This window comes from Candidatus Avelusimicrobium aviculae, assembly GCF_949292495.1.
GTDB lineage: Bacteria > Elusimicrobiota > Elusimicrobia > Elusimicrobiales > Elusimicrobiaceae > Avelusimicrobium > Avelusimicrobium aviculae.
Window position 1 is genome coordinate 1 of the sequence record NZ_CASEZB010000015.1, and the last position, 42,766, is coordinate 42,766.

A 42,766-nucleotide genomic window follows, 5' to 3' on the forward strand; every position below is an offset into this window, starting at 1 on the left:
GCTTCCGTTTGACACGAACCCGTTAGATGTAAGGGGACGCAAATGACAGGTAGTGGAAACTACTTAAAGTAGTAGCTAGTAGAGTGAGGGCTATGCCCGTATTGTGAAAAACCCCCGGCTACGCCGGGGGATATTTTTTGTACCTATTAAATATAGTTTTTAAAGGCCTAGCGGGTATTGGGCCTTTTGGCCCTTGCGTTTTGGTGAGTTTATTAATTAGAATAAGATAAAATAAGTTGATTATTCCAAGGAGAAAACATGACCCATAATAAAACCTTGCTTTTATTGGCCTCCCTTTTGTTTGCGTGCCCTATGGTCTTTGCGCAAACGACCGATAATAAGTTTCTTACTTCCGAAGATGTGATTGAGCTGGAACTTCGCCATGATTTAACACAAAGAAACCGCTTAAGCGGTAAATTTGCCACGGTAGAAGACTCCTATCGCACCGCTTTGTTGGAACGTTTTCTTGCTTATACTAAAATAGACAGCCAAAGCCAGTTGGATGACAGTATGGATTTCCCCATGAATGATAATTTGCGCCGCACGGCTGCTTTGCTTTATCAGGAAATTCAACTTTTTGCCAAACCGGCCGGGTGGAAAACCCACTTGAGTGAAAACCAATACATTTATGTGTATATTCCTTCCAATATTAAAAAACAAGTGCCGGTATTGGGTTTTAGCGCCCATTATGACACCACGCCCGATATCCCCGGCAGCGGCATTAAGGCCCGCGTAATTAAAAATTATGACGGCGGGGACGTGGTTATCAATCAAGAGAAAAACATTATCATTAATCCCCAAAACGAGCCTTACTTGGCTAACGTAATCGGGCAGACCATTGTGGTTTCCGACGGGAACACCATGCTTTCCGCCGATGACAAAGCCGGCGTGGCTACCGTAGTAACCGCCATGCAAACCTTGGCGGAAAACCCCAACATTAAACACGGCCCCATTCAAGTGGTTATCACCCCTAACGAAGACATCGGCATGGCCGGCGAAGGGCTGGATATGGATTTGTATTATCCTGAAATTCCGTTTGATTTTGACGCCGGTGTAAACGGGGAAGTGATTGTGGCAAATTTTTCCGCCTATGGCGCTTTGGTTAAAATCCATGGGGTGAACGGGCACCAGTCTTACGCCGCCACCAATGGGTATAGAAACGCCACTATTGCCGCGGCCGCCATTATTAACGATATGGTGCCGTTGGAAGATTTGCCCAATTACAGCACGGGAGAAGACGGTTACATTGAACCGCACCACACCACTTATGACGCGCAAAACAATACGGTAACGGTGGATTTCCGCCTGCGCTTTTTTGACCCCAAACAAGGGGAAGCTTGGTTTAAACGTTTAGATCAAGCCGTGGCGGACGCCGCCCAAAAATATGATGTAAAAATTGAAAAACAAGTGGTAAAACAATATACCAACGTGGCTGACGGTATGCACCCGGCCGCCCAGGAATTGGTTGGCAAAGCCTTGAAAGCCGCCGGCGTGGAGCCCAAATTCTTAAAAGAACGCGCGGGTACGGGGCCGGCTATGTTTGCCAAACGGGATATTTGCCTTGGCGCCCCCTGCTTGCCTACCGGGCAGAACAATCCCCATAGTTTTAAAGAATGGCTGAGCGAAAAAGATTTGTTTATTTCCTATAAGGCGGCGTTGAATTTGGTTAAGTTTGTGCAGGACGTTCCCTCCGTGCCGCAGCGTGCCCAAAAAACGCAGCAGCGCGCCGAGGCCGCCAAAGCCAAATTGTTAAACGCCTTGAAAAAAGACCAGAAAGTACAAAGTATTATTAAAGGGAAATAAACGTTTAGGTATGAAGATTTTAATTGCTACGGGCAATCCGCATAAATTTAAAGAGCTTCTTGCTATTTTGCCCAAAAAGCAAACCGGCGGGAAAAAGCTGGAGTATGTCAGCTTAACGGATTTTAAAGGGCTTACCCTCCCGCCGGAAACCGGGGCCACCTTGGCGGAAAACGCCGCCATAAAAGCGGTTTACGCCGCCAAAGCAACCGGTTTGCCCGCCGTGGCGGATGATACCGGATTGGAAGTGGGCTATTTAAACGGGCGTCCGGGCGTGCATACGGCGCGCTATGCCGGCGAATATGCCGATACGGACGAAAACAACCGTAAACTGCTGGCGGAACTGGACGGGCTTTTGTTGCACCAGCGCGGGGCCAGTTTCCGCACGGTGGCGTGTTTGGCTCTGCCCAATGGACAAACCATTAGTTGTGAAGGCAAGCTGGACGGCTACATCGGTTTTGGTTACCGCGGGGAAAACGGCTTTGGGTATGACCCGCTGTTTATTGTAAAAGACACCACCCAAACGTTAGCAGAACTAACAGACCAGGAAAAAAACCGCATCAGCCACCGGGCCAAGGCGTTTAATTTACTGGCTGAAAAACTGAAAGTTTTAAAATAGATAAAATAAGCGTATAAAACCCCGGGATTTTCCCGGGGTTTTTGTTTTATGGAGAAAATAAAACCGCCGGGCTTGTAAACAGCCCGGCGGTTTGAAAAGGCTTTTTGTTAGTCCGTGTAGTAGTTGTCAAAATAACCGGTTACGTAAATGACGGGGGTGCCCTTGTCTCCGGAGCCGCTGGTCAAGTCACACAAAGAACCTAACAAATCCGTCAAACGGCGCGGGGTGGTGCCCAGGGCTTGCCCGCCAGCGTTGGCTTGTACCGCTTGGCGCACGTCGGCGCCGGAGTCTATAAGTGATTTTAGCTTCGTTTCATGCGGCATACCGCTTAGGCCGCCGGTGGCAGCGGGGCTTACCAACGGGTCCGCCAATTCCCAAATGCCGGTGGAGGGGTCTTTATAGGCGCCGTCCCCATAAATAAGTACTTCCGGGCGTACGCCGGTTTTGGCTTCTACGGCTTGTTGCAGACGGTCTACAAAAGTTTGGCAGTCACGCGGGAAGAGTTTCACGCGGTCTTCGTTGGAATAGTTGGATCCCAGCAGGCCAAATTCCGCATTAAATCCGCTTTCTGGGCGCACGGGCTGGGCGCATATATCGGCCAAGGTGTGCACTTTAAAGCCTTTGTCCGCCAGCTTTTTGGCGTAGGCTTGGCGGTTGTGCACCGTGCAAACTAAAACTTGCTTATGCGGGTTGTTGAAATATTTTAAAAAGTTGTCTAATCCCCATACAAAAGAAATGGTTATTTTTTGCGGGTCAATGTCTTTATACAGACGGGGGTAATTCATGCCGGTAATGGGGTGGACGAAAGAAAAGTAAGGGCTGTCTTCCCCAAAAAGGCCTTCTTGGTAGGCGTAGGGGTCTTCACAGGAGGGGTTCCCCACTTCATCGGACGGCAAGGAAAACACAATATGCACTTTTCCTTTAATGCCGGCTACAATGCCTTTTAACATAGGTAAAAAACGGTTGCGGCTGAAAATGGGGGAAAACAAGGTAACATCCCCCTGCGGAAAAAGCCGGGCTACGGAGGCGGAAATATCTTTTAATGTAACAAAATTGCCTTGGCTGCGCGCCACCAGCGATTCCGTTACCCCAATAATGCCTCTTTCCTTAAAAGAAAAATTTTCCTCTTTGGCGGCTTGGGCCAGGGTGTCTGCGATGACGGGCACAATGTCCGTCCCTTCTTTAATTAACGGCATGCGTATGCCGCGGGCTACAACTCCGCTGTATCTCATAATTTCCTCCTGCGGCCAAAAGCCGCCTTTGGCAGTATATCTTTTTGTCGGCGCTCTTTTCAACCGCCCATAAAAAACCGGGGTATAAACCCCGGTGTGTAAAATTTGTTACAGCTGTATGGTTAAATCCGTAAATTCAATAAGCGTAAACAAATTAATTAACGCCCCGGCGCTTAAGAATGGGCCAAAGGGGATGGCATCCCCTCCTTTTTTCCCTTTAAAAATTATTAAGAAAATAGAATAAATCAGCCCCAGAAAGGAAGCAAAAATAACGGTGGTAATCACGCCCTGCCAGCCGATTAAAGCCCCCACTCCGCCCATTAGTTTTACGTCCCCTCCTCCCATGGCTTCTTTTTTAAATAAGAATGTACCAATAAGCGCAATAGCCAGTACGCCAAAAAAACCTACGCCGGCGCCCAGCAAGCTTTGCAGCAATTTTTGCCACCAAACGCCGTCAAAGTTGGGGTTGCACCAAGAAAAAGCCAACCCAAATACAATTAAACCCAGGGAAAAGCGGTCCGGTATAATCATTAATTCCAAGTCAATGACGGACAAAATAATAAGCGCATATACGGCTGTCAGCACGACAAACGTCCAAGGGGTTAAACCGTAGTGCCACACAAAAAGCAACGTAAGCGCCCCGCTGACGGCTTCTACAATAGGGTATTGAATGGAAATAGGAGCCTTGCATTTGCGGCATTTGCCCCGTAAAAAAATATAGCTAAACAGCGGGATATTGTCATAGGGTTTTATGTGTTCCCCGCATTTGGGGCAAAAAGACGGCGGCCACACAATGGATTTATTCTTGGGAATGCGGTAAATACATACGTTTAAAAAACTTCCTATAATCAAACCAAATAGGGTTGAAAAAACCAAAATAAGCGTTTCCATAAAATTCTTAACATCCTCTTAATTATTTAAACATAAAAGCCCCCGTCCAATGGGCGGGGGACAAAGGTTGTTAGTGGGTATTCCACGCTTTTCCGTAGCTGTCTTCTTTGTCCGTATTGACAAACACGTCCCCATAGCGTGGGTCTTCGGGGTTGTTTACATAGGCCCAGCCCCCGGTTTTAGAGAAGGCTTCCTCATACGTGCCTGTGCTTACGTGGGAAGACGGACGAAAACCGGGTATTGTGGCCTGGGGGATTATTTCTATGTATTTAGGCACCAGGCAGGATAAATCATCCGTCGGGTAAGTGCCTTGGTGTTCCCCGTAATACGCGGCAATGGCGCTGCGCATTTTAACCAGTTTGTGCTTAGTGCTGCCTTCTTTGGCTTTGTTTACCAAGTTGATAAAACGCGGTACGGTAAAGCCCATCAGTATGGCAAAAATAAGCACTGTTACAATAATTTCAACAACCGTAAAACCTTTTTTCATAAAACCTCTTATTTCATTCCCAGCGCAACCAAAGCGAATACCTTGGCGTCACCCAGGGTGTTTTTGATGCTGCTGTACTCATTGGGTTGGTGGGCCATATCAAATAATTTGGAAAACACTACCGCCGGATACCCCGCATTGCGGAAGTACGCCGCCACGGAGCCCCCGCCTACGCCCATGGGTTTGGGTTGGTTTTTATAAACCTGCTTGGCGCTGCGCACCACCAGGTTTACAAAGGGGTTTTTCTTATCTGTGGGCAGAGAAGAATCATTAATGGGGGTTTCCACTTTAATTTTTACTTTGAATTGTTTTTCCACCGCTTTTACTACGCGGGCCACTTCTTTTAATACGTCCGCGTTTTTATAGCAGGGCAGGACGCGGCAGTCCAAATAAAACACGTCCGTACCGGGGATGGTGTTTACGTTGGGAACGTTGGCTTCGCGCTTGGTGGGCTCAAAGGTGCAGGTTACTTCCGGGGCGAAGAGGCTGTCGCGCTTATTGAATTTTTTGTGCAGGGCTTCGTCCAGTTTTAACACCAAATGACTGGAAACGCGGCTGGCGTTTACGCCGCATTTGGGCATGGAAGCGTGGGTCTGTTTGCCGTATACGGTAAATTTAATCCACAGCATGTTCTTTTCGGCAATTTCCACCATGGTGCCAGTGGGGTTTCCTCCGTCAGGCACTAAGAAAACGTCGTTTTTGGCAAACGTTTTTTTGTGCTTTTTCAATAAGGCTACCACGCCGTATTCGCTGCCGAGTTCCTCGTCCGCGTTAATTAACAGGGCATAGTTGCACGGAGGGCGGATGCCCAAATCCATAAACGCTTTAACGGTCAGAACGCCGGAAACCAACCCCTGGTGGTTGTCTTCCGAACCGCGTCCGTAAATTTTGTCCCCCTTGATAACGGCTTTAAACGGGTCCGTGTTCCATAAAGAAAAATCACCAGGAGGCACGATATCCATATGCGCCATTACCCATAAATTTTTGCTTTTGTCCTGCCCGTAGTATTTAGCTACGATATTGGGCCGTACGCCGTTTTTGGCTTTGGGGTCTTTTATGTTAATGACGTAAAGTTCGTCAAACTTCATGGTTTTAAGAAGCCCCAGCAGATACTGCGCCTTAGCGTCTTCTCCGTCACCGCCGCTGTGGGGGGATACGGCCGGGCAGGCAATCATGCGGGTTTGCATTTCCACCACTAAATCTTTGTAACCGTCTATTTTAGAGAATATTTGTTTTTCTTCTTGCATTGTATACCTCGCTTCCTACCCGGTTAAATGGGGTTGGGAACATCAATAAATTCTGTTTCTATGCCAAATTGGCGGCGGGTTAAATCCATAAGCGCCAGTACGCCCGGCTTTTCGGAATTGTAATGCCCCAAGGCCAGGCAGTTGATGCCCGCCTCCCGGCACCATTCCTGTACTTGCTCTTCCAAGGAACCGGTAACATACAAATCCAGTTTTTGTTCGGCCGCTTGGGGCAGCATGCTCCAGCCTCCTCCGCTTACGACGCCCACCGTGCGGATGCGCTGCGGGCCGAAGGAAAGCAGCCGGCCCTGGGTTTGGCAATATTCTTCCAATAAAGAACAAGCTTCCGCCAGCGGCAAATCCACCTTGCCTTTAAAGCCAATGTCCGTGCCGTGGTATTGCCCAAAAGGTTCCACTTCCTGCGCGCCCAAGCGTTTTACCAAGCAGGCGTTGTGTCCTATTACCGGGTGCAAATCCAGCGGCAAATGGTAGCCCGCCAAGGCCAAATTATTTTGCATTAAAAAACGCACCCTTTCCCCAAAGCTGCCGGTAAGGCGCTGCTCTTTGCCCCATAAAATACCGTGGTGCACCACAATGAGCTGGGCCCCCGTAGCGTGGGCGCGCACAAAAAGCTCTTTGCCGGCGGACACCCCAAAAGCAATTTTGCTGATGTTTTTTGGGCCGTCCACCTGCAGGCCGTTTTGGCTGACGTCCGGTATTTGGGACACGTTTAAATAGGCGTTTAAAAAGCCGATTATTTCATCGCATGCCGTCATAATTTTATGTTATCATTTTATAAGATGAAAAGAACACTTTTTTTATTGATTTTTTCCTTTTTTTTCTCTTTTAACGTTTTTGGGCAGGATATCCCGGTGGCCCCTTACTTGCCTGCCCAAAGCGGACCGGACAGTTCTTCCTCCCCCATTACCGTGCAATATCCGCACGAAAAAATGACCGTGTCCCGCGGAGCCAAAAAAATTTTTCTATTCGGTAAATTAAATTTAAAAGACCCTGTTTTAGACATTAATGGGGAAAAAATCCCCATACACAAAAACGGCGCGTTTATTGCCTTTTTGCCTGTGGAAAACGGGGATTTTGAGTTTTTGCTTACCGCCCAAAGCGAAGGGCAAACCTATCAAGCCAAACGCACGGTGGTAGTGCCCGGCATGCCCATTAAGAAATTATTTGAAAAAGCGGAGTTTGACCCGGAAGAGGTTTACCCCCAAACCCCGGTGGAGCTGGTGCCGGGGGATTTGATAGAACTGTCCGTACGGGGAACCCCGCGCACAGAGGTAAGTTATACGCTTTCGGGCCTAAAAGGGGCTAAGAACATTATCATGAAAGAGGATTCCTCCGTCCCCGGGGTTTACCGGGCCAAATATTTAATAGCCCAAGACCAAAAACCCAAAACGGTAAAAGTAACTTACCGCATGCAGCATGCCCCCGGTAACACCAAAGCCAAAATCACCGCCCCGGGCCGCATTAAAATTTTGGACAGTAAAAACCCGTTTACCACGGCGGAAATTACATTGCCCGGCATTAAGCTGCGCAAAATACCGGTAAAAAAAGAAAACTTATATCCTTTTTACCGCGCTTACGGGCGGGTGCAGTTAAACGGTTTATCCAATGGGTTATACCGCATTGCTTTAAATGAAAATGAATCCGCTTGGCTGGAAGCCGACCGCTTAAAAATACGCTCCTTTGGCGGATATGAAGAAAATTATATTAATGAAATGTCTTCCGCCGTAACGGACGCAAAGACCCGCCTGTCCTTTCAGGGATTGCGGGAAGTCCCCATCCAAGTGCAGGAGTTCAACGACCGCTTTGAGCTTACTTTTTATTATACCCGCGGCTTTGGTGAAAACTACAGCCTGGATACCACCAGCCCGGTGGTAGATTCCGTGGAGTGGGTTTATCCCGCCAAGGATACGGTTAAATTTATTATTCACTTTAAGAAAGACGTTTCCCTTTGGGGCCATGGATATGATTTTGAAAACGGCACCCTGCTTTTGGACTTAATGCATAAGCCTCTTTTAAGCCCTCAAAAAAACCAGCCGTTAAAAGGCGCGCGTATTTTAATTGACGCCGGGCACAGCCCTAAGCGGACCGTTCCTTACGACGGAGCCGTAGGCCCTACGGGGTTTTTAGAGTACGAGGCCAATTTGGCCCTTGCGCAAGATGTAGAAAAATTATTAAAGGAAGCCGGCGCGGACGTGATTATGACCCGCCGGGGAAACAACCACATCAGTTTGCAGGGGCGCTATAATAAGGCCATTAAAGAAAATGCGCATATTTTTGTAAGTATTCACTATAACGCCCTGCCGGAAACGCTCAACCCGCTTTCCCGCCCTAGGGGATATTCGGTTTACTATAATTATCCGCACAGTTTGCCGCTTGCTAAGGCGGTGTATGAAGCGTTTAACCGCTATGTTCCGCTGCCGGATAACGGGTTAATAGCCAATGATATTTTGTTTATACCGCGCATTCCGCAATTCCCCAGTATTTTGGTGGAAAACGCCTATATTATTTTGCCTGAACAAGAGGAAATGGCGCAAGACCCCGCCGGACGGGCCAAGTTTGCCAAAGCCATTTATCAGGGAATTTTGGATTTTTATTATCCCAAACCGGCGGTAGTACAGAAGAAAAACACCAAAAAACGTTCTGGGCGCCGCCGCTCCAAACCGCGTTTTTAACCGGGGCGAAAAATAAAACCTTCCAATGCGGAAGGTTTTATTTTTAAATTTATTTGGCTGCGGATTTTAAGGCCTGTTTTAGGCGGTGTGCCGCTTCTGAAGACAAGAACTGCATATCATAAACTTCTATGTGGGTGCCTGGCAGAAAAGACGTCAGTACCGCTTTGTAGTCTTTGCCCGAACGGGCCATTTTTACCATGCGTTCTTGGCAGATAACGCCTTTGGGCAACGCCTTTTGCGCGCAGGTGTTATATTGCACGCGGGCTAGTTTTTTATTTCGTAATATGGCTTGCCCGGACGTTTCTTTAACGGCTTGTTTCACCAGTGCGGAAGGAGGTTCTTTGTCATTTACGCGCTTGCGGCAGTTGTAGGCTTGGTCAACCGGGGTGGAGAACAGCTGGAAATAGGCCCAGTTCTGGTTGCCTTTTTCCAACTCAGCCAGACGGTTTTGTACCATAAACAAAGCAAAAGTGCGCACCATAACGCTTTGGGCTTTTAATGCGTTAAGGTTTTTTTCTCCGCCCAGCTCGCAATTTACCACTTGGGTAACATAATTTTCCAGCTCTACCGTTTCCACAATGTTAATGCCGTTTTTTGCGTATACGGTAAGCGGCCCGCTGTACGTAATGTTGCCGCCGTAAGCGGCTTGACGCAAGGTAACAAAGGGGCTAATGTGGTGGGCGTCTTTGGGTAAATTTAAATTTCCGGCTGGAAGAGGACGGCTTTGCAGAGAAGAAAGAGCCCGCGGAGTATTAAAATCCACCTGTTTGCCCAGAGAACGTACAATGTCTATTTTTTCGTTGGTTATTCCTAATGATTTTTTTGTGTTTTTTTGCGGGTTATGCAGCGTAAGGCGCATTTTGCCGTTGGCGTTTTCCAAAAGCAGGCGGTTTTCTTTGGAAATAGGGCCGTAAAAATGGTCTTCCCCTATGACGACTGCGTAATTTTGGGCAAAAGAAAGCTCCGTCCTGGCCGCGCGTTTTAAAATAAGAACATGGAGCGTACCGGCCGGAAGCAAACACGGGCAAAGGACAAACAACAGCAGGCTGAGCAGAAACCTCTTCATACTTATATTCTAGATTCTCAACAGAAAGAAACCAAGGGTCTTTAGTCCCATGGTGGAAATGGGACTATGGAAACTGTTTTCTTTTTAAAATTTATTTGCTAAAATAAATAAGTAGATTTTATGCCGGGGTGCTGGAATTGGTATACAGGATGGTCTCAAAAACCATTGCCCTTTCGGGCTTAAGGGTTCAAGTCCCTTCCCCGGTAAGATTTTAAATACAAAAAAACCGCTAAAAAGCGGTTTTTTTGTTGTAATAGGCTTCTATTTTGTTTTTATCCTTTTTTAATAGTTATCTCATAATTACGCTTAATATAAAGAAAAGTATAGCCATAATAATAGAACTTCTAATAACGATTCCTAAAAATACTAAAGGCAATCTGCCGGCAGAAATTCTTGGGGAATCTTTGCTGTTGTATTTAGCGTCAAATTTTTCTTGCGGCATAACGCAAAATAAAATAGCTTGTATGATAGGCACCAACAGAAATATCCAAAATACGGGCAAAAATACACTTATAAAAATTAAATTTTGTGCAGCAGCCGCATACCAAGTTGCTCTTCCTTCTAAACCTAGGTAGATATATTGCCCGCCGACAAACCAAAAGAACCATGTAAAAGCACCCGCCGCATATTTATTTTTTCTGGATGAACTTACGCAAAGAGTTTCTTTTTCCTTTGCTTTTTTCTCGCTATAACCGCAATTTGGACAAGTTTCCGCCAAATCAGAATATTCTTTCCCGCATTCTTTACATTTAATCAACGCCATATTATTTCTCCTTATTATTTTTGATTTATTTTTTCGGGCTCAAAGTATAACAAGAAGCAAAATCGGGCAAATAAAAACGGCTGTTATATTTGAGCCATTCAGACTAACCCAAATATAAACAGCCGCGGTTTCCTGCCCGTTGGGGCAGGAAACACTCGGCACAATATGCCCAAGGGATCAGCTCGGGTATACTGTGCCTCAAAACGACTGTTTTTGGAGTCTGAATGTGCCATTGGTATCCCAACAGCGCACCGTATTCTGCATACGGTTCCAAAAACAGATTCAAATTGTATATAAGCCGCGTTTAAGGCTTATTAATTAAGAGTAAAGCCTCACAATAAATATATCTTAATTATAAAAATTTTTCTGTGTTTTGACTATATTCATTTTAGAATAATAAGTTATTGTTTCATATATAGAGTGTTTTGCATGATTATTAAAAATTGTTTAGTCTTTGTGTGGTAATTCTACATTTTTATGGGGATCTTATAAACCCCGTAATTCAAATCTAGCCAGCCAATAATATAATTCTTAATATTTCAGAGCTAGTTACACAAGAATTAACCCCCTCCTTGCTCTATGGTAGTCAAAAAAAATAGTTATCTCCAACCAAAGTTCAATTATGATTTGAAATGCTTTCTAAAAGCTTGTATAACAGAGGCTGTTAATAATAGCGGTAATATGCTTGGGGATAAGAATCTCTTCTATTTGGTAAGATTTTAAAAAATTAGACCCTTTGACAAGTAAGTCAAAGGGTTTTTTGTATATAAAAAAAGGGATTTTTTTGTGGAAATACAAATAATACGTCGGATAAAAATCTGTTAGGATGCGTATATATTGAAGGATTGCTTTTACAAAAAAACGGATACAATGTCCTATCTTACATTAGGAGGTTGTATGAAAAAAGTATTGTTGTCCTTTTTGTTGTTATCGGCGGCGTTTCCGGCTTGGCGGCTTTTGTAATGCTTCATCTTACGTTGGAGCGGTATTATGATATCCATTCCGGCTTGCTATCGGCCCTGTTTGCTTTGATTTATTTCACGGCAACCTATTTAACCATTTTTTGGCAGCCGGTTGAAGAAGGAATACAACGCAGCCGTTTGGCTTGGCTGGCCGGGACGGGGTTATTCTTCTTGACGGCGTTTTTCCCGCTGCAATTTAGCGGCAGTTGGGTAGATGTTTCTTGGGCGTTGGAAGGGGCCGCGCTGGTATGGCTCAACCGCAAGCTGATGCATAAAGGATTAACGCGCACCGCTTTTGTGTTGCTGGGAATCGTCTTTTTGCGTGTGCTGTTTTGTACGAAATATACGGTGCCGGCAAATGAGGGCGGTTTGCTGTTTATCAATCATTTCCTGTATGCGTTTGGTATTTCGGCGGCGGCCATGCTGTATGCCGCTTGCGCTTGGAAACCGCAGGAGGAAACCGGTTTTATTGCCTGCTTAAAAGGACTGGGCGGAATGTTGTTGTTTATACTTATGCATATTGAGATTGCGGTTTGCTTCTCCCAGGCAGAGAGTAACATTAATTTAGATGTATTTGGCTCTTTTAATTCCGCTATTGTGTATACGATGGGGTGGACCGTGTTTGGTGCCTCCTGCTTGTTATTGGGCTGGGGAAAAGAAAAAAGTTTCCTGTCCAAAATAGGCTGGATGTTGATTGGGCTGGCTTTGTTTAAGCTGTTCTTTTCCGACATATGGGCTTTGGACGGAGGATACCGAATCATCGGTTTATTTGGCGTGTCCATTGTGCTGATAGGCATCTCGTTTATGTTTCAGATGCTTCGCAAAAAATCCTAATTTAAGCGCAAACCCCCGGTTATTAAACCGGGGGTTTTGGTATATGGCATACTAAAGAGCTGCCAGGGGTTTATAGCTATCGGGTAGCAGGTTGTTTACAGTATGTAAATAAGAGTTAGTGTAGGTTTTTTAGCGGAAATACGTCTGGCCTTGTCCTTTTTATAAAAAAACAGATTCCCTGTCCATTAACAAACAGTGAGAAGTTATTGTTTAGCAGGCTAAAAAAACCGCCCGCTGCAACAAAAGCGGGCGGAGCAAGAAAAACAAGAATAGCGTTTAATTGGCGGCTTGGTTTGCGGAGGCTGGCGGGTTTTGTTGGGCCCACAGGGTAACCAGCCGCATCAGCGTGCGGAAAGAGGCTTCCATTACGTCCACATCGGCGTATTCCAACTCGCTGTGGATATTGTACATACCGGCAAAAATATCCGGCGCGGGAATGCCGGCGGCGGCCAGGGTGGCGCCGTCCGTCCCGCCGCGGGCGGAAACTTCTTTGGGGGTGATTTCTTCTGCCTGCATGGCGGTTTTGGTTAACGCAATCATATCCGGCGGGAGGGAATTTTTCATGTTTTTATATTCGTCCTTAAATTCCAGCGTGGCTCCCGTGGCGCGCGGGTTCATTGCTTTTACGGTATTAAAAGCGTTCTGCACGGTAGAGGTTAAAGACGCAAATTCCTCGTCAGAAAACGCGCGGATAATGCCTTTAATGGTAGAAGTATCCCCTGTATTGGATATTTCGTCCACATAAATAAAGCCGCGTTTGTCCGCCGTGGTTTCCGGCCGCTGCTGGCGGGGCAGTAAAGTGTGAAAGTCTGACGCCATGAGCAAGTTGTCGGCAAAGGCGGAGTTTTGCGCCGCGCCCGGGTGTACGGCCCGGTTGCCTTTAAATACAATGGTAAAGGCTTTGGCGTTAAAGTTTTCGGTCATTAATTCGCCCAGATCTTCTCCGTCTACGGTGTAGGCGTAGTCCACCCCCAAAGAGGCAATATCCAGCTTTTCAATACCGGCGCCGGTTTCCTCATCCGGCGTAAACACAATGGTAATGGGCCCGTGGGAAATGGCCGGGTGGTCATACAAATACTGCACCATGGTCATAATGATGGATAGCCCGGTCTTGTCGTCCGCTCCCAATAGAGTACCGCCGGAAGCCACAATTAAATCATGCCCGTGGGCTTTGGTTAAAAGCGGGGCGGTGTAGGAGTTTAAAGCCAATTTGCTTTCCGCGTTAATCACAATTTCCTGCCCGTTGTATTTGCGGATGACGCGCGGTTTTACGTCTTTGCCGGAAATTTCAGGCGCCGTATCCATATGCGCCAAAAAAGCAATGGTGGGGACCTCCTTTTTTATATTGGAGGGGATTAGCCCCGTAACGATGGAATACTCGTTTACTTTTACATCTTGCACGCCGTACTTTTTAAGCTCTTTAGCCAGCTGTTTGGCCATTTGTTTTTGGCCTTTGGTGCTGGGGACTTGGTCCGTATCGGAGCTGCTTTGGGTATCCATTTTTACGTATTTTAAAAAGCGCTCGGTTAATTGTTCTTTAACGGGGGCTTTGTCATAGCGGGTGATGGTTTTCCAATCCTGCCCGTGGGCGCACATCGGCCCCAAGGCCAGCCCTGCGCCAAGCAGGGCGGAAATAATGCGTTTGTTCATTAGGCTAAATCCTCCAGGGAAGCGGTTACTTGGGCCAGCGCCAGTTTGGCGGCGGCCAGTTCCTCGCGCGTTTTTTCTACTTGTTCTTTGGGCGCGTTTTTAATGAAATTTTCCTGCGCCAAGCGCGCCTCGCGGGAAGCGATGTTGGCTTTGGCTAAACCCAGGTCTTTTTCCAGGCGTTTTCTTTCTTTTTCAAAATCAATCAGCCCGGTTAACGGCACGTATATAGTGATGTTTTCATACACGGCGGTGGCGGTTTGTTTGGGTTTTTCCATATTTACGCCGATGCGCAAATCGCCCACCTTGGCCATGAGCGTAATGTAATTTTCATACGCTTTAAGCACTTCCAGCTCATCTTCCGTCTTGGCGGAGAGAACCGCCGTAATTTTTAAAGCCGGCGGTACGTTAAATTGGGAACGTATCGTGCGGATTTGGCTGATAACGCCTTGCAAAAGCGTCATTTTTTCCACGGCTTCTTTATCCGTTAAGGCCGGGTCAAACTGAGGATAGGCTTGGTTGAGCAGGAATTCTTCCTTCTCGCCCACATAGGGCCGCAGGGAAGCGGCGATTTCTTCCGTGATGAACGGAATAAGCGGGTGCAGCGCTTTTAACGTGCCGTATAAGATGTTTACGCACAAGGCCATTACTTTTGCTTTATCGGCGGTTTGGAAGCGCTGTTTGGCCAGTTCCACGTACCAGTCGCAAAAATCGCCCCACAGGAAGTGGTAGAGCGTATTGGCTGTTAAAGCCAAGTTATATTTTTCTATGCCTTCGCGGGCGGTTTTTATGGCGTGGGTGTAGCGGTCCAAAATCCAGCGGTCGGCCAGTTCGGTAATGTCTTTGGGCATGGAAAGCGGGCCCTCAATGCCTTCCATATTCATTAAAATAAAGCGGGAGGCATTGTAAATTTTGTTGCAGAAATTACGCGCGCCGGTGATGCTGTCTTCGGAATACGGAATGTCTTTACCCGGTATGGCCTGCATTAAGAGCGAAAAGCGCACCGCGTCTGTTCCGTATTTGGCGGTCATGTCCAACGGGTCAATGACGTTGCCCTTGGATTTGGACATTTTCTGCCCGTGCTTGTCACGCACAATGCCGTTTAAGAATACGTCTTTAAAGGGAAGCTCTCCTTTAAATTCAAGCCCGGTCATTACCATACGCGCCACCCACAGGTATAAAATTTCATAACCGGTAACCATGGTGGTGGTGGGGTAGAAATAATTGAGTTCCGGGGTGTCTTTCGGCCAGCCGAAGACGGACATCGGCCACAGGGCGGAAGAAAACCAAGTGTCCAGCACGTCCGGGTCCTGCACCAAATCGTGCCCGCCGCAGACGGGGCATTTTTCCGGTTTGTTATAGGAAACAATGGGTTTGGCGCCGTCTTCAAAAGAAACTTTGGTCAGTTGCTCGTGCCCTTGCTGGTCTTTGGCAAAGGTCAGGCCGCCCTGGCTGCAGTGGCGGCAATACCACACCGGTATGCGGTGCCCCCACCAAATTTGGCGGGAAATGCACCAGTCTTGTATGTTTTTAAGCCAGTTTACAAAGGGCGTTTTCCAAGACTGGGGGTGGAAGCGCAATTCGCCGGATTCAGCCGCTTCAATGGCGGGTTTAGCCAGCTCGTCCATTTTTACAAACCACTGTTCACTCATAAACGGTTCAATGGCGTTATGGCAGCGGTAGCAGGTGGAAACGGCGTTGTTGTATTTTTCTTCTTTTACCAAAAGGCCGGCGGATTCCAAATCTTTTACGGTTTCTTTACGGCAGAGTTCGCGGTCCATACCCACGTATTTTTCGGGGCAGTTCATCATCTTGCCCTTGTCGTTGATGACGGTCATAATGGGCAGGTTGTGGCGTTGGCCTACTTCGTAGTCGGTCGCGTCGTGCGCGGGGGTGATTTTTAAAGCGCCCGTACCAAAGCCCAGTTCTACGGCTTCATCGGCAATGACGGGAATAGCGCGGTTGGCCAGCGGGATAATTACTTTCTTGCCCACCATGTCTTTATAGCGGTCATCTTTGGGGTTTACGGCGATGGCCGCGTCTGCGTAAATGGTTTCCGGGCGGGTGGTGGCGATGACGATGCCGTCGGACCCGTCTTCCCCTTTATAACGCAAATACCACAATTTGCCGGCGTGCTGTTCGTGCTCCACTTCAATATCGGACAAAGCGGTAGAACAGCGCACACACCAGTTGATTAAGCGTTTGCCGCGGTAAATGTATTTTTTCTCCCACAAACGGCGGAAACATTCATAAACGGATTGGGCGCGGTCTTCGTCCATGGTAAAGCGGAGATTTTTGGGGTCTAAGTCTATGCTCCAACCCATTTTTTTAAATTGGTTGAATATGGCGTTGCCGCAGTCGTTATACCAATCCCACACGGTTTTTACAAATTCTTCGCGGCCCAGGTCATGGCGGGATTTATGTTCTTCTTTGGCCAGTTTCTTTTCAATTACGTTTTGGGTGGCAATGCCGCCGTGGTCCGTTCCCGGTACCCAAAAAGCGCATTCCCCAAACATACGGTGGGAGCGGATAAGCACGTCCTGCAAGGTATCGTTTAACGCGTGCCCCATATGCAAGGCGCCGGTAATGTTTGGCGGCGGAATGACAATAACAAACGGTTTTTTATTGGGGTCAATATGGGCGGCAAATAATTTAGCCTGCTGCCATTTATCCACTAATTTTTTTTCTACTTCCTGCGGTTCATACGCTTTGGGTAACATGATTAAGTCCTCTTGCTTAATTAATTTCTTCGCGTAATGTGACTTTACGCGCTTATTTATATTTTACCAATTTATAGGGGGCTGGTTTCCAAAGGGCGCAAAAAAGGCGCCCCGTTTCGGAGCGCCTTTTTAAAGAAGCGGGTTTATTAATGCCCCAGCGCGTCAGCCACTTTTAATGCGCTAAACACCGCCTGCGGAGAGACGGCAAAGGGCATGTTGTGTATGGTTTCTCCCTCGGCGCAGCTGGCTTGGGCGGCTTTTTTAAGGTCTTCGTCAGACACGTCTTTGAGGCCCAACATTTCCAGCGTGGTGGGCAGTCCCACCTGCCGGCAGAAATGAAGCACTTGGTTTATTTCTTCTTCCGGGGCGTTTTCCAATACCAGCTGGGTTAGTAAGCCGAATACCACTTTCTCCCCGTGCATGGCGCCGTGCCCGCCGGGAAGCACCGTCAGCCCGTTGTGTATGGCGTGGGCCGCGGCCAGGCCGCCGCTTTCAAAACCCACCCCGCTCATATAGGTATTGGTTTCCACAATATTTTCCAATGCGGTGGAAACGGTTTTTGCTTCCGCCGCCAGCTTGGCGCGCAGGCCGTCTTTAAACAGGCTGTCGCGGCAGGCTTTGGCTATGGCTAAAGCGGTGATGGAAGACGTGCCCCCCGCCGTGGTAATCTTGCCGGAGGCAAAACAGGCGCGGGCTTCGTAATACGTAGCCAGCGCGTCCCCCATGCCGGCCACCAGCATGCGTACGGGGGAACTGGCTATAATATCCGTATCTACCAGCACCACGTTGGGGTTGTGTTTTAAAATGAGGTAGCTTTCAAAAACGCCTTCGTCCGTGTAAATGACGGAGAGGGCGCTGCAGGGCGCGTCAGTAGAAGCGATAGAGGGGGCAATAATCACCGGCAGCCCGGCGTGATGGGCCACGGCTTTGGCCGTATCTAAGGTTTTGCCTCCGCCTATGCCGATAATTACCCCCGCCTTTTTGGCTTTCAAATCCGCCAGTATGCGGTTAATTTCCGTTTGGGAACATTCCCCGCCAAATGTATGTATGGCTAAGGATACTCCTTCTTTTTTAAAGGCTTCTTCCAGCCCGGCCCCATGGTGTTTTACCATATGCGGCCCCATAACGGCGTATGCGCCGCTTTGGCTTAGACCGGCGGCGTATTGCGGCAGGCGCGTTAAGGCGCCCGGGCCTTGCACGTATTTCATAGGTGAATAAATAATTCTGTCCATATAATCCCCTTGTGTATAAAGTAATGTTCAGGCTTCTTAATTATATATTAAAAGATTCTGTTTTCAAGGGGCGTATTTGGGTTAGGTTTGGGCGCGGCATACCAGGTGCGGCAAAGCGTTGATTTTTGAAAAAATACGTTCAAAAAAGATACACTATTTATATGAAACAAATACAAAAAACCTGGCAGGGATACTCCGCAAAAAGGCACAATTCCGCCTTTTTTTTATTTGTCTTTTTGAGTATGCTGACGGCTTTCGGCCCGTTTGTGACCGATATGTATTTGCCCAGTCTGCCGTCCATGACTCAATATTTTGGAACCAGCATTTCCATGGTGCAGCTGGGGCTGACGTTTTCCATGCTGGGGCTGGCGTCTGGCCAGTTGGTGTTTGGCCCGCTTAGCGATAAATACGGCCGCCGGGTGCCGCTTTTAGCGTCTATGGTGTTGTTTTTGTTTTCCACGCTGGGGTGTATTTTTTCTCCCAACATAGAGCTGTTTGTTTTGCTGCGTTTTGTGCAAGGCGTGGCCGGGGCGGGGGGAATTGTTATTTCCCGCTCTATTGCTACCGATAAATTCAAAGGCCAAAACTTAGCCAAAGCTTTGGCGGTGGTGGCGGCCATTAACGGCATTGCTCCCGTGGCGGCCCCGGTGTTGGGCGGCGCCGTGTTAAAAGTAACCACTTGGCGCGGCGTGTTTGCGGTGTTGTTGGCGTTGGGGCTGGTATTGTTGGGGGCTTGCGTGCATTTTAATGAATCTTTGTCCCATGCAAAACGTTCTCGGGAAAGTTTGTGGAAAAGCTTCTATTTATTTAAACAGGTGTTGCGCAACCGCAAGTTTGTTTTTTACGTTTTGCAAACGGCTTTTGCGCAGGGAATATTGTTTGGTTATATAGCCTCTTCCCCTTTTATTATACAGGAGCATTACGGTTTTTCTCCCTTTGCGTTTAGCTTATTTTTTGCCGTCAACGCGGTGGCTATTGGAACGGGGGCCGCGGTGTCGGCCAAGTTTAAGAGGCTGGAAAACGCCGTGCTGGCCAGCTGCGCCGGCGCCTTGGTATGCGGCGCGGCAGTAATGGGCGTATTGTTGACCGGAGCCGGAATATGGGTTTTTGAAGGGATTTTGTTTGCTATGCTTTTTATGTTGGGGCTTGGTTTTACGTCCGCCACCGCGCTGGCGATGGACTGTGTGCGCAATCAAGCCGGCACCGGTTCGGCCGTGCTTGGCGCGGGCGGGTTTTTGTTGGGAAGCGTTGTGTCCCCTTTAGTGGGTATGGGGAATATTTTGCTTTCCACCGGGATTGTTTTTGTGTTTTGCGCGGTATGTTCCGGCGCGTGCGCGCTGTTGGCGCGTGGCGCAGGGAGCGTGAGGAATAAAGCCCGGCAGTCTTCTATATCTATTTAAATAAAAATGTTTCTTTTTTGCCCGTAAATGGTTACGGGCGTTTTTTTAGGCTTGACTTAGAGTTAACTCCAAGTACTATAATAATTTGGTAAGGAGGCGCCTTTATGACCATATCTGAAGTGAGTGAAAAATACGGCCTTCCGGCCGACACCCTGCGTTATTACGAAAAAGTGGGCCTTATCCCGCCTGTGGGACGCAAGGAAAGCGGCGTGCGGGATTATTCCGAGGAGGACTGCGGCTGGGTGGAATTTATTAAATGTATGCGCGGCGCGGGCTTATCCATTGAAACGCTGATGCGCTACGTGGCGCTTTACCGCAAAGGAAACCGCACCTTAAAACAGCGCAAACAGTTGCTTATTGACGAGCGGGACAAATTACAAGCCCGCATTAAACAAATGCAGCAGGTGTTAAAGCGCCTAAATTATAAGGTGGAAGTATATGAAGAGCGCATTGTGGCGTGTGAGAAAAAATTATTGCAATAGAGGAAATTATGAAGAAAAAAGTATTAGTTATTTCCGCCAGCCCCAGAAAGGGAGGCAATTCCGATTCTTTGTGTGAGCGGTTTATTTCCGGCGCGCGGGAGGCCGGGCACGACGTGGAGAAAATTTCCCTTCGGGATAAGAATATTCATTATTGTTTGGGCTGCGGGGTGTGCAACAATACGCACCGCTGCGTGCAAAAAGACGATATGGCCCCTGTGCTGGATAAGCTGGTTGAGGCGGACGTGATTGTGTTAGCCACGCCTGTTTATTTTTATTCTATGGACGGGCAGCTTAAAACGTTTATAGACCGCACCGTTCCGCGTTATACGGAAATATCCGGCAAAGATTTTTATTTTATTTTGACTGCCGCCGATACCGAAAAAAAGAACCTGCGCCGCACGCTGGAAGCCCTGCGCGGGTTTACCGAGGATTGTTTGGAAAACTCCCAAGAAAAAGCCGTTATTTACGGGGTGGGCGCCTGGCAGGCGGGAGAAGTAACAAACACTCCGGCCTGGCGGGAAGCGTATCAAGCCGGAAAAAACTGCTAAAGTAAACCCCGCCAAAAGAGCGCCTAAAAATCTTTGTAACCCGGTTTTTAGAAAAAACGCTTGACTTGGAGCTAACTCCAGGGTTTATACTGTTTGGTGCAGGCCCCGGGTTGGCGGGGCCAAAATGCCGAAAGGATTTGTTTTGGCGTTTTAATGCAGGGAGGATACATGAAAGCCGTTAAAATTTTATGGATATTAGCCTGCGCGGTGTGGCTGCCGGCGGCGGTATCCGCCAAAGAGGAGCATATGACAACAAGTTTAACACAAAAACAAGAGGCCGTGTCCGCCGTGGCGGCGCTGGCTGCCGTGGGCGATTTGGAGAAATTATCCGCCGCTTACAATGAGGCTTTAAACGCCAAGCTGAGCATTAACGAATTAAAAGAAGTTACCTTGCAGCTGTATGCGTATACCGGTTTTCCCCGCTGTTTAAACGCGGCCGGCGTGTTGGAAAGCGTAGTAAAAGCGCGGGCTGAAAAAGGCTTAAAGGATGAAAACGGCCCCGCCCCGCAGGCGTTACCTGAGGGTGCGGACAAATATGAGTTGGGAAAGAAAAATTTAGAGGTGCTTACCGCTTCTTCTTTGCCTTCCCGCCCGCCAGTGTTTATCCAAGGCACGGACACCTTTTTAAAGGAGCATTTGTTTGCCGATATTTTTGCCAGGGGGGTGCTCTCTTTTAAAGACAGGGAGATTGCCACTGTTTCCGCGGTGGGCGCGTTAGGCAATGTTAACCCGCAGTTGCAAGCCCACATGGGCATGGCGATGAACGTGGGCGTTACGGAGCCGGAAATGCGAGGCATTATAGCGGTTTTGCAAAACCAGCTGGGCCGCCAAATTGCCGCCAACGCTCAGAAAGTGTTTGAACAGGTATTGGCCTCCCGCAAAGAGGCAGACTAAGCCCGGATTTTTTACAAAGGAGGACGCATGTGTTTTTTCATGAAAAAGGCGGCTTTAGCGGCAGTTATACTATTTGTGATAGGTGTTGGGGTTGTGCAGGCAAATAATAAGGAGAAAAACCAAATGAAAAAGTCACCCATTGATACTATTTTTATGCAAGGAGAAGTAAACCCTTACGGTAAATTTTTTACCGGTACCACGTATTTAAATATGTTAAACCCTAAAGACGAAGTGTTTCAGGCGCCTATCGGCAATGTTACGTTTGAGCCCGGCGCGCGCACCCATTGGCACAAACATGACGGCGGACAGATTTTGCTGGTGCTTAACGGGGAAGGGCGTTACCAAGAAAGAGGAAAAGAAATAAGAACGCTTAAAAAAGGAGACGTGGTGCTTATTTCGCCGGACGTGGAACATTGGCACGGGGCCGCGCCGGACAGTTGGTTTGTGCATATTTCTTTGGAAACCAATGCCCATAAAAACGGTTCTACCGCTTGGCTGGAACCGGTGAGCGATAAAGAATATAAATAAATTTTTAAAAATTTGTGTTTAGGTAATGAAAGGAGTCAATAGAATGAGAAAAAATATTTGCAGTGTATTATGCGGCGGGGCGATCCTGTTAGGCGTTGCGGCGTGCGCAAAAGCGCCCGCGGAGGCGGAGCAGGCCGGCGGCGCGGCGGCGGTTTCACAGGAAACAAAGGTGGAGGCCTCTAACGGTAAAAAAATATTAGTGGCGTATTATTCTTATTCCGGCAATACAAAAGCGGTAGCGGGGCAAATAGCCGCGGCCCTGGGGGCGGATTTGTTTGAAATCAACACGGTGGAAACATACCCTTCCGCTTATGGGGACTTGGTGGACCAGGCCCAACGGGAAATAAAAGCCGGCTTTAAGCCGCAGCTTTCCGGCCGGGTGGAAAATATGGCACAATACGATGTTGTATTTATCGGTTCCCCAAACTGGTGGGGGACGGTGGCCCCGGCGGTGTCGTCCTTCCTGTCCCAATATAATTGGGAGGGAAAACAAGTGGCCGGATTTTTTACCCACGGCGGCGGCGGAATGCAAAACTGCGGGCGGGATTTGCAGCGTCAGCTGCCCGGGGCGAAGCTGCTTTCCCCCGTGGCGTTTGCCGGGCGTTCTTCAGGCGCCCCGCAAAAAGAATTACAGGCTTGGTTAACCCAATTAGGCCTTAAATAAATAGATTATTTATAGCAAGGAGGGCGCTGTATGCGGCACAAAATTTTCCTGAAAATTCTGGTGGACGCGCTGATGAGCGCCCTCTTTCTGTTGGCCTTGGCGCATCATGGCACCGGTAATTTGGCGCATGAAATTATAGGCGCGTTGCTGGGGGCTTTGTTTATAGTCCATAATATATTAAACTGGGCTTGGTATAAAAATTTATTCCGCGGCCCCTATACCTTGTACCGCGGTGTATGGACGGTAATTAATTTGTTCTTGCTGGCGGCTATGGGAGGAATGTTCATAAGCGGGGTGCTTATCTCGCGCGATGTGTTTGATTTTCTGCCTGTTTCCGGCGGTTGGACGGCCCGCCGCTGGCATACGGCGGCCGCTTATTGGGGCTTTATTTTGGCGGGTGTCCATTTAGGCTTACACGGCAGTATGATTACCGGCTGGCTGGGCCGGCGGCTGGGAAAATGGGGCCAGTGGGCGTTTGGCCTGTTTATGCTTTGCTTGGTTTTGTATGGAGTGAAAGCTTCTTTTGTCTGGCATATAGGGTCTAAACTGGTGTTGCGGCGCGCGTTTAGCAGTTGGGAAGGCGTTAGTTTGTGTAGTTTTATTTGGGACCATTTTGCCATATGGTGTTTGTATGCGGCGGTTTCTTATTATGTATCTAGCGGGTTGTTTGGGTGGCTGGGCAAAAAGGCTTCCTCAAAAAAGAATAAAAAGGAGAGTTCAGCATGCTAAAAATTATATTGGGCATTATTCTTATTATCGCCCTAGTCAGCGCGGCGGGCGGAATAGTCCATTTGCGTAAAGTGGCCGCCAGAAACCAAAAGGAAATGGCCCCGTACATGGGGCAAAACGTGCCGTACAGCGCGTCTTTGGGAAAAGTTTTAATTATCTATTATTCCAAAACCGGCAACACGCAGGAAGTGGCCCGGCGCATACAGCACTACACCGGCGGGGAGCTGTATGAAATACAAACCCAAAAACCGTTTAGCAAAGTGCCGTGGTTTGCTTTGCTTGTTAAAAGACAGCTGGCCAAAGGGGAGTACCCCTCCTTGCAGGAGCCGTTGCCGGACGTGAGCGCTTATGATACGGTTTTTGTGGGTTCCCCGGTATGGTGGTATACGGCGGCTACGCCTGTGCTGGCTTTTTTGCAGCGGGCGGATTTTAAAGGCAAACCGGTGGCCTTTTTTTCCACCCAGGGCAGCAATTACGGCGCTTTTTTTAAAGACGTGCGCTCCAAAGCTAAAAACGCCCAATTACTGGCGGGGGCGGCGTTTAATAATTTAGACGCCTCTTATAATAGCGCGGTGGATAATAAAATTGTAACATGGTTAAACGGCTTGCAGGCTTCCCCAGAGAAAGAGGTTTTAGTGGGGGAACAGTTTCATTGAGTCTTGCGCTTCATGAGAAATTTGAGTAAATAAAAAGCCCTTGGGTAAAACCAAGGGCTTTTTAAATGGCGGAGAGCTGAATTTCCCTAGCCAAATGCTCTTTTGTTCATTAGCGCTCCTTCCCTGCATAACAGGGAGAAACAGGGAATCAATAAGCAGTATAATACTCCTCTGGACTTTGAGGCATAGCGTCATGAATACTGAATTGCTTAAGTGCCCATTGAATGGGAATCTGAAGATAGGGAATATGGATAGCACGAACACTCCGATCTTCTCTAATTCTTTTTCTTAAAGAATTAGGCCATCTCCATGAAGGAATTACACCCGCAATCTTTTCTATACCAGTATATACAATAATGAGCGGAAGATGATATATGTCAACAGCCTGTTCTATTTCGTATGATAGCATACTTCCTTCCAATCGTGTATTTGGGCTTAAAATAACCAGCATTTGTTTAGAGTTTCGCAAACGCTCTTGAATACTCTTTTTTAGAGTACTTAATAAACTCGTATCTTGAACTGCATAGGTTTTCTCATGACTATCGACAAAAGAAAAATCTATATTATCGTTTTCAGTCCAAGCTTTGATTAAAGCAAAATGTTTAAAATCTGAATTGCAAGGATTCGTTTCTCCTAAAGCGTCAAAAGCAACATAGGTACCATTTCTATACGCCATACTATCTCCAAGATTTTTCTATAACATCTAAATCAATTTCATTCTGTAAATGCTTAGGTATAATAATATTAATTTCTTGTGTAATGCCCCGTTTTTTTGTTTCCTCAATAGCAAGCAAGATAATAATATCAATAATTACATATACAGATAAACCAGTACGTGACAAACCTGCCCCCAGCAAAGGAATATTAAGAGGTTCGCTGGCGCAAACGCTTCGTGCGGATTGATATACTTTTTGAACAGAAATAAATAAACTTTCTATTGAAGAATATGCTTCCAGCGAATTTATATTTGTGTGAGAAAGTGAAACAAATAAGAATCTATTATTAGCCTGTTGAATTGGAATCACTGTCCCTATAGGAAATTTTATATTCTTTCCTGATTTTCGATTTACACTTGGAAGTGCAATATTCTGTTTATTAGCTTGTTCAATAACTTCTCTATACCATTGTTCTTCATTGTTTTTCCAGTAGTTAGAGAGTACCTGTCCATGTAAAGACTTTTCTGCGACATGAGAATTATCAACTTTATTATCAAAATATTCATTTACTCCAATAACTTTCCAACCAGTTTGGGTAAATAAATCCCCAAACATAATGGTTAATTTTGTTCGATTAGCATTAATTTTCTTTGTAATTTTAAGTTTTTGTTTGTTGTTCTGATACCAATATATGGTAGAAATAATAATAGAGAACAGTAAAATATTCTCTTGGATACAATTAGGAACTTTCCAAGATGTTAAACCGATAAATTCATGCAAAGCACAAATCACACCAATTACAGTAAAAAATGATAACAACCATTTAATAAATTGTTTAAAATAATACATAAGCATATTATATTTATTTTAGATTATTTTTATGCAAATTAAATTTATCCTACACAGGTTATCAACAACAGAGGCAAAGAATCACCCTGGTTATAAAGTGGTAACTAGTAAGAGAAGTCTTAAAACCTATCCTGCTGGTTATCAGAAAATACCGGAGGAATTAATTCTTATAGCCCAAGCCATTGTTCATAATAAGGATTTTCAACAGTTTGTTAAAGATTGTAGAAAGCAGTATGGCATTCCTACACAGGGTTTTTCGTGCCATTTTACTAAAGATGCACCAACAGAATTCACAAAAGGCGGGCTAAAAAGCAAGGCTTTAAAATTACATTGGATGCTTATAAAAGCACAAAATAAAGGGGTAATCCGAATTCATCCATTAATTGCAAATCATCTTTTTCAAATTATTTGTTGTAATACAATAGAATCGCCTTTCCCCCCAATACAAATATCTTATGCGCAAGATCAGCTTTCTGCGCTCACTATTACTATTAATCATCAGGTTAAATTCTCAAGTATTATTTCTTATTTAAACAAGCATAGGAAAGAAATAGAAGAGAATCTACAACTTTTTCCCAACCAGGAATCTATTACAATAGATCCCATTAATATACAATTAGCCGCCCAAAAGACGCCACGTTACAATTATTTTGAAACGTGGAATAAGGCAAAAAAACACAAAGCTCTTTATAAAACTGTTCAGACGAAAAATGCGGATACCTTAACAAAAAGAGCGTACCGCACTCAAAAAATTATTGATTCCCTCTTTGAAATAAAAGGACAGAAAAAATAATTTTCGTGTCCTCGTTATTTGTCTCTTTATTGGATAAGCTAGATTATATTCTCAGTAAGGAGATAAATATGAAAATCGAAAATACACCTATAGAAACGCTCAAATCCTATTCTAGGAATACGCGTATTCATCCTCCCAAACAAATAGAGTTATTGGCAAGAAGCATTAAAGCGTTTGGTTTCAATAATCCGGTACTAATCGATAAAGATAATTTTATCTTGGCAGGACACGGACGCGTGTTAGCAGCTACGAAACTAAACCTAAAGACGGTTCCAACAGTAAAAATTGAACATCTCTCTCCCCTAGAGTCAAAAGCTTTTCGGATAGCAGACAATCGTATTGCTGAGCAAAGTTGTTGGAATAAAGAAGCCTTAAAACTGGAATTCCAAGATTTAATCTTATACCAAAATGAGATGAACATCAATGTGACAGGTTTTTCAACTCCAGATATTGATTTATTATGCCTGCCTGAAATAAATACTCCGCACGAAGAAGCTCTTGATCTTTCTTCAAACATTCCAAAACGAGTTAAACCGGGCGAGTTGTGGAGCCTAGGAAAGCATCTGTTGTTTTGTGGAAATGCGCTTGAACCCGCCAGTTATCGGGAATTACTGGGCAATAAAAAAGCCGATATGGTATTTACTGACGCGCCGTTTAACGTCAAAACAGATGGACATATCTGCGGAAACGGCAAATACAAGCATAAAGATTTTGCAATGGCTCATGGAGAAATGAGTTCTCAGGAATTTACTCATTTTCTCTCCCAAACTTTTAAGAATTTAATTCAATTCTCAAAAGACGGATCCCTTCACTTTGTATGTATGGACTGGCGACATATTACCGAAATAACTACCGCAGGTAAAGCCTATAGTGCATTGAAAAACATCTGCGTATGGGATAAACAATGTGGAGGAATGGGGTCTTTGTATCGTTCACAGCATGAATTTTTCTTCTTGTTCAAAAACGGAAATGCTTCTCATATTAATAACATCGATTTAGGAAAATACGGACGGAACAGAACAAATGTGTGGAGCTACCCCGGAGTACGGGTTTCTAATCCCGTAAATCGAAATGATTTAAAATTCCATCCGACAGTCAAACCCGTAGGAATGATTGCAGACGCTATTTTAGACGTGAGTAATATTGGAGACATCGTTTTGGATTGCTTCGCAGGGAGCGGCTCCACTCTTCTTGCTTGCGAAAGAACTAATCGTAAAGGCTATATGATAGAAATTGATCCCCACTATTGCGACGTCATTCTATACCGATTTGAACAGTTAACTGGTCAAAAAGCTAAATTTAAGGAGGTACTTGTATGAAATTACATATTTACAAAGTAGGGCCGGGGCATCCGCCAAAAGAATTTCAATTCAAGCCCGGACAATCAGGAAATCCCCGCGGACGCCCAATAGGGCGAAAGAGTATGCACGCCATAATTCGGGAGGAGATGAACCGTACGATTATAGTCAAAGAGGGAAAAGAAATCTCCGAAATTTCAGTTAAACAAGCCCTAGGCCGCCTTTGGGTAAATGAGGCATTAAAAGGAAATATCAAAGTAGCCAAAATACTGATTCAATTTATGCCAAATGAAACAGAAGGAGAATTTGCTTTCTAAAATTATTCGGACAGAAATTTGTCGTTTCTGTCCGAATTTGTTTTAATAGAATTGTAGTACCAAATTTGTATGACTCGTTTTGGAGCCGTAAAGGCAACGATTTAGACGATTAAACGTCTAAATGGTGATCAAACCAAGATGAGGTCATGGTTTTGCTGTGCCCAAATGGGCATGGCGGCGATGACCCATTTCTGAGCGTTTGATCACCCTCAAAGTGCGGTCGTCGCTTTTTTATACCCTCTTTTTGATAAAAACGACCAACCTTTGTCGTTTAATAGAGTTATACTCTTTAAAAGGGAGGTTGTATGAATCAAAAACACCAAGAGGAGCTTGTTAAACTATGTAGTTTCCTCAAAGATCGCAATTTAGCTATTTTAGAAAGTAAGTTACAGGAATTTAACATCTTTTCCATCCTTAATTTAAATCGTCAAGAGATACGTCATTCCGCGATGTTAGCTTGGTTATTTAATCCGAAAGCAAACCACGGACTAAGCGTAACCCCCATCAAAATTTTACTTTTACAATTGTTAGATTCCCTACCGGAAGATAAGCGAACGAATGCTCTACTAAATATTTCTAAACTAAACCCTACAGGAATTAACGTCACAACAGAAAGCGATACAAAAACCGGACGCATTGATATCTTAATTGAGGGAGATAGTTTCGTTATTGGTATCGAAAATAAAATTGATACTAAAGATGCTATAGGCCAACTACCAAAATATGCCAAATACATGGGACAACAATTTCCACATAAATTAAATTGTTTGATATATCTAACCCCCGGAGGAGCAGAGCCACAAGAAGCTGATAATGCAGTTATCCTCTTATCGTACAAAGATATCGTTAGTTTGATAGATAACTTACTAATCAGTATTCCAAGAATGGCCCCCCAAGTACATTCTTTACTATTACAATATCAACAACTTATACAGAGGGATATCACTATGGAAGATAAAAAGATTCAAGAGTTATGCTCAAAATTATATCAAGAACACAAAGAAGCGATTGAAACTATTCTGGAATACAAAATGGACTTCCAAGCAAAAATTGGCAACATCTTAAAAGGAGAATTTAAAAAAGGAAATATCCCAGTTCAAGCCTATCGAGAGAGCAAATGCTACTTTAACTTTTCTCCTCGTTCTTGGGAAGAATATACTTGTATGCAAGTCGACGATGGTATTTGGCTGAAAGGTTGTACCGATTTAGTTCTTTTTGAAGTTCTCAATAATAATAAAGAGGTAAACATTAAACTCATTGTAGGCCCTACTAACAACAAAGAACAAGAACAAATGAAACAAAAATTATTAGCAAAATTACCAAACACTTCCAAGTATCAAAAATCGGGCAATAAATGGACTACTATTTATTCTTACAAGTTATTACAATATGAGAAATTACAAAATGCGACAAATGAAGAAATAGAAAATCAATTTAAAAATAATTTAGATCAATGGCTAAATAACGAATATCCCGAACTTGTTGCTCAAATTGAAGAAATTATGAAACAACTCCAACAGGACTATGAAAGAGAAAACGCTCAATAAATTAACCCGTACCATTTACCTGCTTAACGTATTGGACGGCGGGAATATTGATATTCCCCGCGAAGCGGAAGAACTGGGCGTAACCGTACGGACCATTCAACGGGACATCCTTAATTTGGAAGCGGCCGGAATCCCGCTCTATAAAGTTAAACCGGGAACTTATAGTTTTACGGAAGGCTTTTCCCTAAAAAAATTACAATTATCCAAGGAAGAACTTTCCGCGCTCGTGTTACTTTTAGAATTGGCTAGGCCGTTCGGAGCTAAATTTGAGAATGTAATTTCTCATCTAAACCAACGGCTTATGCGTCCTTTGGAAAACGCGCCTTATTACTTCCAAATTTCGGCCACGCCATACGCCAAATCCCCTATTACCCAAGCATTGGAACAAGCCGTAACTACCCATACGGCGGTGTATTTAACTTTTGCGGCAGATCCTTCTAAAAAACTAAATTACTACCTAGAACCGTTAAAATTAGTATATTCCAATGGATTTTGGTATATATTAGGCCTAAATAGCCGAAAACAAATAAAAACTCTGCGTTTAGACCGTATTTTGGATATCCGCAATACGCAAGAACGATTTACCCCCTCTAAAACAGCGTTAAACGCCTTAAAATCAAGCACAAACGTATTTTTTAACGAACAGACCCAAAAACGCGTGGTTTTGGCTATTAAGGCCGATATTGCCCCCTATTTTGAAAAACGGGATTATTTCCCCAGGCAAAAAATCATAACCAAAGCCAAAGACGGCAGCATAACCCTCGAAACCACCATTTCCCAAGATGAAGAAGTTTTGCTGCCGCTTATGCCTTGGCTTCCGAATATTCGCATTGTGGAACCCCTATCCCTAAAACATACGCTACACGGTATGCTGCAGAAATATCTTCAACAGAATTAACTTGACTATCTCTCCCACGTAAGCGGTAATATACGTGGGAGGGAATATGCAACAACTCAAAACGCTGACAAACGAGCAACTGGTTAAAATCTGGGCCAAGTATATTAAAGAACCGATGCCCAATTTGAGGAAATCCTTGCTGATTAGATATATAACGTGGTATAAACAAGCCTACGAAAATAAAATCAATCCGAAGCATTTCTTCAGACGACTCGCCCAAGCACAGAAAAACCTAGAACAAGACACAATAAACCGCCCCCAAGAAAAAACCTTTCCCGAAGGGGCTTGCTTTGTGCGCTCTTATAAAGGCATTCAGCATAAAGTGGAAGTCGTTTCAAACGGCTATTTATATAATGGCCAAACCTATAAGAGTTTATCCGCTATCGCCCGGGAAATCACAGGCAAACAATGGAATGGGAAAGTATTCTTTGGAGTAAAAAATGATAAATAAACCTATTCGATGCGCCATTTATACGCGAAAATCATCCGAAGAAGGCCTAGAACAGGACTTTAACAGCCTGCAAGCCCAACGGGAGGCCTGTGAAGCGTATATTAAAAGCCAAAAATCGGAGAATTGGATTCTGATTCCAACGGCTTATGACGACGGAGGATATTCCGGAGGCACATTGGAACGCCCGGCTCTGCAACAATTACTCTCAGATGTAAAAACGGGAAAAATTGATATTATCGTCGTCTACAAAATAGACCGTTTAACCCGCAGTTTAATGGATTTCAGCAAAATTATAGAAGTGCTCGACGCCCACCAAGCGTCTTTTGTGTCTATTACACAACACTTTAATACTACAACCAGCATGGGCCGCTTAACGCTTAATATGCTGTTATCTTTTGCACAATTTGAACGAGAAGTAACGGCGGAACGCATCCGGGACAAATACGCCGCCAGCAAAAAGAAGGGAATGTGGATGGGCGGATATCCCCCTTTTGGCTACGAACGCAAGGACAAGAAACTCATCCCCCACCCACAACAAGCCGCTATATTAAAATCTTTGTTCAAACAATATCATTCATTAAAAAGCGTAGGGAAACTATTGGATTGGGTCCGGGAAAATAATATTCAAACCTCTTTGGGTAAGCCCTTCACCAAGATTAACCTGCATCGCATCCTATCCAACCGGGTTTATATTGGGGAAGTTGGGCATAAAGGGATTTGGTATCCGGGCCTGCATCAAGCGTTAGTCACCACAGAGCTTTTCGCTTCCGTCCAGCAAATTATTTCTGACCACCAGGTAAATCGTGTACGGCATGACACGCACCCCAGCTTTTTAGCCGGCAAACTGTTTGACGATAACGGAAACCGCATGAGCCCAAAAGCCAGTGGATCCGGCAGCAAGAAAAGACGATATTATACCAGCCAAGCCATGATTAAGCAGGAAAGAGAAAAACTAGGGATTATTACACAAGTTCCCGCCGGAGAGTTAGAAAATTTTGTTACCCAACGATTAAAAGAACTGTTAACTTCTCCGGCATTTTTAACCCCGCTGTTATCAAACATCCACATATCTTTACAACAAGACATTAAAAAGCAACTCCCACAGCTATCCCTACCTACTGAAACAAGAAGATTACTCGTTGCAAGAGTTGATTTATTTCCCAATACGTTAAGATTGACCGTATCCCTCGCCCAAATCAGAGAAATTTTACTCTCTTTAGCGGAAAAACGCTCGTTTAAACTTATCTCCGCAGATTCGCTTGAAAGTTTTGAATATCCTTTCCAAATCAGACGGGCTTGCAAAGGGAAAAAGATAATTTTAGGCGAACAATGCCCGGCTCCCAATTCTCCCAGAGTGCCCTTGGTACGAATTATTTGCCAAAGTTATGCCTTGAGGGAAAAACTATTCTCCGGTCAGGCTTCTTCTATCTTAGAATTAGCAAAGCAAGAAGGTTGTACTGACAGCTATATATCCCGGCTATTAGAAATATCCTTTTTACCCGCTAAAACCATTTTGAATATCCTATCCGGCGTTTCAAAAGAGGTTTTAAGCGTCAAAGATTTACTGAAGCTAAAAAACGACCGAAGGCTGTCGCAATGATTATTTAAACTATAAAAAAGGAGGCAATATGTATACAAATAAATATTTTATCCCTACGGGAATCCAGTCATTAGATGCTATCATTGGCGGCTTAGAACCAGGCAAGCTGACCTTTGTAGCCTCCAAACCCGGGCAAGGAAAAACGGCTTTCCTGACAAATGTGGTGGCACACACTGCCGTGTCGCAGCATATTCCGACGGCCATTTTCTCTATAGAAATGGGAAGGAACAGTCTATATGAACGCTTAGTAGCCAAAATAAGTAAGGTAAAAATTGAACTTTTGAGAAACGGTTACTTTTCCCAGGAACAACACAAACGGCTTATTCTGCCGACATTAGATAATTTGCAGAAATCTCCGTTATACATTGATGATACAGCCGCTATTCATATTGATAGAATTTGCCAGCAAACCTACCGACTATATAAAGAATTATCCCAAACAGGCACAATAGTCAAAGTCGTAGCTATAGATTATTTCCAGTTAATTAAAGAAGCTCAAACCGAAACAAACCGTATATTGGCAAAACTGAGAAAATTGGCCCACGACCTGCAAATTGCTATTATAGTTACTATACAATGCAAACGTCACGAGGGCAACATTCAACCAGCCTTATCCGACATTAGACTCCCAATAATAGATATACAAAAAGAAGATAAAATTATTTTCTTATATGGAAACGCTAACAATACGATCAAGCTGTCCGTTTGCACGGCAGAGCATAAGTCCAATACACTACAAATTCCATTTGATAAAGACAGTGGATATATTGGTTGAAGATATTCAGAAATTTTTTAACCTATTACAATTTTTTGGAGCCATTCAATTGAATTATAGAGTCCCACTAATAACCCGTTAATTTCTTTATCCGAGAATTCTATCCGCTCATTCTTTTTTAATTTTTTTGTAATAAATTTAGGAATGATTTCTATTTGCAGATTAACGTGTTTTTCTCTTGTAATAGGATCTGGTGCATTTTCGTGGGTTATCTTCATGTCAAACTGCGGAGTGGGAATATATAAAACAACATCTTCTTTTACCATATTACCCCCATGATGAGTGATAGCATTACGAATATATTGGATATTTTTCCAAATATCTAAATGGGGTGTTAATTTCCCATCCAATAATTTGTCTATTTTTAGTAATTTGTTATGGAAAGTTTCTCTTGAAAATCTGCTAATATCTTCTTGGGGAACTTCTTTTTGCGTTTGTTGAGAAAGATAGATATAAATACAACATAAAAGATATTCAAAATCTTCGATTCCATTTCTAATGGCAGCATTAACCAATACATCCCGAAAATAAGGTTTTAGAACTGAAAAATCTTCAGGAATCGCAAAAATTCGACTACTTTCATCTATTTCATAAGATTTTACTTGAAATGTATTCTGGGGATTAACAAGTGCCCCAAGAGATAAGGCATTGACTGCTATGCGGTTGCGCATAATAGAAAAACAGCTCATCATTTGTTCTTTATTCATAATGAGCATTATAACAATTACAGCTTAATTTCTCCCAAATTTCACTTCTTTTTTGGCAAACAGAGCATGGGAAAGCCGTTTCCCCGTTATTTTGCCCACGCAGCCCTATTTAGAGCAAATTTTAGTGGAATAACGAAAAACTCCCCGACGGATAATTTTTCCGTCGGGGAGTTTGCTCTAAAAGTTATAAAAAAGATACGGAGAGGGAGAGATTCGAACTCTCGATACGGTTTCCCGTATGCAGTCTTTCCAGGACTGTGCCTTAAACCACTCGGCCACCTCTCCAAAAACGGTGTGTGGTATAAGAAGTACTTAATTATTATATCAAATTAATTTGCCTTTGGCATAATTGCTTTTAAAAAGCTTGGTTTGAAAGCCAAAACGCTCTTTTGCTACAATATTCAAACTGCCTTTATCTCTTATATTAGTGTATCACAGTATATTCATTGAATAGGAGCTTGTATGTTGAAAAAATTAATGGGGTTGGTTTTGTTTGCCAGCCTGTATGCCCCTGCCTTTGCCTATGTGCAGGATGAGGTATACGTACGGGGGATTTTGCCTACGGAAAACATTACTTCTTTGGAAATTAAACCCCGCTTTAAAGCCAAAGATGACAGCGCCAACAAAACAGTGGCTACGGTGGAAATAAAGCCTTCTTTTAAATTAAATAAAAACTGGAAGTTCCAGTCCGAAATTCCTGTTTTGCGTATGTCGGACGGGGATTACACCCAAAAAGGCTTGGGGGATATTATGGTAGCCGGGTATTATACCCAATACTCCCCGGATAAAGTGTTTTCTTATGGGGTTGGGTCCGAACTGGTAATGCCCACCGCTACCCACCGGGATTTGGGTGACGGCAAATGGGTGGTCGAGCCGGAAATATTTTTAGTGTGGAAGTTAAGCCCGCGTTTCTTTGTGGAAACGGAATACCGCCATATTTTTTCTTTTGCGGGCAGCTCCGGCCGGGAAGACATTAACGAAAGCCGCTACCGCATGATCTTGGGTTATGTATCCCCCAACCACTGGTGGTTTGAGTTTGACCCCCGCTACACGGTGGATTATGTAAATAAATCCGAGGCGGAACTGATTGGTGAGTTTGAATTGGGTACCATGATTAATGTGGGCACGTCGGCCTATATCCGCGGCGGGTGGCATTTGGCGGGGAATAAATACTCGCAGGATTGGGAATTAATGCTGGGCTTTAAGATTTTATATTTCTAATCATAGCCCGCTGTTATTAAAAAGCCCCGGTTTAACCGGGGCTTTTTTATTTGCGAAAAGTATGTATTTGAAAACCTAAAATTTTGCCAATTAGCATAAGCGGCAGTATTACGCATACGGTAAAAATACCCACAAGCAGTGTCATTAAAAAACCAAAAGCCAGCACCAGTAGGCCGCCAAAAAAGCCGCCGTTGTCCCCTTTGGGGCGGGCGTGGTCGGCCGGTTTATGGATTACTTGGCCTTTTTCGTCCAAAATTTCCGGCTCAATAACGGTTGTTTCTTTGGTGGTATTTTTAACCATATATATATTTTTACATAATTGGCTGTGTTTGCAAAGTGTTATAAATAATTAGTCTGCCTTGTTAAAAACTTTTTTTTTACTATACTTAATAATATAAAGCGTACATGTTATAAGGAAACAGACCTATGAAAATTTTATTTACATTGGTTTTTTTATTGGGGGTATTCCCTGTGCAGGCGGCCGGGTTGAGTGAGGTGCTTTCCGGCCGTGTGCAGCAGGCCCAGCAAGATGGGGCGGCCGCGGCACAGGAAGAGTTTGTCGCTCTGATTAACAGCAACAAGGCTTTTAGCTGGCAAGAGTTGGAGGCGCTTATCCGGCGCGGGGCGGACGTCAACGCTTTTAGTTTTGAGGGCGGACGTACGGCGTTAATGGTGGCGGTGGAAAATGTGGGCGCCAAATTTATTTTATTGGACGGCGGAAGCGCTGATCGCCAATCTGAGCGCGAAGCCCAGGCCAACCAACGCCGCGCGGGTTTTGCGCGCATAGCTTACCTGATTAAAGCCGGGGCCAATGTAAACCCGCGGGTAAAAGACGGCAAAAATTCCCCTTATTTATTGTTAGCCACTGTGGGAGACAGCAATGTGTTTTCCATGCTTTTGGAAGGCCTTGCCTTGCAAAAAGGCAACCCGGATTTGGCTGACGACAACGGCCTTCGCCCTATTGATTTAGCCGCCAAACAGCAAAAGTCCTCCGCCTATCAGTTATTGGTTAAAGCTGGGGCCAACGCCCAACAGCCCTCTGCCGCCTTGGGCGGAAAATCTCCCAAAGCGTATTTGGAAGAGCAGGCCCGCCAAGCCAGCGGCGGGGACGAGGCTTCCTACCGCCGTTTCTTAGAACCATTTGGTTATTAGCAATATTGCCGCTTAATTTCCCGGGGTTGAACGCCCCGGGTTCTTAGCGGAAAAGTTTGGTTTTGCAAGGGCCTGCTGGGTCTTTTACGCGGGGCTGCAAAATGTTATAGTAATTAGGAAGGCAGTCGCATATTTTTAGGAGGGTTTATATGTGGGAAAAAGACATTAATATTAACGAAGTACGCGAAATCCGCAGCCGCACCACCGTTTATTTTGGAGTGGGGGCCATAGCCAAAATAGGGGATATTTGTAAAGATTTAAAAGCGCGCGGATTGGATAAACTGATTGTAATGACGGGCCGCGGCGCCTATAAAAAAACCGGCGCGTGGGATCATGTAACCAAAGCCTTTGCCGATAACGGCATTACTTATGTCCATTATGACAAAGTAACCCCCAACCCCAATACGCACCATGTAAACGAAGCGGCCAAAATGGCGGCTGATTTTGGCGCCAAGGCCATGTTGGCCATTGGCGGCGGATCGGCTATTGACGCGGGCAAAAGCGTGGCCATTTTGATGAAGAACCCGGGCAAAACGGCGGAAGAACTCTACGAGTTTACTTTCACTCCTACCGAAGCCGCCCCGATTATCGCCATCAACCTGACCCACGGAACCGGCTCTGAAGCCAACCGCTTTGCCGTGGTAAGCATTGAAGAAAAGAACTTCAAACCGGCCATTGCTTACGATTGCATTTACCCGCTCTATTCCATTGACGACCCGGCTTTGATGACCGGCCTGTCTGAGGACCAAACCCGCTACGTGTCTATTGACGCGGTAAACCACGTGGTGGAAGCGTCCACCACACTGGTGGCTTCCCCGTATGCTATTGACCTGGCTATTTCCGTGGTGAAATTGGTGCACGAATATTTGCCGGTGGCTTTGAAAGATCCGTCCAACTTGGAAGCCCGCTATTTCTTGGCGTATGCGGCTTTAATTGCCGGTATCAGCTTTGATAACGGCCTCTTGCACTATACGCACGCGTTGGAGCACCCGCTTTCCGGCGTAAACCCGAACCTGACCCACGGCTTGGGGTTGGCCATGTTGCTGCCGGCTGTGCTTAAAAATATTTACGCGGCCCGCCCTGCCACTTTGGCGGACGTATTGGCTCCCATCGTGCCCGGTTTGAAAGGAGACGCGGCGGAAGCGCAGGCCGTAGCCAAAGGCGTGGAAAAATGGCTGTTCTCCGTGGGTTCCACCCATAAGCTGGAAGATGAAGGTTTCAAAGCTTCCGATGTGGACAAATTGGTAGACTTGGCTTTCAATACGCCTTCCTTAGGCGGGTTGTTGGGCATTGCCCCCACCAAGGCGGATAAAGAAGCCGTGCGCGCCATTTATACGGAATCGCTCACCCCGTACAACAAATAATTGTTCGTTTATGCTAAAAAACCCCGGCTGTTAAGCCGGGGTTTTATTTTATTGCTATCTCGTTTTATGGTTTTTAGTATCATAAATCCATATAATTAGATTAGGAGGAAATTCATGTCCCCCAATAAAGGGTTTACCTTAATAGAGTTGTTGGTTGTGGTATTGATTATAGGTATATTAGCTGCTATGGCGATTCCGCAATATTTTAAAGCAGTGGAAAGATCCCGCATGACGGAAGCGGTGAATATGATAAATACGCTAGTACAGGCCCAACAACGTAAATATATGCAAACAAACAGGTATGCCTCTTCTTTGGAAGGATTGGATATCGCTCTTAAAAATGTGAGTGGGAACAGTTTTTATACGAAAGGGGATGCTGTTGCCGGAACCAGTGAAAACGGATTTTATATTGTATTGGGGGAGCCCGGCGTTTCTGCTGACCGTGTTTCCGCCGGGGAAGATTTGCAGTATAAATATTATTTATATCGGCATTACACCCAAAGACACATTATATGTCACGCCGTAAATGATGCGGGAAAAGATTTGTGCGCTGATTTTTGCGGCATAGATACACCGGTATCTGCCTGCTGTAGTGATGGAACTGCCGGTTGGTGCGCTAATTAGTTGTAAGGCCGCTTTTATGATAAAAACCCCGTACATACGGGGTTTTTATTTTAAGTTACAGCGGGCGGTTGGTATGCACGTAGTGAAAGAAGGCTTTTACGCGCGGGTCGCAATATACATCTTGCACGGTAATATCTTTTTTTAAATGTACTCCTTCCAGCGTGCGGCAGCGGCTCAGAGCCACATAGGTTTGCCCGGGGGCAAAAGCGCCGCGGCCGATATCCAAATAAATACTGTCAAACGTAAGCCCTTGGGATTTGTGTATGGTAATGGCCCAGGCCAGCTTTAACGGATATTGTTTAAAAAATCCTTGCACTTTGGGTTCCAGCTTTTGGGTAAGGGGGTTGAACTCATATTTAATGTCTTCCCAAATATGCGGTTCCACCGTGTAAATATTGCCTTTTAATTCCACTTTAATAAAATCCGGCCCCAAAGCGTATACGGTGCCGATGTCTCCGTTCACCCAGTTGTCATCATTAACCAGCATCATAATTTTGGCTCCTTGCTTTAGGCGCAGACTCTGCTCCGCCGGAGGGGTTTTTGTTTTAAACGCGTCCACTATTTGCGCTTCGTAAGTGAATTCTTGCCCGGGCAGGCTGGATAAATAGAAGTTATTGCGTGTAGAAGCCTCCCGGTTGGTGGGGGCTAAAATAATGCTGCCTTCTGCATTTTCCGGTTGAGCGGTTGTTTTGCGGGTGTTAAGCAGGGTGTCCAGTTCAGGCTGAGTGATGGTTTCTTCGCGTATTTTGTTAAGCAGTTGAGCAAAGGCCGGGTCAGCCTGTTGGCGGAAGATGCGCTTTAGTTCAAATACGGCGGTAGGCAGGCGTCGGCAGACCCGGGCCTCAAAAAAATAGGGACTCTTATAGACGGAGCGGAAATAATCAAACAACCCGCCGGAAGGTTTTTCTTCCACCGGGGGGAGCTGGTATAAATCCCCAAATAAAATTAATTGCTTCCCGCCAAAGGGTTCATCTAAATGGGTGGAAATGCGCAAAATGTAGTCTACCGCGTCCAGCAAGTCTGCGCGCAGCATGGAAGCTTCATCAATGATAATGGAATCCAGCGCGTCCACTGTTTTGCGCGGAAGGGGCTTTAAATTTTCCACATCCAGCAAATTACCCGGCTTAAGCCTAAAAAAAGAGTGTACCGTTTGCCCGCGCACGTTAATGGCCGCCAGGCCGGTAGTGGCTAGTACCACCAAATTGCGCGTGGTATGGGTGGAAAAATATTTCAGTAACGTGGTTTTTCCGGTACCCGCGCGGCCGGTTATAAAAATAAGCGGCTTAATGGCGGGGCGGTTTTCCAGCAGGGCCAGGGCGTCTTTAAATTCATCGGTTACAATAATATCGGTGTTTGCTGACATACAGGTATTATATCTTTTTGGTAAAAACTTATTTTTAGTATAGTATACGTATGAATAGTCAAGTATTACAGGCTTTATTTTTAAGTTTTTTGGCGGGCGCGGCCACGGCTATCGGCGGGGGGTTGGCGTTTGTCATCAAAAAAGAAAACTTGCGGGTTTTGTCTTTAGGACTAGGCTTTTCCGCCGGGGTGATGATTTATGTTTCTTTTATGGAACTTTTACCCCAAGCCAAAGAAGCACTCTCTGCCTTATATGGCGCGCGCATGGCGGGCTGGACGGGAGTGGGCCTGTTTTTTGCGGGCATTGTGCTGGCATGGCTGATAGACACGCTGCTTCCTTCCCACCATGTAGAGGAACACACTTTGGATAAATCCGCCAAGTTAAAACATTTGGGAATTTTTACGGCGCTTGCATTGGCGGCGCATAACTTCCCGGAAGGGTTGGCTACGTTTATGGCGTCTATGGAGAATACTTCTTTGGGTATTTCTATTGCCGTGGCGGTGGGAATACACAATATACCGGAAGGGGTGGCTGTCGCACTGCCTGTATATCACGCCACGGGCCGGCGCGGCAAAGCGTTTTGGTATAGTGCCCTTTCCGGGTTGGCGGAGCCGGTGGGGGCGCTAATCGGCTTTTTGCTTTTGCGTTCTTTACTTAACGAAGCCGCTTTTGGCGTGATGTTTGCGCTTATCAGCGGGATTATGGTATATATCGCGCTGGACGAGCTGCTTCCCACCGCCCATGAATATGGGGACGGACACCAAGTGATTTGGGGGGTTGTGGCTGGGATGATGGTGATGGCTGTTTCGCTTGAGTGTTTTTAATATAATAAAAACCCCGCTTTTTAAGCGGGGTTTTTATGGGTTAAAACAGCCAGGGGGCTATCCAGAAGGAAATCATCATTCCCAAGGAATAGCTGGTAACATTGGTGGCTAAGCTTAGATTAAACGCATTGGTCAACGTAAGGTATTTGCGGTTAAACGCCCAAATAAACACGCTTTCAAACAACAGGCAGAATATCCACAAGAACGCTGTTTCCCGTATATACCCCGCCAAAAAAAACCACGTGGCAAACATGCTAAGTATATTGGCTCCCGCCACGGCGTATAAAATACGCAGCGGTTTGTGCATATAGGAAATAGAAGCCCACGCGGCGGCCAGTTCCAGCAACAGGATAATTAATAAAGAAGCCCAAGCGTCTCTTCTTACCAAATTGCTGTAAGGCTTTTGTACGGGGGAAAGCTGCACTTCTAAATTATCCGGGTTTACATATACGTTAAAACTGGAGCGTAAAGCGGCCGGTGTTTTGAAAATATTGCTTTCTTTTTTTGTGCCGTCTTCAAAACCGATAATTAATTTTTGGTAATGCGCGTAGCCATATGCAATGGAGAAGCATTTATCCGCCGAACAATATAATTTTTGCAGTCCATATGTGCCTAAGGGTTTGGGGTCCATGCATTGGTTGTCTTCGCATTGGATTTGTTCGCTGGCGTCCGGCGCAATAGGGGACTTGTCAGCCGTATTGTAAATAAAAGTAAATTGCATTTCCGGTTTGGGGGAAACGTCAGCCCATAAAGGCAGCACCGTACAGGCAAGTAAAAAGGATAAAACAAATTTCTTCATATTTTCTCCCGGTGTCTTTTTTTGTATTATAACATTATAATTACAGAGGGGGAAACCAATGTTTTTAACCAAAACCCAAACCGATAAATACGCCGATGTAATGCTTTGGGCCCTGCAAACGGCCCGCCGCAACGGAAAATTTAAACCATATGATGTGGTGTTGCTTCGTTATGAGCCTTTGGCCCTGCCTTTGGCGCAAAGCCTTTACAAGAAAATGTTGGAAAACAAATTTCATGTGGTGGTTCGGCAGGATAATCCGGAAGAGTTTGCCCGCTTGTTTTACACGTTGGGGGATGATAAACAATTAACTTTTGTTTCCCCGTGGGATAAGGAGCTGCAGCAGGGGGTGAACGGCCTGATTTCTCTGCGCGCCCCTGCGGATTTGACCAGCCTAAAAAATACGGATCCTTCCCGCTTGGCCAAAGCGGCCGTAGCGCGCAAACCCCTTAGGGAAATCTTAGACGCGCGCGAACAAAAAGGGCTTTTTTCCTGGACATTGTGCAATTACCCCACGCCGGAGCTGGCCAAACGCGCCGGGCTCAGCGTAAAGGAATATGCGGCCCAAATTGCGCGCGCCTGCTTTTTAAACGAGAAGGACCCGGTCAAGAAATGGCGGGAAGTAACCTCCCAAATGGAAGAAATAGCCAAGTGGCTGTCCTCCCTGCCGGTGGAAACGTTCCGCGTACAGTCCGCCCATATGGATTTTGAAGTGTTGCTGGGGGAAAAACGCCGTTTTGTATCGGGCGGCGGGTGCAATATTCCCTCGTTTGAAATTTTTACTTCGCCGGATTGGCGCGGCACGCGCGGGGTGTACTTTGCGGATTTATCCTCTTACCGCAGCGGCAACTATGTTAAAGGCATTAAGCTGGAATTTAAAAACGGCCGCGCTGTAAAAGCCACCGCCCAGCAGGGGCAGAATTTTGTGCGTAAAATGCTGGCGATGGACGAGGGCGCCTGCCAAATTGGGGAATTTTCTTTAACGGACAGGCGCTTTTCCAAAATTACCAAGTTTATGGCGGATATTTTATATGATGAAAACTTCGGCGGTAAGTACGGCAACTGCCATGTGGCGGTGGGCGCCAGTTACGCGGATACCTACAGTGGCAATGTTTCCCGTTTAACGCCTGAGTTAAAAAAGAAACTGGGTTTTAACTCTTCCGCCCTGCATTGGGATTTAATTAATACGGAAGACAAATTGGTGCAAGCCCGGTTAAAGAACGGCAAAATAATAACAGTATATGAAAAAGGTCAGTTTAAATACTAAGTGTAAATAAAACAAAACCCCTTATAAAATAAGGGGTTTTTATAACTACTGCTCACAATAAACCCCGGGCGTAAGCCCGAGGGATGGAGTGTGTATCCCCAAATCTTCATATTTAGTACCATCTCAATATGGAACTTACCAAATTAAGTCACTGCGTTTATCACTGCCGATAC

General features: G+C 45.4%; 42 protein-coding genes and 2 tRNA genes. 27 read left to right on the forward strand and 17 right to left on the reverse strand.

The features are described from left to right. Nucleotides 1-258 precede the first annotated feature (258 nt). Together pepT (ACQY33_RS03185) and rdgB are read left to right on the forward strand one after the other, a co-directional pair. Nucleotides 259-1,803: a tripeptide aminopeptidase PepT gene (gene pepT / locus ACQY33_RS03185; RefSeq protein WP_428073869.1), complete on the forward strand. Its 1,545-nt coding sequence runs from the start codon at nucleotides 259-261 to the stop codon at nucleotides 1,801-1,803. A 10-nt stretch (nucleotides 1,804-1,813) separates the two neighbouring features. After that, a complete protein-coding gene (gene rdgB, locus ACQY33_RS03190) occupies nucleotides 1,814-2,419 on the forward strand; it encodes an RdgB/HAM1 family non-canonical purine NTP pyrophosphatase (RefSeq protein WP_428073871.1) in 606 nt (201 codons plus the stop codon). 107 nt (nucleotides 2,420-2,526) lie between these two features. Here rdgB and ACQY33_RS03195 read toward each other — a convergent pair whose 3' ends face one another. From ACQY33_RS03195 to ACQY33_RS03215, 5 genes are all read right to left on the reverse strand, one after another. Further along, entirely contained in the window at nucleotides 2,527-3,651 is a 1,125-nt protein-coding gene (locus tag ACQY33_RS03195; protein WP_428073873.1) for a coenzyme F420-0:L-glutamate ligase, read from the reverse strand. A 108-nt stretch (nucleotides 3,652-3,759) separates the two neighbouring features. Further along, nucleotides 3,760-4,542: a prepilin peptidase gene (locus ACQY33_RS03200; RefSeq protein ID WP_428073875.1), complete on the reverse strand. Its 783-nt coding sequence runs from the start codon at nucleotides 4,540-4,542 to the stop codon at nucleotides 3,760-3,762. A gap of 70 nt (nucleotides 4,543-4,612) precedes the next feature. Next, nucleotides 4,613-5,029, reverse strand: coding sequence for a type II secretion system protein (locus tag ACQY33_RS03205; protein ID WP_428073877.1), 417 nt, complete (start codon nucleotides 5,027-5,029; stop codon nucleotides 4,613-4,615). A gap of 8 nt (nucleotides 5,030-5,037) precedes the next feature. Further along, nucleotides 5,038-6,276: a M20 family metallo-hydrolase gene (locus ACQY33_RS03210; protein ID WP_428073879.1), complete on the reverse strand. Its 1,239-nt coding sequence runs from the start codon at nucleotides 6,274-6,276 to the stop codon at nucleotides 5,038-5,040. A gap of 23 nt (nucleotides 6,277-6,299) precedes the next feature. After that, nucleotides 6,300-7,049, reverse strand: a complete 750-nt coding sequence (locus ACQY33_RS03215) for a Nif3-like dinuclear metal center hexameric protein (protein WP_428073881.1) — start codon at nucleotides 7,047-7,049, stop codon at nucleotides 6,300-6,302. A 24-nt stretch (nucleotides 7,050-7,073) separates the two neighbouring features. Between ACQY33_RS03215 and ACQY33_RS03220 the strand changes: the two genes are divergently transcribed. Further along, nucleotides 7,074-8,966, forward strand: a complete 1,893-nt coding sequence (locus ACQY33_RS03220; protein WP_428073884.1) for an N-acetylmuramoyl-L-alanine amidase family protein — start codon at nucleotides 7,074-7,076, stop codon at nucleotides 8,964-8,966. Nucleotides 8,967-9,015: 49 nt separating this feature from the next. On the opposite strand, the gene ACQY33_RS03225 is transcribed toward ACQY33_RS03220, so the two are convergent. Continuing rightward, nucleotides 9,016-10,032, reverse strand: coding sequence for a SpoIID/LytB domain-containing protein (locus ACQY33_RS03225; protein ID WP_428073886.1), 1,017 nt, complete (start codon nucleotides 10,030-10,032; stop codon nucleotides 9,016-9,018). A 122-nt stretch (nucleotides 10,033-10,154) separates the two neighbouring features. Here ACQY33_RS03225 and ACQY33_RS03230 point away from each other — a divergent pair. Next, a tRNA-Leu gene (locus ACQY33_RS03230) sits at nucleotides 10,155-10,238 on the forward strand. 83 nt (nucleotides 10,239-10,321) lie between these two features. Here the strand turns inward: ACQY33_RS03230 and ACQY33_RS03235 are convergent. Continuing rightward, a complete protein-coding gene (locus ACQY33_RS03235) occupies nucleotides 10,322-10,795 on the reverse strand; it encodes a hypothetical protein (protein WP_428073888.1) in 474 nt (157 codons plus the stop codon). Nucleotides 10,796-11,688: 893 nt separating this feature from the next. On the opposite strand from ACQY33_RS03235, the gene ACQY33_RS03240 reads away from it, so the two are divergent. Continuing rightward, nucleotides 11,689-12,591, forward strand: coding sequence for a DUF2339 domain-containing protein (locus ACQY33_RS03240; RefSeq protein ID WP_428073889.1), 903 nt, complete (start codon nucleotides 11,689-11,691; stop codon nucleotides 12,589-12,591). A 276-nt stretch (nucleotides 12,592-12,867) separates the two neighbouring features. Here ACQY33_RS03240 and pepT (ACQY33_RS03245) read toward each other — a convergent pair whose 3' ends face one another. The 3 genes from pepT (ACQY33_RS03245) to ACQY33_RS03255 form a co-directional block, all read right to left on the reverse strand. Continuing rightward, nucleotides 12,868-14,241 (reverse strand): peptidase T, encoded by a 1,374-nt coding sequence (pepT, locus tag ACQY33_RS03245; protein ID WP_428073891.1) that lies wholly within the window; start codon nucleotides 14,239-14,241, stop codon nucleotides 12,868-12,870. Continuing rightward, nucleotides 14,241-16,958, reverse strand: coding sequence for a valine--tRNA ligase (locus ACQY33_RS03250; protein ID WP_428073893.1), 2,718 nt, complete (start codon nucleotides 16,956-16,958; stop codon nucleotides 14,241-14,243). Before ACQY33_RS03250 ends, pepT (ACQY33_RS03245) begins: the two co-directional genes overlap by 1 nt. Nucleotides 16,959-17,104: 146 nt before the next feature. Beyond that, nucleotides 17,105-18,190, reverse strand: a complete 1,086-nt coding sequence (locus ACQY33_RS03255) for a glycerol dehydrogenase (protein ID WP_428073895.1) — start codon at nucleotides 18,188-18,190, stop codon at nucleotides 17,105-17,107. Between the two features lie 161 nt (nucleotides 18,191-18,351). Between ACQY33_RS03255 and ACQY33_RS03260 the strand changes: the two genes are divergently transcribed. From ACQY33_RS03260 to ACQY33_RS03295, 8 genes are all read left to right on the forward strand, one after another. After that, a complete protein-coding gene (locus tag ACQY33_RS03260; RefSeq protein WP_428073897.1) occupies nucleotides 18,352-19,590 on the forward strand; it encodes a multidrug effflux MFS transporter in 1,239 nt (412 codons plus the stop codon). A 104-nt stretch (nucleotides 19,591-19,694) separates the two neighbouring features. After that, on the forward strand, nucleotides 19,695-20,072 hold the full coding sequence (locus ACQY33_RS03265; RefSeq protein ID WP_428073899.1) for a MerR family transcriptional regulator: 378 nt from the start codon (nucleotides 19,695-19,697) through the stop codon (nucleotides 20,070-20,072). A gap of 8 nt (nucleotides 20,073-20,080) precedes the next feature. After that, nucleotides 20,081-20,620: a flavodoxin family protein gene (locus ACQY33_RS03270; protein ID WP_428073901.1), complete on the forward strand. Its 540-nt coding sequence runs from the start codon at nucleotides 20,081-20,083 to the stop codon at nucleotides 20,618-20,620. 168 nt (nucleotides 20,621-20,788) lie between these two features. Continuing rightward, nucleotides 20,789-21,514: a carboxymuconolactone decarboxylase family protein gene (locus tag ACQY33_RS03275; RefSeq protein ID WP_428073903.1), complete on the forward strand. Its 726-nt coding sequence runs from the start codon at nucleotides 20,789-20,791 to the stop codon at nucleotides 21,512-21,514. Nucleotides 21,515-21,637: 123 nt separating this feature from the next. Further along, complete coding sequence (locus ACQY33_RS03280) at nucleotides 21,638-22,042, forward strand: cupin domain-containing protein (RefSeq protein ID WP_428073905.1); 405 nt, start codon at nucleotides 21,638-21,640, stop codon at nucleotides 22,040-22,042. 43 nt (nucleotides 22,043-22,085) lie between these two features. Then, on the forward strand, nucleotides 22,086-22,706 hold the full coding sequence (locus tag ACQY33_RS03285) for a flavodoxin (protein ID WP_428073907.1): 621 nt from the start codon (nucleotides 22,086-22,088) through the stop codon (nucleotides 22,704-22,706). Between the two features lie 30 nt (nucleotides 22,707-22,736). Further along, on the forward strand, nucleotides 22,737-23,435 hold the full coding sequence (locus ACQY33_RS03290; protein ID WP_428073909.1) for a DUF4405 domain-containing protein: 699 nt from the start codon (nucleotides 22,737-22,739) through the stop codon (nucleotides 23,433-23,435). After that, nucleotides 23,429-24,091 (forward strand): flavodoxin, encoded by a 663-nt coding sequence (locus tag ACQY33_RS03295; RefSeq protein WP_428073911.1) that lies wholly within the window; start codon nucleotides 23,429-23,431, stop codon nucleotides 24,089-24,091. The genes ACQY33_RS03290 and ACQY33_RS03295 overlap by 7 nt, the downstream gene beginning before the upstream one ends. A 148-nt stretch (nucleotides 24,092-24,239) precedes the next feature. Here ACQY33_RS03295 and ACQY33_RS03300 read toward each other — a convergent pair whose 3' ends face one another. Together ACQY33_RS03300 and ACQY33_RS03305 are read right to left on the reverse strand one after the other, a co-directional pair. Next, nucleotides 24,240-24,767, reverse strand: a complete 528-nt coding sequence (locus ACQY33_RS03300) for a TIR domain-containing protein (protein WP_428073913.1) — start codon at nucleotides 24,765-24,767, stop codon at nucleotides 24,240-24,242. A gap of 1 nt (nucleotide 24,768) precedes the next feature. Next, a complete protein-coding gene (locus ACQY33_RS03305; RefSeq protein ID WP_428073915.1) occupies nucleotides 24,769-25,596 on the reverse strand; it encodes a macro domain-containing protein in 828 nt (275 codons plus the stop codon). 31 nt (nucleotides 25,597-25,627) lie between these two features. Here ACQY33_RS03305 and ACQY33_RS03310 point away from each other — a divergent pair, with 31 nt between their 5' ends. From ACQY33_RS03310 to ACQY33_RS03345, 8 genes are all read left to right on the forward strand, one after another. Next, a complete protein-coding gene (locus ACQY33_RS03310) occupies nucleotides 25,628-26,389 on the forward strand; it encodes a hypothetical protein (protein ID WP_428073917.1) in 762 nt (253 codons plus the stop codon). A 68-nt stretch (nucleotides 26,390-26,457) separates the two neighbouring features. Continuing rightward, the gene (locus ACQY33_RS03315; RefSeq protein ID WP_428073919.1) at nucleotides 26,458-27,708 is read left to right on the forward strand and encodes a site-specific DNA-methyltransferase; all 1,251 of its coding nucleotides are present in this window, start codon (nucleotides 26,458-26,460) and stop codon (nucleotides 27,706-27,708) included. Continuing rightward, a complete protein-coding gene (locus ACQY33_RS03320) occupies nucleotides 27,705-28,004 on the forward strand; it encodes a DUF5681 domain-containing protein (protein WP_428059685.1) in 300 nt (99 codons plus the stop codon). The genes ACQY33_RS03315 and ACQY33_RS03320 overlap by 4 nt, the downstream gene beginning before the upstream one ends. A 305-nt stretch (nucleotides 28,005-28,309) precedes the next feature. After that, on the forward strand, nucleotides 28,310-29,551 hold the full coding sequence (locus ACQY33_RS03325) for a PD-(D/E)XK nuclease family protein (protein WP_428073921.1): 1,242 nt from the start codon (nucleotides 28,310-28,312) through the stop codon (nucleotides 29,549-29,551). Then, nucleotides 29,529-30,449, forward strand: a complete 921-nt coding sequence (locus ACQY33_RS03330) for a helix-turn-helix transcriptional regulator (RefSeq protein ID WP_428073923.1) — start codon at nucleotides 29,529-29,531, stop codon at nucleotides 30,447-30,449. The genes ACQY33_RS03325 and ACQY33_RS03330 overlap by 23 nt, the downstream gene beginning before the upstream one ends. A gap of 46 nt (nucleotides 30,450-30,495) precedes the next feature. Next, nucleotides 30,496-30,900 (forward strand): DUF2924 domain-containing protein, encoded by a 405-nt coding sequence (locus tag ACQY33_RS03335; protein WP_428073925.1) that lies wholly within the window; start codon nucleotides 30,496-30,498, stop codon nucleotides 30,898-30,900. Continuing rightward, complete coding sequence (locus ACQY33_RS03340) at nucleotides 30,890-32,500, forward strand: recombinase family protein (protein WP_428073927.1); 1,611 nt, start codon at nucleotides 30,890-30,892, stop codon at nucleotides 32,498-32,500. The genes ACQY33_RS03335 and ACQY33_RS03340 overlap by 11 nt, the downstream gene beginning before the upstream one ends. 28 nt (nucleotides 32,501-32,528) lie before the next feature. Next, nucleotides 32,529-33,275: a DnaB-like helicase C-terminal domain-containing protein gene (locus tag ACQY33_RS03345; protein ID WP_428073929.1), complete on the forward strand. Its 747-nt coding sequence runs from the start codon at nucleotides 32,529-32,531 to the stop codon at nucleotides 33,273-33,275. Between the two features lie 17 nt (nucleotides 33,276-33,292). On the opposite strand, the gene ACQY33_RS03350 is transcribed toward ACQY33_RS03345, so the two are convergent. Together ACQY33_RS03350 and ACQY33_RS03355 are read right to left on the reverse strand one after the other, a co-directional pair. Beyond that, on the reverse strand, nucleotides 33,293-33,982 hold the full coding sequence (locus ACQY33_RS03350) for a hypothetical protein (protein ID WP_428073931.1): 690 nt from the start codon (nucleotides 33,980-33,982) through the stop codon (nucleotides 33,293-33,295). 198 nt (nucleotides 33,983-34,180) lie between these two features. Further along, nucleotides 34,181-34,267 (reverse strand) — tRNA-Ser (locus ACQY33_RS03355). Between the two features lie 177 nt (nucleotides 34,268-34,444). On the opposite strand from ACQY33_RS03355, the gene ACQY33_RS03360 reads away from it, so the two are divergent. Beyond that, on the forward strand, nucleotides 34,445-35,203 hold the full coding sequence (locus ACQY33_RS03360) for a hypothetical protein (protein WP_428073933.1): 759 nt from the start codon (nucleotides 34,445-34,447) through the stop codon (nucleotides 35,201-35,203). Between the two features lie 46 nt (nucleotides 35,204-35,249). Here ACQY33_RS03360 and ACQY33_RS03365 read toward each other — a convergent pair whose 3' ends face one another. After that, nucleotides 35,250-35,504 carry a hypothetical protein gene (locus ACQY33_RS03365; RefSeq protein ID WP_428073935.1) on the reverse strand — a complete coding sequence of 85 codons (255 nt, stop codon included), beginning with the start codon at nucleotides 35,502-35,504 and terminating at the stop codon, nucleotides 35,250-35,252. 125 nt (nucleotides 35,505-35,629) lie between these two features. Between ACQY33_RS03365 and ACQY33_RS03370 the strand changes: the two genes are divergently transcribed. The 3 genes from ACQY33_RS03370 (at nucleotide 35,630) to ACQY33_RS03380 (ending at nucleotide 38,343) form a co-directional block, all read left to right on the forward strand. Continuing rightward, nucleotides 35,630-36,355 (forward strand): hypothetical protein, encoded by a 726-nt coding sequence (locus ACQY33_RS03370; RefSeq protein ID WP_428073937.1) that lies wholly within the window; start codon nucleotides 35,630-35,632, stop codon nucleotides 36,353-36,355. A 149-nt stretch (nucleotides 36,356-36,504) separates the two neighbouring features. Next, nucleotides 36,505-37,719, forward strand: a complete 1,215-nt coding sequence (locus tag ACQY33_RS03375) for an iron-containing alcohol dehydrogenase (RefSeq protein WP_428073939.1) — start codon at nucleotides 36,505-36,507, stop codon at nucleotides 37,717-37,719. 114 nt (nucleotides 37,720-37,833) lie between these two features. Beyond that, on the forward strand, nucleotides 37,834-38,343 hold the full coding sequence (locus ACQY33_RS03380) for a type IV pilin protein (protein ID WP_428073941.1): 510 nt from the start codon (nucleotides 37,834-37,836) through the stop codon (nucleotides 38,341-38,343). 55 nt (nucleotides 38,344-38,398) lie between these two features. On the opposite strand, the gene ACQY33_RS03385 is transcribed toward ACQY33_RS03380, so the two are convergent. Continuing rightward, a complete protein-coding gene (locus ACQY33_RS03385; protein WP_428073943.1) occupies nucleotides 38,399-39,706 on the reverse strand; it encodes an ATP-dependent DNA helicase in 1,308 nt (435 codons plus the stop codon). 50 nt (nucleotides 39,707-39,756) lie between these two features. On the opposite strand from ACQY33_RS03385, the gene zupT reads away from it, so the two are divergent. Further along, on the forward strand, nucleotides 39,757-40,530 hold the full coding sequence (gene zupT / locus ACQY33_RS03390) for a zinc transporter ZupT (RefSeq protein ID WP_428073945.1): 774 nt from the start codon (nucleotides 39,757-39,759) through the stop codon (nucleotides 40,528-40,530). 40 nt (nucleotides 40,531-40,570) lie between these two features. Here zupT and ACQY33_RS03395 read toward each other — a convergent pair whose 3' ends face one another. Next, entirely contained in the window at nucleotides 40,571-41,329 is a 759-nt protein-coding gene (locus ACQY33_RS03395) for a hypothetical protein (protein WP_428073947.1), read from the reverse strand. Between the two features lie 58 nt (nucleotides 41,330-41,387). Between ACQY33_RS03395 and ACQY33_RS03400 the strand changes: the two genes are divergently transcribed. Next, nucleotides 41,388-42,593, forward strand: a complete 1,206-nt coding sequence (locus ACQY33_RS03400; protein WP_428073949.1) for an aminopeptidase — start codon at nucleotides 41,388-41,390, stop codon at nucleotides 42,591-42,593. Nucleotides 42,594-42,766 lie beyond the last annotated feature (173 nt).

What these genes read in the sequence shown, in the direction of transcription:
- pepT (WP_428073869.1), top strand. Translation starts at nt 259, where the DNA reads ATGACCCATAATAAAACCTTGCTTTTATTGGCCTCCCTTTTGTTTGCG.
- rdgB (WP_428073871.1), top strand. Translation starts at nt 1,814, where the DNA reads ATGAAGATTTTAATTGCTACGGGCAATCCGCATAAATTTAAAGAGCTT.
- ACQY33_RS03195 (WP_428073873.1), bottom strand. Translation starts at nt 3,651, where the DNA reads ATGAGATACAGCGGAGTTGTAGCCCGCGGCATACGCATGCCGTTAATT.
- ACQY33_RS03200 (WP_428073875.1), bottom strand. Translation starts at nt 4,542, where the DNA reads ATGGAAACGCTTATTTTGGTTTTTTCAACCCTATTTGGTTTGATTATA.
- ACQY33_RS03205 (WP_428073877.1), bottom strand. Translation starts at nt 5,029, where the DNA reads ATGAAAAAAGGTTTTACGGTTGTTGAAATTATTGTAACAGTGCTTATT.
- ACQY33_RS03210 (WP_428073879.1), bottom strand. Translation starts at nt 6,276, where the DNA reads ATGCAAGAAGAAAAACAAATATTCTCTAAAATAGACGGTTACAAAGAT.
- ACQY33_RS03215 (WP_428073881.1), bottom strand. Translation starts at nt 7,049, where the DNA reads ATGACGGCATGCGATGAAATAATCGGCTTTTTAAACGCCTATTTAAAC.
- ACQY33_RS03220 (WP_428073884.1), top strand. Translation starts at nt 7,074, where the DNA reads ATGAAAAGAACACTTTTTTTATTGATTTTTTCCTTTTTTTTCTCTTTT.
- ACQY33_RS03225 (WP_428073886.1), bottom strand. Translation starts at nt 10,032, where the DNA reads ATGAAGAGGTTTCTGCTCAGCCTGCTGTTGTTTGTCCTTTGCCCGTGT.
- ACQY33_RS03235 (WP_428073888.1), bottom strand. Translation starts at nt 10,795, where the DNA reads ATGGCGTTGATTAAATGTAAAGAATGCGGGAAAGAATATTCTGATTTG.
- pepT (WP_428073891.1), bottom strand. Translation starts at nt 14,241, where the DNA reads ATGAACAAACGCATTATTTCCGCCCTGCTTGGCGCAGGGCTGGCCTTG.
- ACQY33_RS03250 (WP_428073893.1), bottom strand. Translation starts at nt 16,958, where the DNA reads ATGTTACCCAAAGCGTATGAACCGCAGGAAGTAGAAAAAAAATTAGTG.
- ACQY33_RS03255 (WP_428073895.1), bottom strand. Translation starts at nt 18,190, where the DNA reads ATGGACAGAATTATTTATTCACCTATGAAATACGTGCAAGGCCCGGGC.
- ACQY33_RS03260 (WP_428073897.1), top strand. Translation starts at nt 18,352, where the DNA reads ATGAAACAAATACAAAAAACCTGGCAGGGATACTCCGCAAAAAGGCAC.
- ACQY33_RS03265 (WP_428073899.1), top strand. Translation starts at nt 19,695, where the DNA reads ATGACCATATCTGAAGTGAGTGAAAAATACGGCCTTCCGGCCGACACC.
- ACQY33_RS03270 (WP_428073901.1), top strand. Translation starts at nt 20,081, where the DNA reads ATGAAGAAAAAAGTATTAGTTATTTCCGCCAGCCCCAGAAAGGGAGGC.
- ACQY33_RS03275 (WP_428073903.1), top strand. Translation starts at nt 20,789, where the DNA reads ATGAAAGCCGTTAAAATTTTATGGATATTAGCCTGCGCGGTGTGGCTG.
- ACQY33_RS03280 (WP_428073905.1), top strand. Translation starts at nt 21,638, where the DNA reads ATGAAAAAGTCACCCATTGATACTATTTTTATGCAAGGAGAAGTAAAC.
- ACQY33_RS03285 (WP_428073907.1), top strand. Translation starts at nt 22,086, where the DNA reads ATGAGAAAAAATATTTGCAGTGTATTATGCGGCGGGGCGATCCTGTTA.
- ACQY33_RS03290 (WP_428073909.1), top strand. Translation starts at nt 22,737, where the DNA reads ATGCGGCACAAAATTTTCCTGAAAATTCTGGTGGACGCGCTGATGAGC.
- ACQY33_RS03295 (WP_428073911.1), top strand. Translation starts at nt 23,429, where the DNA reads ATGCTAAAAATTATATTGGGCATTATTCTTATTATCGCCCTAGTCAGC.
- ACQY33_RS03300 (WP_428073913.1), bottom strand. Translation starts at nt 24,767, where the DNA reads ATGGCGTATAGAAATGGTACCTATGTTGCTTTTGACGCTTTAGGAGAA.
- ACQY33_RS03305 (WP_428073915.1), bottom strand. Translation starts at nt 25,596, where the DNA reads ATGTATTATTTTAAACAATTTATTAAATGGTTGTTATCATTTTTTACT.
- ACQY33_RS03310 (WP_428073917.1), top strand. Translation starts at nt 25,628, where the DNA reads ATGCAAATTAAATTTATCCTACACAGGTTATCAACAACAGAGGCAAAG.
- ACQY33_RS03315 (WP_428073919.1), top strand. Translation starts at nt 26,458, where the DNA reads ATGAAAATCGAAAATACACCTATAGAAACGCTCAAATCCTATTCTAGG.
- ACQY33_RS03320 (WP_428059685.1), top strand. Translation starts at nt 27,705, where the DNA reads ATGAAATTACATATTTACAAAGTAGGGCCGGGGCATCCGCCAAAAGAA.
- ACQY33_RS03325 (WP_428073921.1), top strand. Translation starts at nt 28,310, where the DNA reads ATGAATCAAAAACACCAAGAGGAGCTTGTTAAACTATGTAGTTTCCTC.
- ACQY33_RS03330 (WP_428073923.1), top strand. Translation starts at nt 29,529, where the DNA reads ATGAAAGAGAAAACGCTCAATAAATTAACCCGTACCATTTACCTGCTT.
- ACQY33_RS03335 (WP_428073925.1), top strand. Translation starts at nt 30,496, where the DNA reads ATGCAACAACTCAAAACGCTGACAAACGAGCAACTGGTTAAAATCTGG.
- ACQY33_RS03340 (WP_428073927.1), top strand. Translation starts at nt 30,890, where the DNA reads ATGATAAATAAACCTATTCGATGCGCCATTTATACGCGAAAATCATCC.
- ACQY33_RS03345 (WP_428073929.1), top strand. Translation starts at nt 32,529, where the DNA reads ATGTATACAAATAAATATTTTATCCCTACGGGAATCCAGTCATTAGAT.
- ACQY33_RS03350 (WP_428073931.1), bottom strand. Translation starts at nt 33,982, where the DNA reads ATGAATAAAGAACAAATGATGAGCTGTTTTTCTATTATGCGCAACCGC.
- ACQY33_RS03360 (WP_428073933.1), top strand. Translation starts at nt 34,445, where the DNA reads ATGTTGAAAAAATTAATGGGGTTGGTTTTGTTTGCCAGCCTGTATGCC.
- ACQY33_RS03365 (WP_428073935.1), bottom strand. Translation starts at nt 35,504, where the DNA reads ATGGTTAAAAATACCACCAAAGAAACAACCGTTATTGAGCCGGAAATT.
- ACQY33_RS03370 (WP_428073937.1), top strand. Translation starts at nt 35,630, where the DNA reads ATGAAAATTTTATTTACATTGGTTTTTTTATTGGGGGTATTCCCTGTG.
- ACQY33_RS03375 (WP_428073939.1), top strand. Translation starts at nt 36,505, where the DNA reads ATGTGGGAAAAAGACATTAATATTAACGAAGTACGCGAAATCCGCAGC.
- ACQY33_RS03380 (WP_428073941.1), top strand. Translation starts at nt 37,834, where the DNA reads ATGTCCCCCAATAAAGGGTTTACCTTAATAGAGTTGTTGGTTGTGGTA.
- ACQY33_RS03385 (WP_428073943.1), bottom strand. Translation starts at nt 39,706, where the DNA reads ATGTCAGCAAACACCGATATTATTGTAACCGATGAATTTAAAGACGCC.
- zupT (WP_428073945.1), top strand. Translation starts at nt 39,757, where the DNA reads ATGAATAGTCAAGTATTACAGGCTTTATTTTTAAGTTTTTTGGCGGGC.
- ACQY33_RS03395 (WP_428073947.1), bottom strand. Translation starts at nt 41,329, where the DNA reads ATGAAGAAATTTGTTTTATCCTTTTTACTTGCCTGTACGGTGCTGCCT.
- ACQY33_RS03400 (WP_428073949.1), top strand. Translation starts at nt 41,388, where the DNA reads ATGTTTTTAACCAAAACCCAAACCGATAAATACGCCGATGTAATGCTT.